At 46.0% G+C, this 57,254-nt stretch carries 63 protein-coding genes (1 of these 63 running past the window's edge); 51 read left to right on the forward strand and 12 right to left on the reverse strand.

The features are described from left to right. Positions 1-233, forward strand: a 233-nt coding sequence (locus CUN85_RS08820; RefSeq protein ID WP_167848840.1) for a zinc ribbon domain-containing protein, incomplete at its 5' end; no start/stop codon positions are given. 29 nt (positions 234-262) lie between these two features. Here CUN85_RS08820 and leuS read toward each other — a convergent pair. Both leuS and CUN85_RS13000 read right to left on the reverse strand, forming a co-directional pair. Beyond that, complete coding sequence (gene leuS / locus CUN85_RS08825) at positions 263-3,166, reverse strand: leucine--tRNA ligase (RefSeq protein WP_135389964.1); 2,904 nt, start codon at positions 3,164-3,166, stop codon at positions 263-265. Positions 3,167-3,396: 230 nt separating this feature from the next. Continuing rightward, on the reverse strand, positions 3,397-3,546 hold the full coding sequence (locus CUN85_RS13000; RefSeq protein WP_167848841.1) for a hypothetical protein: 150 nt from the start codon (positions 3,544-3,546) through the stop codon (positions 3,397-3,399). Positions 3,547-3,663: 117 nt separating this feature from the next. Here CUN85_RS13000 and cgi121 point away from each other — a divergent pair, with 117 nt between their 5' ends. The 7 genes from cgi121 to CUN85_RS08860 all read left to right on the forward strand — a co-directional run bounded on the left by cgi121 (position 3,664) and on the right by CUN85_RS08860 (position 14,053). Then, the gene (cgi121, locus tag CUN85_RS08830) at positions 3,664-4,173 is read left to right on the forward strand and encodes a KEOPS complex subunit Cgi121 (RefSeq protein ID WP_135389965.1); all 510 of its coding nucleotides are present in this window, start codon (positions 3,664-3,666) and stop codon (positions 4,171-4,173) included. A 102-nt stretch (positions 4,174-4,275) separates the two neighbouring features. Then, positions 4,276-5,367 carry a class II fructose-bisphosphatase gene (gene glpX / locus CUN85_RS08835; RefSeq protein ID WP_135389966.1) on the forward strand — a complete coding sequence of 364 codons (1,092 nt, stop codon included), beginning with the start codon at positions 4,276-4,278 and terminating at the stop codon, positions 5,365-5,367. A 9-nt stretch (positions 5,368-5,376) separates the two neighbouring features. Then, the gene (locus CUN85_RS08840) at positions 5,377-6,666 is read left to right on the forward strand and encodes a tRNA (N(6)-L-threonylcarbamoyladenosine(37)-C(2))-methylthiotransferase (RefSeq protein WP_135389967.1); all 1,290 of its coding nucleotides are present in this window, start codon (positions 5,377-5,379) and stop codon (positions 6,664-6,666) included. Positions 6,667-7,255: 589 nt separating this feature from the next. Continuing rightward, complete coding sequence (locus CUN85_RS08845) at positions 7,256-8,788, forward strand: PGF-pre-PGF domain-containing protein (protein WP_167848842.1); 1,533 nt, start codon at positions 7,256-7,258, stop codon at positions 8,786-8,788. A 322-nt stretch (positions 8,789-9,110) separates the two neighbouring features. Next, positions 9,111-10,694: a PGF-pre-PGF domain-containing protein gene (locus CUN85_RS08850; protein ID WP_167848843.1), complete on the forward strand. Its 1,584-nt coding sequence runs from the start codon at positions 9,111-9,113 to the stop codon at positions 10,692-10,694. A gap of 125 nt (positions 10,695-10,819) precedes the next feature. Next, a complete protein-coding gene (acs, locus tag CUN85_RS08855; protein WP_135389970.1) occupies positions 10,820-12,916 on the forward strand; it encodes an acetate--CoA ligase alpha subunit in 2,097 nt (698 codons plus the stop codon). 63 nt (positions 12,917-12,979) lie between these two features. Continuing rightward, on the forward strand, positions 12,980-14,053 hold the full coding sequence (locus CUN85_RS08860; RefSeq protein ID WP_135389971.1) for a phosphotransacetylase family protein: 1,074 nt from the start codon (positions 12,980-12,982) through the stop codon (positions 14,051-14,053). A 120-nt stretch (positions 14,054-14,173) separates the two neighbouring features. Here the strand turns inward: CUN85_RS08860 and CUN85_RS08865 are convergent, their stop codons facing one another. After that, positions 14,174-14,734, reverse strand: a complete 561-nt coding sequence (locus tag CUN85_RS08865; protein ID WP_135389972.1) for a flavodoxin family protein — start codon at positions 14,732-14,734, stop codon at positions 14,174-14,176. Positions 14,735-14,902: 168 nt separating this feature from the next. On the opposite strand from CUN85_RS08865, the gene CUN85_RS08870 reads away from it, so the two are divergent. Both CUN85_RS08870 and CUN85_RS08875 read left to right on the forward strand, forming a co-directional pair. Next, entirely contained in the window at positions 14,903-16,135 is a 1,233-nt protein-coding gene (locus CUN85_RS08870) for a phosphoglycerate kinase (protein ID WP_135389973.1), read from the forward strand. Between the two features lie 116 nt (positions 16,136-16,251). Continuing rightward, positions 16,252-16,869: a TIGR00296 family protein gene (locus CUN85_RS08875; RefSeq protein ID WP_167848847.1), complete on the forward strand. Its 618-nt coding sequence runs from the start codon at positions 16,252-16,254 to the stop codon at positions 16,867-16,869. 45 nt (positions 16,870-16,914) lie between these two features. On the opposite strand, the gene CUN85_RS08880 is transcribed toward CUN85_RS08875, so the two are convergent. The 5 genes from CUN85_RS08880 to CUN85_RS08900 all read right to left on the reverse strand — a co-directional run bounded on the left by CUN85_RS08880 (position 16,915) and on the right by CUN85_RS08900 (position 19,904). Further along, entirely contained in the window at positions 16,915-17,835 is a 921-nt protein-coding gene (locus CUN85_RS08880; RefSeq protein WP_135389975.1) for a bile acid:sodium symporter family protein, read from the reverse strand. Positions 17,836-17,973: 138 nt separating this feature from the next. After that, positions 17,974-18,402, reverse strand: a complete 429-nt coding sequence (locus tag CUN85_RS08885; RefSeq protein ID WP_135389976.1) for a nucleoside 2-deoxyribosyltransferase — start codon at positions 18,400-18,402, stop codon at positions 17,974-17,976. Between the two features lie 87 nt (positions 18,403-18,489). Continuing rightward, the gene (locus CUN85_RS08890) at positions 18,490-19,110 is read right to left on the reverse strand and encodes a GbsR/MarR family transcriptional regulator (RefSeq protein ID WP_135389977.1); all 621 of its coding nucleotides are present in this window, start codon (positions 19,108-19,110) and stop codon (positions 18,490-18,492) included. Between the two features lie 171 nt (positions 19,111-19,281). After that, entirely contained in the window at positions 19,282-19,566 is a 285-nt protein-coding gene (locus tag CUN85_RS08895) for a carboxymuconolactone decarboxylase family protein (protein ID WP_135389978.1), read from the reverse strand. Then, positions 19,566-19,904, reverse strand: coding sequence for a winged helix-turn-helix domain-containing protein (locus tag CUN85_RS08900; protein ID WP_135389979.1), 339 nt, complete (start codon positions 19,902-19,904; stop codon positions 19,566-19,568). Before CUN85_RS08900 ends, CUN85_RS08895 begins: the two co-directional genes overlap by 1 nt. A gap of 208 nt (positions 19,905-20,112) precedes the next feature. On the opposite strand from CUN85_RS08900, the gene CUN85_RS08905 reads away from it, so the two are divergent. The 10 genes from CUN85_RS08905 (at position 20,113) to CUN85_RS08950 (ending at position 33,177) form a co-directional block, all read left to right on the forward strand. Then, positions 20,113-21,297: a PQQ-dependent sugar dehydrogenase gene (locus CUN85_RS08905; protein ID WP_167848844.1), complete on the forward strand. Its 1,185-nt coding sequence runs from the start codon at positions 20,113-20,115 to the stop codon at positions 21,295-21,297. A gap of 144 nt (positions 21,298-21,441) precedes the next feature. Then, positions 21,442-24,453: a PAS domain S-box protein gene (locus CUN85_RS08910; RefSeq protein ID WP_135389981.1), complete on the forward strand. Its 3,012-nt coding sequence runs from the start codon at positions 21,442-21,444 to the stop codon at positions 24,451-24,453. A 58-nt stretch (positions 24,454-24,511) separates the two neighbouring features. After that, positions 24,512-25,561, forward strand: a complete 1,050-nt coding sequence (locus CUN85_RS08915) for a CobW family GTP-binding protein (RefSeq protein WP_135389982.1) — start codon at positions 24,512-24,514, stop codon at positions 25,559-25,561. Between the two features lie 106 nt (positions 25,562-25,667). Continuing rightward, complete coding sequence (locus CUN85_RS08920) at positions 25,668-26,216, forward strand: ferredoxin domain-containing protein (protein WP_135389983.1); 549 nt, start codon at positions 25,668-25,670, stop codon at positions 26,214-26,216. 225 nt (positions 26,217-26,441) lie between these two features. Continuing rightward, positions 26,442-27,455: an N-acetyl-gamma-glutamyl-phosphate reductase gene (gene argC / locus CUN85_RS08925; RefSeq protein WP_135389984.1), complete on the forward strand. Its 1,014-nt coding sequence runs from the start codon at positions 26,442-26,444 to the stop codon at positions 27,453-27,455. Between the two features lie 46 nt (positions 27,456-27,501). Further along, positions 27,502-27,966, forward strand: a complete 465-nt coding sequence (locus tag CUN85_RS08930; RefSeq protein WP_135389985.1) for a CBS domain-containing protein — start codon at positions 27,502-27,504, stop codon at positions 27,964-27,966. 11 nt (positions 27,967-27,977) lie between these two features. Then, on the forward strand, positions 27,978-29,162 hold the full coding sequence (gene argJ / locus CUN85_RS08935) for a bifunctional ornithine acetyltransferase/N-acetylglutamate synthase (protein ID WP_135389986.1): 1,185 nt from the start codon (positions 27,978-27,980) through the stop codon (positions 29,160-29,162). Between the two features lie 313 nt (positions 29,163-29,475). Continuing rightward, positions 29,476-30,963 (forward strand): ADP-specific phosphofructokinase, encoded by a 1,488-nt coding sequence (gene pfkC / locus CUN85_RS08940; protein ID WP_135389987.1) that lies wholly within the window; start codon positions 29,476-29,478, stop codon positions 30,961-30,963. Between the two features lie 4 nt (positions 30,964-30,967). Beyond that, on the forward strand, positions 30,968-32,335 hold the full coding sequence (locus tag CUN85_RS08945) for an ADP-dependent glucokinase/phosphofructokinase (protein WP_135389988.1): 1,368 nt from the start codon (positions 30,968-30,970) through the stop codon (positions 32,333-32,335). A gap of 2 nt (positions 32,336-32,337) precedes the next feature. After that, positions 32,338-33,177 (forward strand): DNA-3-methyladenine glycosylase family protein, encoded by an 840-nt coding sequence (locus CUN85_RS08950; RefSeq protein ID WP_135389989.1) that lies wholly within the window; start codon positions 32,338-32,340, stop codon positions 33,175-33,177. On the opposite strand, the gene cca is transcribed toward CUN85_RS08950, so the two are convergent. The 3 genes from cca to CUN85_RS08965 all read right to left on the reverse strand — a co-directional run bounded on the left by cca (position 33,170) and on the right by CUN85_RS08965 (position 37,290). Next, positions 33,170-34,567 (reverse strand): CCA tRNA nucleotidyltransferase, encoded by a 1,398-nt coding sequence (cca, locus tag CUN85_RS08955; RefSeq protein ID WP_135389990.1) that lies wholly within the window; start codon positions 34,565-34,567, stop codon positions 33,170-33,172. The genes CUN85_RS08950 and cca overlap by 8 nt on opposite strands. A gap of 186 nt (positions 34,568-34,753) precedes the next feature. Further along, on the reverse strand, positions 34,754-35,887 hold the full coding sequence (gene proB / locus CUN85_RS08960; protein ID WP_135389991.1) for a glutamate 5-kinase: 1,134 nt from the start codon (positions 35,885-35,887) through the stop codon (positions 34,754-34,756). Between the two features lie 41 nt (positions 35,888-35,928). Next, complete coding sequence (locus CUN85_RS08965; protein ID WP_135389992.1) at positions 35,929-37,290, reverse strand: glutamate-5-semialdehyde dehydrogenase; 1,362 nt, start codon at positions 37,288-37,290, stop codon at positions 35,929-35,931. A 267-nt stretch (positions 37,291-37,557) separates the two neighbouring features. On the opposite strand from CUN85_RS08965, the gene iorA reads away from it, so the two are divergent. Then, positions 37,558-39,387 carry an indolepyruvate ferredoxin oxidoreductase subunit alpha gene (gene iorA, locus CUN85_RS08970; protein ID WP_135389993.1) on the forward strand — a complete coding sequence of 610 codons (1,830 nt, stop codon included), beginning with the start codon at positions 37,558-37,560 and terminating at the stop codon, positions 39,385-39,387. Next, positions 39,384-39,980, forward strand: a complete 597-nt coding sequence (locus CUN85_RS08975; RefSeq protein WP_135389994.1) for an indolepyruvate oxidoreductase subunit beta — start codon at positions 39,384-39,386, stop codon at positions 39,978-39,980. Before iorA ends, CUN85_RS08975 begins: the two co-directional genes overlap by 4 nt. 34 nt (positions 39,981-40,014) lie before the next feature. On the opposite strand, the gene galU is transcribed toward CUN85_RS08975, so the two are convergent. Continuing rightward, the gene (galU, locus tag CUN85_RS08980) at positions 40,015-40,941 is read right to left on the reverse strand and encodes a UTP--glucose-1-phosphate uridylyltransferase GalU (protein ID WP_135389995.1); all 927 of its coding nucleotides are present in this window, start codon (positions 40,939-40,941) and stop codon (positions 40,015-40,017) included. A 296-nt stretch (positions 40,942-41,237) separates the two neighbouring features. Between galU and CUN85_RS13005 the strand changes: the two genes are divergently transcribed. From CUN85_RS13005 to CUN85_RS09120, 29 genes are all read left to right on the forward strand, one after another. After that, positions 41,238-41,402 (forward strand): hypothetical protein, encoded by a 165-nt coding sequence (locus tag CUN85_RS13005; RefSeq protein ID WP_167848845.1) that lies wholly within the window; start codon positions 41,238-41,240, stop codon positions 41,400-41,402. Positions 41,403-41,493: 91 nt separating this feature from the next. After that, positions 41,494-42,507, forward strand: coding sequence for a 50S ribosomal protein L3 (rpl3p, locus tag CUN85_RS08985; protein WP_135389996.1), 1,014 nt, complete (start codon positions 41,494-41,496; stop codon positions 42,505-42,507). A 5-nt stretch (positions 42,508-42,512) separates the two neighbouring features. Then, positions 42,513-43,274, forward strand: a complete 762-nt coding sequence (gene rpl4p, locus CUN85_RS08990; protein WP_135389997.1) for a 50S ribosomal protein L4 — start codon at positions 42,513-42,515, stop codon at positions 43,272-43,274. Continuing rightward, a complete protein-coding gene (locus CUN85_RS08995) occupies positions 43,271-43,519 on the forward strand; it encodes a 50S ribosomal protein L23 (protein ID WP_135389998.1) in 249 nt (82 codons plus the stop codon). Before rpl4p ends, CUN85_RS08995 begins: the two co-directional genes overlap by 4 nt. An 11-nt stretch (positions 43,520-43,530) precedes the next feature. Continuing rightward, a complete protein-coding gene (locus CUN85_RS09000) occupies positions 43,531-44,244 on the forward strand; it encodes a 50S ribosomal protein L2 (RefSeq protein ID WP_135389999.1) in 714 nt (237 codons plus the stop codon). 16 nt (positions 44,245-44,260) lie between these two features. Beyond that, on the forward strand, positions 44,261-44,674 hold the full coding sequence (locus CUN85_RS09005; RefSeq protein WP_135390000.1) for a 30S ribosomal protein S19: 414 nt from the start codon (positions 44,261-44,263) through the stop codon (positions 44,672-44,674). Between the two features lie 11 nt (positions 44,675-44,685). After that, complete coding sequence (locus tag CUN85_RS09010; RefSeq protein WP_135390001.1) at positions 44,686-45,141, forward strand: 50S ribosomal protein L22; 456 nt, start codon at positions 44,686-44,688, stop codon at positions 45,139-45,141. After that, on the forward strand, positions 45,141-46,088 hold the full coding sequence (locus tag CUN85_RS09015; protein ID WP_135390002.1) for a 30S ribosomal protein S3: 948 nt from the start codon (positions 45,141-45,143) through the stop codon (positions 46,086-46,088). The genes CUN85_RS09010 and CUN85_RS09015 overlap by 1 nt, the downstream gene beginning before the upstream one ends. Then, positions 46,088-46,291, forward strand: a complete 204-nt coding sequence (gene rpmC, locus CUN85_RS09020; RefSeq protein WP_135390003.1) for a 50S ribosomal protein L29 — start codon at positions 46,088-46,090, stop codon at positions 46,289-46,291. The genes CUN85_RS09015 and rpmC overlap by 1 nt, the downstream gene beginning before the upstream one ends. Before the next feature lies 1 nt (position 46,292). Beyond that, positions 46,293-46,604, forward strand: coding sequence for a ribonuclease P protein component 1 (gene rnp1 / locus CUN85_RS09025; RefSeq protein ID WP_135390004.1), 312 nt, complete (start codon positions 46,293-46,295; stop codon positions 46,602-46,604). A 5-nt stretch (positions 46,605-46,609) separates the two neighbouring features. Beyond that, positions 46,610-46,939, forward strand: a complete 330-nt coding sequence (locus CUN85_RS09030; RefSeq protein ID WP_135390005.1) for a 30S ribosomal protein S17 — start codon at positions 46,610-46,612, stop codon at positions 46,937-46,939. Next, positions 46,936-47,334: a 50S ribosomal protein L14 gene (locus tag CUN85_RS09035; RefSeq protein WP_135390006.1), complete on the forward strand. Its 399-nt coding sequence runs from the start codon at positions 46,936-46,938 to the stop codon at positions 47,332-47,334. Before CUN85_RS09030 ends, CUN85_RS09035 begins: the two co-directional genes overlap by 4 nt. 10 nt (positions 47,335-47,344) lie before the next feature. Continuing rightward, entirely contained in the window at positions 47,345-47,698 is a 354-nt protein-coding gene (gene rplX, locus CUN85_RS09040) for a 50S ribosomal protein L24 (protein WP_135390007.1), read from the forward strand. 8 nt (positions 47,699-47,706) lie between these two features. Then, complete coding sequence (locus CUN85_RS09045) at positions 47,707-48,417, forward strand: 30S ribosomal protein S4e (RefSeq protein WP_135390008.1); 711 nt, start codon at positions 47,707-47,709, stop codon at positions 48,415-48,417. A gap of 4 nt (positions 48,418-48,421) precedes the next feature. Continuing rightward, entirely contained in the window at positions 48,422-48,919 is a 498-nt protein-coding gene (locus tag CUN85_RS09050; protein WP_135390058.1) for a 50S ribosomal protein L5, read from the forward strand. Continuing rightward, entirely contained in the window at positions 48,919-49,071 is a 153-nt protein-coding gene (locus CUN85_RS09055; RefSeq protein ID WP_135390009.1) for a 30S ribosomal protein S14, read from the forward strand. The genes CUN85_RS09050 and CUN85_RS09055 overlap by 1 nt, the downstream gene beginning before the upstream one ends. A 10-nt stretch (positions 49,072-49,081) precedes the next feature. Further along, positions 49,082-49,474: a 30S ribosomal protein S8 gene (locus CUN85_RS09060; protein WP_135390010.1), complete on the forward strand. Its 393-nt coding sequence runs from the start codon at positions 49,082-49,084 to the stop codon at positions 49,472-49,474. Between the two features lie 15 nt (positions 49,475-49,489). Next, positions 49,490-50,023, forward strand: a complete 534-nt coding sequence (rpl6p, locus tag CUN85_RS09065) for a 50S ribosomal protein L6 (protein ID WP_135390011.1) — start codon at positions 49,490-49,492, stop codon at positions 50,021-50,023. Between the two features lie 9 nt (positions 50,024-50,032). Further along, positions 50,033-50,422, forward strand: coding sequence for a 50S ribosomal protein L32e (locus CUN85_RS09070; protein WP_135390012.1), 390 nt, complete (start codon positions 50,033-50,035; stop codon positions 50,420-50,422). 1 nt (position 50,423) lies between these two features. Beyond that, complete coding sequence (locus tag CUN85_RS09075; protein ID WP_135390013.1) at positions 50,424-50,885, forward strand: 50S ribosomal protein L19e; 462 nt, start codon at positions 50,424-50,426, stop codon at positions 50,883-50,885. Between the two features lie 44 nt (positions 50,886-50,929). After that, the gene (locus CUN85_RS09080; protein ID WP_135390014.1) at positions 50,930-51,451 is read left to right on the forward strand and encodes a 50S ribosomal protein L18; all 522 of its coding nucleotides are present in this window, start codon (positions 50,930-50,932) and stop codon (positions 51,449-51,451) included. A gap of 8 nt (positions 51,452-51,459) precedes the next feature. After that, the gene (locus tag CUN85_RS09085) at positions 51,460-52,092 is read left to right on the forward strand and encodes a 30S ribosomal protein S5 (RefSeq protein WP_135390015.1); all 633 of its coding nucleotides are present in this window, start codon (positions 51,460-51,462) and stop codon (positions 52,090-52,092) included. Positions 52,093-52,094: 2 nt separating this feature from the next. Continuing rightward, positions 52,095-52,556 (forward strand): 50S ribosomal protein L30, encoded by a 462-nt coding sequence (locus CUN85_RS09090; RefSeq protein ID WP_135390016.1) that lies wholly within the window; start codon positions 52,095-52,097, stop codon positions 52,554-52,556. A gap of 5 nt (positions 52,557-52,561) precedes the next feature. Continuing rightward, positions 52,562-52,999: an uL15m family ribosomal protein gene (locus tag CUN85_RS09095; RefSeq protein ID WP_135390017.1), complete on the forward strand. Its 438-nt coding sequence runs from the start codon at positions 52,562-52,564 to the stop codon at positions 52,997-52,999. A gap of 138 nt (positions 53,000-53,137) precedes the next feature. Beyond that, positions 53,138-54,616, forward strand: a complete 1,479-nt coding sequence (secY, locus tag CUN85_RS09100) for a preprotein translocase subunit SecY (protein ID WP_135390018.1) — start codon at positions 53,138-53,140, stop codon at positions 54,614-54,616. 18 nt (positions 54,617-54,634) lie between these two features. Further along, complete coding sequence (locus tag CUN85_RS09105) at positions 54,635-55,282, forward strand: adenylate kinase (RefSeq protein WP_135390019.1); 648 nt, start codon at positions 54,635-54,637, stop codon at positions 55,280-55,282. Positions 55,283-55,308: 26 nt separating this feature from the next. Then, on the forward strand, positions 55,309-55,929 hold the full coding sequence (locus CUN85_RS09110; RefSeq protein WP_205804404.1) for a DUF106 domain-containing protein: 621 nt from the start codon (positions 55,309-55,311) through the stop codon (positions 55,927-55,929). Then, positions 55,930-56,472 carry a (d)CMP kinase gene (cmk, locus tag CUN85_RS09115; protein WP_135390020.1) on the forward strand — a complete coding sequence of 181 codons (543 nt, stop codon included), beginning with the start codon at positions 55,930-55,932 and terminating at the stop codon, positions 56,470-56,472. A gap of 17 nt (positions 56,473-56,489) precedes the next feature. Next, positions 56,490-57,254, forward strand: the 5' portion of a protein-coding gene (locus tag CUN85_RS09120; RefSeq protein ID WP_135390021.1) for an RNA-guided pseudouridylation complex pseudouridine synthase subunit Cbf5. The gene runs 240 nt beyond the window's last position; only the first 765 of its 1,005 coding nucleotides appear in the window; the start codon lies at positions 56,490-56,492; its stop codon lies off the right edge, out of view.

The raw sequence follows: 57,254 nt of genomic DNA on the forward strand, positions 1-57,254 counted from the left end.
ATTTCCTCAAATACAAAGCTACTCTCGCAGGTATTCCAGTATTTGAAGTAGACCCAAAAAACACATCAATAGAATGCTCGATGTGTAGACACATTGACAAAAAGAACAGAAAAACTCAATCAGAGTTCCTCTGTGTCAATTGCGGACATGCTGAAAATGCCGATATTAACGCTTCCAATAATATATCATCCAGGGGTATCTGTCAACTACCCCATTGTCCTCTGTCCTGTTAAATGGAACATAGAAGGACAAGCCACCCTATTCAGAGGGTGGTAGTTGACTCAAGGTATATTGCAGGCCGAAGTGGTGCTGCAAACCTTGACTTGTTCTCGGGGTCATACTCCGGAGCATCTGCAGTATATACCTCGATCGGACATCCGATCTCATTTGCAAGACATTCACCGTTCTCCCTGAGTACGCTTTGCTCATCAAGGTCAAAACCAAGCAACATCTCAAATCTTTCGGTATTCATGTTGGTGATATCCGGGACAAGCTTCTGCACATATTTTGGCACTTCTTTACCATACTGGCGATTTTCAGAATCAGCCATAAGGGTCTTGATAAGTTTGCCGGGGTTAAGGTCTTCATCCTGCAACATCTTCAGAGCAAGTTTGAATGCTTTTGTCTTCCATGAAGGGGATGTGTAAAGCACAGCCTTCTTAGGGGTGAGCTTTGTGACCTTGATTATCTCTTCAATGTCCGACAGTGTATTACAGATAAGTTCCTCAGCAAGCTCTGCATCGTTGTCCACATATTCCGGGCAGAATATAGGATATGGTGCCAGGGATACAAGATCTCCTCCGAGATGTCCCATTGCATGCCAGATCTCCTCGCAGATATGGGGTGTGAATGGTGCCATCAGGCGTACCCATGTATCAAGCACATCATAGAGGACTGCTTTTCCGCCACGCCTCTGGTACCATTTTACATCATTATAGAGCAGGAAATAGGCGTTCTGCAACGCACCTCTGGTCCTGATGGATGTCATATCATTGTTAGTGTCCCTCACGAACTGCTGCAGCCTGCTGAGCATCCAGCGGTCGATGAGGTGCAGCTCACCTTCAATACCAGATTGTGCTCCGGAGTCTATGATCTCCTTTGCCAGTTTGTAGAATCTCTCCATCTGCTTTTTTGCGCTTTCAATCCCTGCATTTCTCCAGTCAGCATCCTGTGTCTGTTCTGCGCTGGAGAGGATGTACATACGCGAAACATCGGCACCATATGTACTTACGGCTTCTTTCATGGTCAGGATGGGTCCTTTTGATTTGCTCATCTTCTGGCCTTCGAGTGACACGAACCCATTTACAGCCAGGGCACGTGGCCATTTCTCCTCCCCGAATATTGCCACATGGTGGAAAAGGAAGAACAACAGGTGGTTTGGAACGAGATCCTTTCCGGATGACCTGAGATCTACCGGGTACCAGTAATCGAAATCTGCCTTTATATTTGCGATGAGTGGTTCATCGAGCCCGGTATCCCCTGCGGTTTTCTGAACTGTGCCCTTCCCGAGCAGAACATAGTCAAAAAGAGATGGTTTCAGTTGTTCAGGCAGGATACCCTGTGAAAAGAACTTATTGGTGATATAGTAGGACATGTAGATGGTAGAATCTCCGAGGGATTCGATAAGCCAGTCCTGGTCAAAGGGCAATCTTGTACCAAGTCCCTTTTTTCTGGCGCATGCCTTGTCCTTGAGCCAGTCGACCTTATTGTTAAACTCTACCCGTATCTCCTCCGGGATTATTTCCATATTCTGTATACATCTGCAAACCTTGTCCTTCCACTCAGGATTGGAATAGTTAAGGAACCACTGTCCTTTAACCATATTCACAACACAGGGCGTTCCACAGCGGCAAACCACAGGTTCGCTGAACTCATAGAAAACCTCTCCAATACTCTTTTCAAGAAGATCCCGGGTAAGCACGTCTTTTATCTTGGCGACAGCAATGCCTGCATACTCTCCTGTATTTTCCTTGAGCACACCGCCATGGAACTCACGTCGGTACACAAGTTTTGTCGCCTCTTCTGCTTTCGGATCTTTCTGATCCTTGACCCCCAGCTGTTCGACAGCATCCACTGCAGGGTATTCTCCGAAATCCTTCACTTCTATCAGGGATATGAATTCTATATCCCTGATATTCTCAGTGATTCCGTATTCTGAAAGGTCTTTATCATATAGGTCCTTGACTGCGAGGTAATCGTAGGGAGCATGTGCCGGTACACTCATGACTATTCCGCTTCCATTGCCACCTTTTACAAAGGATGCGGGCAGTGTGATGACATCTTTTCCTGTCAGCGGGTTCTTAACCCTGATCCCGATGATCGATTCCGGAGGTACGTTCTCTACAAATTCGACTTCCCTGTCGGTGTATGTGAGTTTATTGCAGGCTTCTTTGCTGACTATCCAGAACTCTTCTTTCCCGTCCTTTCTGACCTTTATCTTGACATGTTCTATATCCGGGTTGACCCAGAGATTGGTTACCCCGAAAATTGTTTCTGGTCGCAGGGTGGCACAGGGCAGGATGACTCCGTCGTACTCGAATTTCACAAATGTGTAATCGACTATAGTTGCCTCTTCCCCATACAGGATATCATGGTCCTCAACAGGATTATTATCATTTGGGCACCATTTGACAGGATGTGATCCTTTCACAATAAGGCCTTTTTCATGCAGCAGATTGAACTGCCATTCAATGAACTTCTTATATGTAGGGTCGGTGGTGGTGAACTTTCTGCGCCAGTCAATGGAATATCCGATTGAACGCATTGCAATTTCAGCCTCTACACTGAAGTAGTCCACTATCTTTTCCGGCGTATCCAGTGAGGGCAGGATCTCCTCCGGGATCTTGTGCAGCCTGGAATACACGTCCATTGTCTGCGGGTCCTTGCTGGCGATAAGTTCCGCAAGTCCCACTATGGGGGTCCCGGTAACATGAAAGCCCATGGGGTAAAGCACATTGTAACCCAGCATCCTTCTATGTCTTGCGACCACATCGCCTATCGTGAAGGTCCGGGTGTGTCCGGCGTGTAAATTGCCGTTTAAGTAAGGATAAGGGATGGTTATGAAGAACTTCTCCCTCTCGTCGGGTTCAGGTTCAAAGACCCGGCTTTCATTCCAACGGCTCTGCCATTTTTTTTCCATTACATGCGGATTATAATCCTGTTCCATTGTTCACACCTTCTCACGCCGGTTTTTAATCCCTGCTGAAATTATGATTTGCTTAGTAAAACATGCACTTAGTTTATGCCTTTAACTTTGAAAAGACAATCTTTCTAATATTAGGTTCTTGTGCTGCTAATAATTATCAACCTAAATAAAACAAACGGAAATAAATGCTGTTTTCGTTAGTTAACTGATCTGAATCAAAACAATCCTGAAAAAATATTTTGATGAGCTTTTTACTCTCTCGGATGCAAAGGTTCGCCGCAGCATGGGCACATTATCCTTCCTTCATCACATATGTCACAGGGAACAATTACTTCCATCTCAAAACTGCAGTTTCCACATGAGTAACGGTCTCCCACTTGCATATCACATGATTTGTCCATATGATCTTACCTCCCATATTTAATCTGCTTTCCCGGAAAATATAATTTGCGCAGGTCCACATTGGTCCTTTTCTATAATACCGATATGCTTATCCGGGATAACTCCAATTCCAGCACATGGATTTTAGAGTATTCTGCGGCCATACTGTCATAAAGGATATTCCCGGTTTCCTTAAACAAATATCATCGGTCTCTTCGGAGAACGGGACCATTATCCAGGCTATGAATGCAGGGATGATTGTAGGGGAGAAGCATGTTGCCTTTGCTGTTGAAAAGGCATTGCGTGCAATAGCTAACAAATGTAACGCCGCCAATGATCCGGGCATAGAGATAATGCGGTATGCATCGGGAAAGAGGCAGATCGGGGATGCTTTTTTAATGGGGGTACACGAAGGGGAGATGGACATTGTATTTGTCGTACTGGGTGACCCTGAAAATATATCCTGTTCATTGGCAGAACTGGGAGGGCTCGTATGTAAGAAGGATGTTATCGAATACTCTGCCCGCAAGAGGGAAGCTATTCTCTCTCAGTTCGATATAACAGAGAAAGAGATCGGGGCTGTAGGGGAAGAGATGGTACCCGAACTGGTTCTTGAAAGAGTGGCTCTTGTGGATGTATTGAAATAGGCACCCAGGAGAGCAAAGCCAACATTCTAATATGGAAATTGTTAATACAGGTAGCACCAATCTATTTATGTTGTTATTTATTGAAATCAGGGGAAACGAATTATGACTCATCCGAAAACCGCAGAACATATGATAAACGGCGCAGGACTGATCGAAAACATGCTTCTGCCCAGGTTGTTACATGTTACCGAGGCGGCAGCTATTGCTGCAGCCTATCAGATCGGCCGTGGAGAGAAGAATTTCTGTGACCATGTGTCAGTGGAAGCCATGAGAAGAATGCTGAACTGTCTTGGTATGAAAGGTATCATCAAGATAGGGGAGGGTGAACGTGACGAAGCTCCTATGCTTTATATCGGGGAGCAGGTCGGTACATGGAAAGAGGATATAGAGGTAGATATCGCCGTGGACCCTCTCGAAGGTACTAACCTTGCAGCTAATGGTTTCCCGGGTGCGATCTCCGTGATGGCAATGGCTGAGCGGGGCGGACTTTTCCATGGTCCTGACATATATATGGACAAAATAGTTGTGGGGCCCCAGGTTGTCAGTTATGAGAAAGAGCACCCTGAAGAGATGATTGACCTTGATGCCCCTGTCCGGTACAATCTCGAGATCGTTGCAAAAGCACTGGACAGAAGTGTTGATGAGCTCGTTGTGGTGATCCTGGATAGAAAAAGGCATGACCAGAAGATAAAAGAAATAAGGGAAGCCGGTGCGCGTGTTAATCTGGTAAGTGACGGAGATCTCATGCCTGGTGTTGCCACCGCCGTAAGAGGTTCGGGTGTCCATATGGTACTCGGTTCAGGCGGTTCCGGGGAGGCTGTGCTTACGGCTGCCGCTCTCAAGTGCCTTGGGGGTAAGATACTTGCCCGTCTCGTACTTCCCAGCGTTGCCAACGATAAGTCTGAAGATGAGATCGCAAAGGAAAAGGCAGAGAAGATGTCAAGACTGGAAGGCATGGGGATCACAGAGGATAACATCAATGATGTACTGGACACAGGGCGCCTTGTACCCGGCAATGACGTGATCTTTGCAGCCACGGGTGTGACCTCCGGTTCCGTCCTACGCGGAGTGAACCTTTTCGGGGATGGCGATTCAAGGGTTCACAGCCTTGCAATGGGTACTTCAGGTGTTGTCAAGTTCACAGACACGATCTACATCAATGACAAGGAACGCAATGTATTGCGGTTCCAGTAAATTAAAATAATGAAAGTTCACGTATCCACATACGGATGTTCCGCCAGCCAGGCATCCGCAGAGATCATGAAGGCTGCTATCCGGGACAGGGGTCACTCTATAGTTCCTGAAAAGGATGCCGATGTACTGGTAATTAACACCTGTACTGTTAAGTATACCACAGAGCAGAAGATCCTGCATAAGATCAGGAAAGCAGGTGAACTCGGAAAAGAAGTAGTGGTGTCAGGCTGCATGCCTGAGGTCCAGCTGGATGAAATTCTGGCACAGAATCCGGATGCGCACATACTGGGTGTCAATTCTATCTCAAGGATCGGCATGCTGCTCGATTCGCTCTACAGCGGTCAGAAAAATGCACAGTTTTTCCAGAAAGAACCCGAGGGATTCCAGGATGTGCCACGTATGCGCTTCAATCCCAATATCCACATATGTCAGCTGTCACAGGGGTGTAACTACTCATGCGCTTACTGTATCGTAAGTATTGCCCGGGGACGGCTACGGTCATTTGAACCCCGGGAGATCGTTGCGGATATCAGGAGTGCTGTTTTCGAAGGTTGTCGGGAGATATGGCTGACCTCACAGGATAATGGGCAATACGGAACAGATGGGGATGTACTGCTTCCGGAACTGCTGGATATGATCTGCAGCATACCGGGGGATTTTAAGGTGCGTGTCGGGATGATGAATCCTTTTTCGGTGCTTCCTGTACTTGATGACCTGCTCGATGCCTTTGAGAATGAGAAGGTGTACAAACTGCTGCATCTTCCCGTACAGTCGGCTTCAGACAGTGTCCTTGAGAGAATGAACCGTTATCACAGCATTGAAGAGGCTAACAATGTCATCCGAAGATTCAGGGAAAGATTTGATGACCTGACTCTTTTCACTGATATCATAGTGGGGTACCCGGGAGAGGAGGAAGAGGATTTCAAAAGGACCCTGCGCTGGGTAAAAGAGTTCCGGCCTGATAAGGTGAATATCTCCCGGTATACTCCCCGGCCACTCACAAAGGCTCTGGAATACAGGCAGATAGATTCCCGCATCACTGTCAAAAGGTCAAATGTACTCCATGATGTATGTGAAAAGATGAAACTTGATTCCAAGAATGCTCTTATTGGCCGTGAATTTACTGTTTTTATATCCAAAGAGGCAAAACTAAGGGGTATGATGGCACGTACGGATTCATATCTCCCTGTGGTGATACCTGAATGCGATCAGGATTGCGGGCTTGGACCGGGAATGTCCTGCAGTGTAAGTATATATGATGCAACACCAGGCTACTTCCTGGGAAAAATAGTCACATGATCTGAAGTAGGATTCTCAATTCTCCAATCCGTTTTCCTGCTAGGTCTTATCACTAATCTTTTTATTATAAAGTTTGATAATACCACTTCTGATGATAATACCCAGAAAAGTGAACGGCCGTAAATAGCGATGGCAAGTCCCGTAAGGGTGCCTACTATAATTGCAAGTGAATTGGATATTACAGATTCTTTCTGCAACCAGCTATAAAGGTATGTTTTATTTTCAAGGTAGGCCCTCAAGTGTAATTGATCCCTGTTTATTTAACGTCCATAGATTAATATATACAATTTTATAAATTATGCTAAAATAAATAAATATATAATATATTATTGTGTATTGCTATTTAGTGGAGATATGTGGGGACGTCAGTAAATACATTGAATGTCCGCACAGAATATAGAGTATTTATTAGGGTATCCTGAGAGAATTAGAGTATTCTAAATAAAAAGTGGAGTATAACTTTAGATGTTGTCGATCTGGAGTTAACTATAAATTGTCATCAAGAGTGGTACTAATGCATCCTTCCATTAAAAACGCTTCTAAAAAGAGATCATTGAATAATATTAGGATCTTAATAAGCATTTCGATTATGCTTTCGATCTTGAATCCTGTATCGATCGTGAGCGCAGCATCGGATCCAACCGCATCTGTATCTCCGGAATCACCATTATCTATGTATGTAGGGGATACATCTGATATTTCTATTTCTATAGGAAACTGTAGTAACTGCAGTAACGTAACATCTTTGAACCTGACCCTAAGTTTTAATCATAGTATTCTTGAGTTCATCGGAGCTAATACCAGTAATAATGTTACAGGTAATATTAGCAACATCATCTATAATGATTCTGTTTATATTGAGTTGAATGATATGGATGAACTCAATGCAACTAACCTGACGCCTGTTATTGATATCTCTTTCAAGGCAAACAAAAGCGGGAATACTAGTATTTATTTTAATAACACGCAACTGACTGCCAATTCTGTTTCATATCCTATTTCTAGCTTAGATTATAAAATTGAGATAATAGACAATATGAACAGAGCTCCTGAGTTTGTTGATGTCCCTCCTCAGACAATAAAGCAAAACAAGAACCTCCAGTTTTTGATAAATGCAACTGATCCGGATGAGGATGATCTTAATTATTCAGTGATAAGTGAATTGCCAGAGGGGTCAACATTTGACAACTCTGCCCGTCTGTTTAACTGGACTCCTTCTACTGATCAGGAAGGGCCATATTATGTTAATTTTTCTGTAAGTGATGGGAAATGTTATGTTTATATGGAAGTTCCAATAACAGTAGAAGAAGCATCGACAGATGATGAAAAAACAGCAAGTTCAGGCGGTGGAGGTGGTGGTTCACAGACTACAGGTGAGGCATACGAGAACATCGAGTTCAAGGATTATGCGCTTAAACCTGTGGTAAAGGACATAGAAACAGTATTCAGTTTCGGCATAGAGGACAACAGTATAATATCTGTCAGTTTCACTACGGCTCTCAATGGTGGGCAGACAAAGACCGTTGTTGAAATTCTAAAGGGAACTTCCACTCTTGTTTCCGGGGCTGCGCCGGGGAATGTCTACAAGAACATGAACATATGGGTCGGAGACGGGAAGTTCCTTCCTGAGCTTATGTCCGATGCAAAGGTAGTGTTCAAGGTGGAAAAGAGCTGGATTGATGCCAACGATGTTGATCCTGATTCGATAAAACTGTTAAGGTATTCCGGAAATGCATGGGAGCAGTTACCAACTTCCCTTACCGGCGGGAATGATGTGTACTACTATTATGTTACCAGAACTCCCGGCTTTTCACCGTTTGCTATTGCAAGTGTGGAAGAAGGGATCACAAATGTGGAAGCAAGCGAGGGGGAGACAGAGTCCGTTCAAGGTGACGATGATGTTAAAAACTCCGTGGATGATATGGTAACACCAGAGAACAACATCGCAACTCAGAATGAAAGATCAACAGGAACAACCGTATTGATCCTGGTTCTGCTGGGAGTTGTTTTCATTGGATTGTTGGGATATAATAAGAGAGAATATTGTGAACAGTGTTATGGAAACCTTCGGGCGCAATTTGGTAATCCTGATGGGAAACGCTACAGACGTAGTAAAAAATAGCTATGGATCTTTTTTGAAAGAATGTGCAGGGTGGGGTTTCAGCCCCTGTCCTTTATACATTGATTAAGACTTATTGAACATTGCGAACATTTATATCAATAATATCAATAGTAATCTCCCAGTAATAGCTGGCGCCATATCCAAAAGGGAAGCTTTACAGGTGTTTTAAGCATTATTTATCCATTCTCCTTTTAAAACATAATTCCCGGTCAACACAAGGTCCCGGGAAATTCTGATTCTGAATATAGTTTCTACAGTATTTATCACTGTCAAAACCAAAGCAAATATGTTGGTGGTGTTTATTCAGAATCTTTTTTCATTATTGGATGAACTGAAAGTAAAGCGACAGAAACATCGCATGTTCCAGATACTTTTTGTCTGTTTTATTTGTACCGGTTTACTACTGGTGACATCCGTACCCGTGTTTGCGGATCCTTCTGATAGCGGAAGTGACGGTAACGACGAGAGAGATGATGACGAGGGAGATGATGACGAGAGAGATGATGACGAGAGAGATGATGACGAGAGAGATGATGACGAGAGAGATGATGACGAGAGAGATGATGACGAGAGAGATGATGACGAGAGAGATGATGACGAGAGAGATGATGACGAGAGAGATGATGACGAGAGAGATGATGACGAGAGAGATGATGACGAGAGAGATAATGACGAGAAGGATGATGACAAGAAGGATGATGACAAGAAGGATGATGACAAGAAGGATGATGGCAAGAGAGATGATGACAAGAAGGATGATGGCAAGAGAGATGATGACGAGAGAGATGATGACGAAGGAGATAATGACGAGAGAGATGATGAAGAGGGAGATAATGACGAGAGAGATGATGAAGAGGGAGATAATGACGAGAGAGATGATGAAGAGGGAGATAATGACGAGAGAGATGATAATTCATCTGGTAATGCAGGGTATGAAGGCAGGGAGGATGACCCTAGTGAAGATAATGACTCTTCGGGGGATGACAGTGAACATACTTCGGATGATTCCGGGACTACTGAAGAGAGCAGCAGTAACACTGTAAATACTACTGATCCCGGCAGTAATGATGGCAGTGATACGACGGATACTGCCGGCTCTGAAGATACTACCGGAAATTCCAGCTTCAGTTCCGAAGACTCAGAAAGTACACGTCTCGACCCATACATCGGAACACAGGAGAATTATGAAAACATCGAGGTCACGGATTTCGCCTTCCTGTCTGTTGTTAACGGAGTAGAAGCGATTTTCGAGTTTGACAGAGATCATGCTATTACGTCCGTCAGTTTTGTTCCGCAGGTAAGCGGAGGACAGGTCAAGACAATAGTTGAATCGTTAAAGGGTACATCTGTTTTTGCAAATGAGGCTCCTCCCGGACTGGTTTACAGAAACCTGAATGTGTGGGTGGGGAATGGTCAGTATTCTTCTTACAAATTCACGGAAGCAAAAGTGAACTTCAAAGTCGAAAAACAATGGCTTGAATCCAACAATGTCGGATATGATTCCATCCTGCTGTACAACTATCATAATGAGTGGGGGGCCCTGGCCACAGAAAGGACCGGTGAAGATGATGCATATGTGTATTATACAGCTCAAACCCCGGGATTCTCGCCATTTGCCATAGTGAGTGCAGACGAAAACACAGTTCTTAATTCTCTGGCAGAAGGAGAAGATGATCGATCGGAAGATAATGGAAGCCTTTTCCATGGTGGCTCTTCCGGCGCTGACAATGTGGCCGATACTTCAAACAGTTCCATGTTATCATATGGTCTATTAATACTGGGAATCGGACTTTTCGTACTATGGACAATCGGCTTTGTGGCTATAAAACACAGAATCAATTTTGATGAAATTGGGCCTCAGCTGAGGAATCAGGGTGAAGAAGTATTCAAACGTCTCAAAAAATAGTTTTTAGTGATATCACACTTAAACCAAAATTCGTTATTTCTATGAAGATAGTTCATCTAACATCTTTCCCAATATTTTATCTATAATTGAGACTTAGATGTAGCAAGGGAAATTCAGGGAATATTATGCTTGAGAGAATGTTTGATCCGAATGGTGTGGCAGTGATAGGCGCTTCCAGGAAAGAGGGCAAGGTCGGAAGGGCGGTACTTGAGAACCTGATGGCAAACGGTATTGAGAATATCGTGCCGGTAAACCCCAATGACGGTGAGATACTCGGGCTTCGTGCCTATAAGGGCATCCTTGATGTCCCAAAGGAGAAAAAAGTTGACCTTGCTGTTATTGTGATACCTGCAAAATTTGTACCTGAAGCCATAGACCAGTGTGGAAGGGCAGGTATAGCAAACGTTGTTGTCATATCTGCAGGTTTCAAGGAAGCAGGTGTAGAGGGCGCCCGTCTGGAGAGGGAGTGCCTTGAGATATGCCAGAAATACGGTGTCAGGATGGTAGGTCCAAACTGCCTTGGCATTATTGATACGGGCTCCGGTCTTAATGCAACCTTTGCGGCAAACATGGCACACAAAGGTAATATCGCCTTGATGTCACAATCGGGTGCTATCTGTACGGTGGCTCTTGACTGGGCGGACAGGACCAATGTCGGTTTTTCCAAGTTTGTCAGTCTTGGGAACAAGGCAGACCTGGATGAGAACGATTTCCTGGAGTTCTTTGAGAATGATAACTCAACTGCTGTAATTTCTGCTTATCTGGAAGGGGTTAAGAACGGGCCCGATTTTATAAAGATCGCACAAAGTGTGACCAGGTCCAAACCTGTGATAATTGTAAAATCCGGAAGGACATCTGTAGGTTCCAGGGCGGTGTCTTCCCACACAGGAACCCTTGCAGGCTCTGACGCTGCCTATGATGCAGCTTTCAGGCAAAGCGGGGTCATAAGGGCAGATTCCCTGATAGAGATGCTTGACCTGTCCAGGGCTTTTTCAGCGTATCCTCTGCCGAAGGGAAGGAATATTGCCATCGTCACCAATGCGGGAGGTCTTGGCATACTGACGGCAGATGCATGTTCCAGTGCAGGACTTAACATTGCCTCATTCGAGGAATCAACTATCAATGAGCTGCGAGGTACCTTGCCTCCTGCTGCAAACCTGTATGACCCCGTTGATGTGCTCGGGGATGCCAGTGCGGATGTATATGCGCACGCTCTGGAAACCGTACTTGCGGATAATAACGTGGATGGCATAATTCTTCTTGTTTCACCCCAGGCCATGACAGAAGTGACGGAGATAGCGGAGAAGATAGTTGATATTATCAGGGATTCGGAAAAACCCATTTTATGCAATCTTGCAGGTGGAACACGTGTTTCGGAAGGAGAAGCGACTTTACAAAAGAACGGCATCCCCAATTATCCTTCTCTGGAGCGGGCTGTTACCAGTATGGACGCACTCTGCACATACTATTCGATAAAGGACCGAAAACATTCCTCTCCTCAGCAGATAAGTGTAGACAAAAGCGCTACGGATGCAATAATAAAAGATGCCGTTTCAAATAAGAACCGCATCCTCGGTCTTGAATCCATGGACATACTGTCCTCCTATGGTATAAAGGTAGTCGATTCCCGGATAGTGAAGACACTTCCGGAAGCAGTAGGTGTGTCTGAGGAGATCGGTTACCCGGTTGTAATGAAGATAGTCTCTTCTGATATATCTCACAAGACCGATGTGGGAGGTATACGTCTTAACCTCCGGCATGCGGATGATGTAGAACGTGCTTATAATTCCATGATGTCGGATGTGCATCGTTATATGCCGGAGGCAAGAATAGCGGGTGTACAGGTGCAGAAAATGGTCTCCGGTGGAAAAGAGGTTATCATTGGTATGAACCGGGATCCACAATTTGGTCCTTTGCTCATGTTCGGGCTTGGTGGAACCTATGTGGAGTTCCTGAAGGATGTTTCCTTTTCTGTGGCACCGGTAAGCACCGATGAAGCAAAACACATGGTGTCATCGATAAAAACCTATCCTTTGATTGCAGGTGTCAGAGGAGAGGCGCCTTCAGATATCAATTCGATCATTGATGCGCTTATAAGGATATCACAGCTTGTAACGGACTTCCCTGAGATTCTGGAGTTCGAGATCAATCCTTTGATGGTGATGCAGGATGGTCAGGGTTGTGTCGCAATGGACGTAAGGTTCACTATAGATGTGAAATAAGATGTATCAATATTACAATTCAGGGTTAGTTATTATGAAAATCAGGTTCAAGGGAGCGAGATAATGGCATCGATATTGGTTAGTTCTTCAGAGAAGTTTTCAGGTAAGAGTTCCGTCTGTATGGGACTGGGTAAGATACTCCGTGACAGGGGCCATGTGGTCGGATACATGAAGCCGATAGGAAATCTTCTGATAGACGTTCACGGCTCTCTTACAGATGAGGATGCTGAAGGCATCAAATCAATGCTGGGACTTGATGACCCTACAAAAACGATTACTCCAATCCATCTGACTGACAGTCTGATAGATGATGCACTGATCGGTGTAAAAAAGGATCTTGATGAGAGGCTCATGGAAGCCTATTCGACGATTTCGGAAGGTAAGGATGTTGTCATCATCGAAGGTACGGGGGGTATCGGAGGAGGGGCTATGTACAACCTTTCGGATCCCGAGATCGCATCCAAGATCGGGACCAGAATGCTGCTTGTGACCCGTTTCGATTCCATTTATGCTGTCGACCGCATATTATGCGATCTACGTATAATACAGGACCCGAACATACTTGCAGGTGTTATCCTTAACGAGGTACCAGCAGACATGATGGAGAGGGTTACCGAGCTTGTTGTTCCTTTCCTGGAAAAGAAAGGCATTAAGGTGTTCGGGGTGATTCCCCAGGATAAGACCCTTCGATCGGTACCTATTTCTGAGATCGTTGAAGGTCTGCGCGCAGAGATCCTTGTAGGTACGGAAAGTCTTGAAGAATTTGTCGATAACTATCTTGTAGGGGCCATGGAAGCAGGTTCTGCCATCAAGTACTTCCGAAGATTACCCAACACGGCTGTGATCACAGGTGGTGACAGGGCTGATATACAGATGGCTGCCATTGAAACAAGAGTCAAGTGCCTGATACTGACAGGAAATATGTTGCCCAGCGGCGCTGTCCTTGCAAGCGCAGAAGAAGCAGGTATCCCTGTGATCCTTGTGCGTAGCGATACAATGACCACAATAGAAAGGATGGAGCAACTTATCGGTCATGCTCACATAAAACAACAGGTGAAACTTGACAGGATAGTGGAACTCCTGGAAAGTAATGTTGACCTGAGGTCGATCGCCGCAAGTATGGATCTGGAATTCTGATATATGAGCAGAGAGCTTAATCAGCTCTCATGGGGTCATTTTTAAAGGGTTTCTATATTGTTTCTATATTAGAATTCCCTCATCTTTTTTTTGTCCATTTCCTCTAATAGGTCCTTCGGTTCATTCTATCATCTGAAGAACATCGCACAACTTATTGATGGTGTCTTCTGCTGTTCTCATGCCTTCTTCATCTTCTTCAGCAGGCTTTCTGAGTATGCCTCCGAAATGTCCTCCGTCACCCACCACTATCATGCCATGGATGTGCATCCATTCGTGGATCGACTGGATGGTCTTTTCCTGACCTCCGTTCCTTGACCCTCCGATGGCCATTGCTGCGCCCACCTTGTTGCTTAGCTTAAAACCCTGTCTTCTAAGCAGGACACTCCTGTCACAAAGTGCCTTGAGCTGCGCAGTCATCGTTCCAAAATATACAGGTGATGAGACTATTATACCGTCTGCCTGTAAAAGTTTGTCATATGCCGGCTGCATATCGTCCCCCACAGGACATTTTTCTCCTTTGCCGCAGACTCCACAGGCTGTGCAGGGGGCAATTTGCGATTCTGAGATAAGTACTGTATCTGTTTCAAAACCTCTTTCTTTTGCTATACCAAGCATCTTCTCAATGAGCTTATCATTATTCCCGCCTGCTTTAGGACTTCCTGAAATACCTATGATCTTCATATTATCACCATTGATGATTACAGGTCAACAAATATTAGTTTTTGGATTATCGGTTCATTCACCAAAACGAATGATGGTTGTCTGTATTTATATCACATAAACATATTATGTATATAGAGTCTATATTGCCAAAGATTTACAGGTGACAAATATAGTGGTGATGGAAATTTGACTTCTAGAGATTATCTTACTATCGATGATTTTGACGTGGATGGAAAAACAATCCTTGTGAGAGTGGACCTGAATGTGCCTATGGATCCCGAGGAGAATATCCTTGATGATATGCGAATAAAAAGCCATATACCCACATTAAAGGACCTTGAAGATGCCAGAGTGGTCTTACTTGCGCATCAGAGCAGGGCCGGAAAAAGTGATTTCACAACCATGAAGCCACATGCTAAACGCATGTCGCGATACATGGGAAAAGAGGTGGAGTATGTGGATGACATTTTTGGCAGTCATGCCAGGTCCCGGATATCTTCAATGCAAAAAGGGGATGTCATACTGCTTGAAAATGTCAGGTTCTATGCAGAGGAGAGCCTTAAACGCCCTGCAAAAGAGCATTCCCATACACATATGGTAAAAAAGCTCTCACCTTTGATGGATATATTCCTGAATGACGCCTTTGCGGTGTCTCACAGATCTCAGCTCTCGATCACAGGCTTTACCGAGATCCTGCCAAGCGGAGCCGGAAGGGTCATGGAAAATGAGATCACTTCCCTTGACAGGGGTTTAAAGGGTAGTGAATGTCCCTGCATCTTTGTGCTGGGGGGTGCAAAGGTGGACGATTCGCTGAAGGTTGCCGAGAATGTACTGTCTAACGGAAGTGCAGACAGGGTGCTTCTTACAGGAATTGTGGGAAACGTCATGCTCTCTGCAAACGGAGTCGATATAGGTAAGGTCAACATGGATTTCATAGGATCCCTGGGTTATCTCGATCAGATCGAGCGTGGAAAACAGATACTGGATGAGTTCGACGGAAAGATCGGCCTTCCTATAGATGTTGCTCTTAATGACGATGGGAAAAGGGTTGAGGTCCAGGTTGATGAACTTCCTGCCGACGGCTTCCCGATAAATGACATTGGACTTGAGAGCATTGTAGCTTATTCCAAAGAGATTCGGAATGCGAAGACAGTTGTGCTTAACGGGCCTGCAGGTCTTGCAGAAAAGGATTCCTTTGCACTGGGGACCCATGAGATTATAAAAGCAGCCGTGCACTCAGAGTATTCGATCGCTGGGGGAGGGCATATCTCAGCCGAGATCCGGAACCTGGGTTATGATGACAGGTTCTCTCACCTGAGCACGGGTGGTGGTGCATGTATCGACTATCTTGCAGGTATGACTCTTCCCGGTATTAAATCACTTAAGGATGCTGCCTCGCGATACAGACATAACCAATGAGCTACAAACTCTAATCATGGTCCATAAGGGCCTTGCAAGTTGAAAGGTTTGAAAAACAACCCAAGCTTGCAACAAATGACAGTGATCGGAGTGTGTGTATGGAAGATAAAGCAGTATTGCTTACGGAAGAAGAGGGTAAGACAGCTGTTCATCTTGCAAGGGATGCTATAGAGACATATCTGCGGACAGGTGAAATGATGGATGGTTCGGAGATACAGCTTCCCTCTATATTTGATGAGCCCCGGGGAGTTTTTGTGACCCTTTCCAAGAATGGAGAGCTGAGGGGGTGTATCGGCCATCCGTATGGCGATTCCCCTCTGAAGCATGCGATTACCGATTCCGCTATCTCTGCAGGTTTCAGGGACCCCCGGTTTCCGCCTGTGCGAATCGATGAGATGACCTTCGTTACCATAGAGGTGACCGTCCTGACCCGGCCCGAGCAAATTAATGTGGAACCCAGGGATCTCCCGTCCTCCATTAAGATCGGAAGGCATGGTTTGATAGTCAAGAGTGGTTACAGGCAGGGCCTGCTTCTTCCGCAGGTGGCACCTGAGAACCAGATGGATGAGGTGGAGTTTTTGGGTCATACATGTCTGAAGGCCGGGCTTCCTCCGGATGCCTGGGCCACAGGTGCCGAAGTCTACTGTTTTGAAGGCCAGATATTTTCGGAAAAAGAACCTAATGGAGAAGTCTTTGAAAAAGATATCCGGGAAAAAGCCTGCTTAAAAGAATGATTTCCCGATTTTTCCTTTTTTGCTTTTCACGTTCGATCAAAATAACTACTGTTGTTCTGGTTCCTTCCTTTCTGACCAGTAGGAGGCAAGGAATGAACCGGAGATATTATGCCAGATGCTGAAGAGAGCACCTGGCAATGCTGCAATCGCTGAAAAGTGCTCAATGGCAAGGGCAACACTGAGGCCGGAGTTCTGCATACCTACCTCAAAGGTGATAGTTCTGGACTCTGTCTCACTGAGCCCGATCAGCCGGGAAAGCCCGTAACCGCTTGCCAGTCCCAGCAGGTTATGCAGAATGGTCACGCTCATCACAAGCAGGCCGGCAGATATGACGTTATCCCTGTTCAGTGCCATGATTATAGCTATTATGATCACGATTGTTATTACTGAGATTGCAGGAAAAACATGTCGGAAGCTGTCCGTACGGGTATCCAGAAAAGTGTTCAGCCCGATGCCAAGAGTAACCGGAACTATCACTATCTGCAGGATACTGATCACCATCCCGTATATATCAACGGGAACTGTCTGACCGATATAGAGCCATGTGAGCAGAGGTGTGGCTATAAAAGATAAAAGGGTGGATACCGAGGTCAGTACAATGGAAAGTGCCACATCTCCTCTGGCAAGATAACATATCACATTGGAAGCCGTGCCGCCGGGGCAGGAGCCCAGAAGTACGACACCTGCAGTAAGTTCAGGAGGGAGGGATAATGCTATTGAAATAACAAAACCTATCAAAGGCATCAAGGTATACTGTATAGCAGTTCCGAAAAGTACTACTCCCGGCTTTTTGAGCACGAGCAGGAAATCCCTGGCAGAAAGGGTCATTCCCATGCCGAACATCACTATCCCAAGTAGCAGGGGAATAGCATCTCTGTAAGGGAGGAATATATCCGGATAGAACAATGCAACTACCGAGAGGATTACAGCCCACAGGGGGAACAGAGAAGTGAATCTTTGCAGCATGTTACTCTTCCGTGAAGGATTGGAGTAACGATGCTGCCAATTGTAAAAAATCTATCCTTTGTGCAGATATATTGTTTTCCTGCTAAAGCAAAACCCTGAAGAATTAGGTTATCTGAGAATTCAGCAAAGACTATCTGTTTACCTGAACTCTTCGAGCACTTTCAGGATATTCTCAACATCCCTTTCAAGTTTCTCGACAGACATTTCCATCATGAGATTAACAATACCTTCATCCCCGAAGGTTCGAAAATCGGTCTTAAGTCCGAATACTGGTATACCTTTTGCGTAGGCGTACCCCATCTCCCACGCGGTTCCCGAATCAACGTCGCTGCCACCGTCCAGCACGGCCAGCACTATGTCCGATTGGTCGATACCTTTCACATCATTTATGAATACATTTCTGACCCTGTCCTCAAGTCTACTTGAAAGGTTATCCTCCCCGTCTTCCTGTGGCAGGAATACCTTGTATCCGATCTCTACAAGTCTGTCCCTCAGGTATAGGTTAAAGTCCCTTTCAGCCTTTGAAAAAAGAGGGCCTGCAAGGTATATTTGTTTTTTCCCGTCCATTATTTCTCATCCTTGGAATTTTAGGATACCTAGATAGTCGGTATGGTTAATAATGCTGTTGTGAGCAAGGTGAAAATGATCGTTCTTTTATTCTTCTTGATGAACTATGTTCTCCATCTCATCAAGGAAATCCCCTACAATCGATTCGAGTTTAAGTATCTGCCTGTAGTAGTGGGTAATTATCTCAAGCTCTCTCCGGGATCTCTCCAATCTCTCCTGCTCATATTTCTCGATGATATCGGGCAGCATCTTCTTGGACGGGAGTATCACACTGTCATATTTCATTCTAAGTGCCTGCGCACTGATGGATACCAGGTTTTTATCAAGGAAAAAGAAAGCCTTTTTTGAACCTGGTTTTTGAAACCTTCTCACAATATGGAATTGTGAAAGGCTCTTCATGGCAGTGCTGACTGCAGATAAACTGTATCCTGTCTCTATGGATATCTCTTCGAGTGACATTTCCTCGGTTTCTATGAAAAGAACTCCGACGATCCTTGAGGATATCTCGTCGAACCCTTCTGATCTTAAGTTCTGGGTTATGAGTTCGGTAAATTCTTCTTTCGGGCTTGCCGGATCATGAGGTATCCATGCTACATTTTTAGTCTCTTTCCTGGGGGAGAGCAACGGGCATCGCCGGGTGTTGTTTTCACCTCTTTTATCACCCGGATTTAAAGGTGCTCTTGCTACCTTTTTTCTTTTCTTGTCCACGGATCGCCCTCAATTTAAGATTTGAAGTTTGTCGGAATACGTGAAATACGCGACTTTAACCATAATATCTGTCCCTATGTCGTTCTCTCTAAAAAGTGCCTGGGGTCTGTCAGTTTTCAGCATTTCACAAAAGGTCGTTCCAGATTGCAATTATTCAAGGAAACCCTTCTGTCATTCGTCATTTATCGTTTTCCAGTTATAGTTCAGCCCGGAACCCAGTCTGATGAGCGAGGCAACAAGTATTGCTTCCTCAATTTCCTCATCTGAAATACCGGCATCCTTTGCAAGCTTCTTATTAGTTGAAAAACATTTATCGCAACCAACAGCAACAGCACTTGAGATCGCAAGGAGTTTCTTTGTTCTCCTGTCGATTGCTCCATCTTTCATAATGGCATCCTTCATAGAGGTAAAACCGATCTTCTTGTCGATCTCATCGATCTTTTTCTGATCATGCATTATTTCACCTCCTCCACGTTCTGGAGAAAACCTTCTCCTCTTGGGGAAAGCTGGTACATCGTAGGTTCGCTGTTATCTATTCTGTCAATATAAAGTGCATTCTCCAGCATGTCCACGTGGAACTTTGCCTGTGAGTCGCTGAGGTTCAGCTTTTTCCCTATTTCTTCTATGCATAATGAACAGCCATTGAGCATTTTGAGGATCTTTCTGCGTGTCGGGTTTTGAAGGGTCCTGAGTCCGATGGCATGGTCCTCTGTAGGATTTGCCTTCAGTCTTCCCTCTTTCTCTAATTTGCTCATCCACTCATGTTTTCTTTTTGTAGGATCTTCTCCGGCCATTTTCTTATCTTCCACCTGTATAATATCACTTAAGTTTCAGTATTTACTGAAAATAAAAAAACTTGTAATTATTTATAATTATGGTTGCAGGTATTGCGAAAATACTGCTGGATGAAAGGTCTTTTCAAAGAAAATGCTGAACCATGACCACCAAATCCTTTTATTCCCTCGTGATCAAATTAAAGTAAAGACAGATCAGGGTTATAGCATGTTAAAAGATTCTTCAGGCAGGAGCTTTTGGTGGAGCTTGCTCCTCGTTATAGTGCTGATGTCCATATTTGCTTTCATTGCATACAATTATTTCGGAGTGCGGCCTTCTGTGGGAGTTGACGGAACCGGTGAGATATCCCTCCCGCCAGGATTTGTTATCGAAACATATGCAGATGACCTTGGAAACAGTCTTGTATCCTATCCGGGTCCTGACCCGGGACCTCGCATGCTGTTGCAGCAGAATGGAGTTGTATATGTATCCATACCTAACAGAAATCTGGTAGCTGTGCTGCCGGACAGGGATGGGGATAAAAGGGCTGATGAGGTGGGAGTGTTCATTTCCGGGCTCAACTACCCACATGGACTGGATTACTCCGACGGCTGGTTCTATATCGCAGAAGAGGATCAGGTGATCCGGGTTAGGGATGATGACGGTGACCTGGTCGCAGATGCGAACAGTACCGAGATCCTTATCGATGATATTCCCGGCGGGGGCCATTCAACAAGAACAGTGAAAGTGAATGGCAGTTCACTTTACCTGAGCATAGGTTCCTCATGCAATGTGTGTTACGAGGAGGATGAACGCAGGGCTGCTATCACAAAGTGTGACATTGACGGCAGCAATTGCAGTGTGTTTGCCACCGGGCTGCGAAACTCCGTGGGTATGGTATTCCATCCTGAGACTGGGGAACTCTATGCTACGGACAACGGACGCGACTGGCTTGGCGATGACCTCCCGCCGGATGAGATTAATCTGGTAGAGGAAGGTAACGATTACGGCTGGCCTGTCTGTTACAGTGATAATGTCCGCGATACGGAATTCGATACAAGCATTTCGGATGAGAATGTCTGTGAGAACAAGACACCCAGTCTAGTGGACCTGCAGGCACACTCCGCACCTCTCGGACTTGTTTTCTATGAAGGGGATACATTCCCTGAGGAATATCTGGGCGACCTTTTCGTATGCTATCATGGTTCCTGGAACCGCGAGGAGCCTACAGGGTACAAAATAGTGAACATTGACATGGATACTCTGGTTGTCAATGATTTTGCAACTGACTGGCTGGATGATAACGGAACTGTTATCGGAAGGCCTGTGGATGTTATAGTTGCAGAAGACGGCTCGTTACTGGTAAGTGATGACAATGCCGGGAAGGTATACAGGATATATTATGCCGGATAAGTCTTTATCCGGATGGGCAGTTCCTTACGCACTTAAATACATATACGAGAGGGATAATTAAGTAATATTGACAGTTATCAGGAACTGCGGGGTCATAGCATCAGAGCTGATACAATAGATTCTAACATTGATTTTGCACTTGATATGCCTCAGGGGAACTCTTTTTCGCTTTTGTACGAAACCACTGAAGAATTTATGAGTGTAGTGGCTGCATTTCTGGGTGCCGGTCTGAAAGGGAACGAACGTTGTGTCTGGGCAGTTTCGGGCCAGATAAGCTCAGAAAGTGCGGAAAAGTTCCTGGAGGATGTGGGTATCGATGTAGAATCCTATCTCAGGAGCGGCCAGTTAATGATAATGCCCTGCACGGAATGCTATATTGCAAGTGAAGAACCCTTATCCGAAAGAACTCTCTTGAAATGGGAAGATATATATGATTCAGCTACATCCGAAGGGTACACCGGGCTCCGGATAGTCGATAAATTCACAATAGTGGGAGAGGATTCCTGGAAAAGATTTGCCGATTTCGAGAAAAAAGGTATGGATATCATACGCAGGAAAGACATTGTTGCTTTGTTCGCTTTTCTTCTTGAGGCCCGCACGAGGTCGGAAATACTTGACATCATCAGGACTCATGATGGCACGATAATAAAACAGAATGGCCGGTGGGACCTGCTTCAAAGTTCTTCGGCATGCAAACCACTGATCAAGGAAAAGGTCTTTCCTGAAAATATACTCGAAAACATATGGACAGGCGTCTGGACTGTCGACACACATGACAGAATAGTATACTTTAACAAAGGCATGGAATCAATATCCGGTTTCTCAAAAGAGGAAGTCATCGGACAGAAACTGGCAAGGTTCGTGCCAAGGCAAATAGATAAAGATGAACCGAGTTTCATCGAACTTTTCAGGATGGCAAAAGAGAAGCTTCGTCCTAAAACGTATGATGTTTTCCCTTTCATAAAACCGGACGGGCAGTACATCTACCATAGCGGGGTTTTGCTCCCTCTGACGGATGCAGATGGTTCATACGCTGGAATGATGGGCACTATTGGTAAGATATTCGATCAAAAGATCAGTCATAAAACATTAAGGGATAAATTCAGATCCTTCGAGAAACTGGAGGATATTTACAGGAAGAGTCCTGTTGTTGCTGTTCTCTGGCGTGCTGAAAAGGACTGGCCGATAGAGTTCATTTCTGAGAATATTACCCAGTTTGGTTATACGCCGGAAGATTTCATATCAGGCAAGCTTGTATACGGGGATATAGTCCACCCGGAAGATATCGATCTCTTGCGAACCTCCGTTGAACAGCTTGAGATCGAGAAGAAGTTTTATTTTTCAAAAGAATACCGCCTGCTGACAAGTTCCGGAGAGACAAGATGGGTCACGGAGAGGTCCTATCTCATAAAAGATGAGAAAGGAGGACCTGCATACTATCAGGGTATCATAATAGATATCACAGAGCGAAAAAAAGCTGAAGAGGCTGTACTTGAAGCCGAGAAGAAGTACCGTATGATCTTTGAGAACTCTCCTCTTGGTATATTCCATTTCAATGAAAAAGGTACGATCACTCACTGTAATGATAAATACCTTGAAATAATAGGCCTTGAGAAAAAAGAGGACATCCTGGGTTTCAACATGGTCACATGTATAAAGGATGAAAGGATGAAAAAGGCTGTTCAAGATGCTCTTTCAAGGAAGACAGGGCATTTCGAAGGGGAATACCATACCGTTATCAGTGGTATTTCCGTATTGATAAAAGGTGATTTCAGTCCGAGCATCTCCGAAGATGGAAAACTGCTGGGCGGGATTGGTATCTTTGAGGATATCTCGGGGCGCAAAAAAGCTGAAGAGGCATTGCATCTGGATGAGTCAAGGCTCGAAACCCTTCTTAAGCTTACTCAGATGACAAACCGGTCATTAAAGGAAATAGCTGATTTCGTGCAGGAAGAGGCTGTGAGGCTTACCCAGAGCAAGATGGGATATCTCGCGTTCCTGAAAGAAGAGGGAACGGTCCTCAGTATATATTCCTGGTCAAGGAACGTAATGCTGGACTGCGATGTGGAGGAAAGGAAGTTCGATTATCTGCTTGAATCAACTGGACTCTGGGGAGAACCGGTCCGCCAGAAACGTCCTGTTATTGTCAACGATTACGAGAACTATAAAGAGTTCAAACAGGGGTACCCCAAAGGTCACATCAGGATGAAGCGTTACATGAGCGTTCCCATAGTTGACGGTGAAAGAGTAGTCGGTGTGGCAGGTGTTGGAAACAAGAGGAATCCGTACGATCAGGCCGATGTAAGACAATTGACCCTGCTCATGGAAGGAATGTGGCAGATCATGGAGCAAAAAAAGACAGAGGACACCCTCCGGGAGTTTACTTCTGAACTTGCCCATGTGAACAGGGAACTTTCCAGGGCCAATGCCGAGCTCTCGAAAGCAAACGAGGATCTGAAGTCCCTGGACCGGATGAAGGATGAGTTCCTGTCAAACGTAAGTCACGAATTCAAGACTCCCCTGACATCCATACAGGGGTACAGCCAGCTTATATCTGACGGTACTCTCGGTCCTGTGAATGAGCAGCAGAAAAAGGCGGTTGATACAGTGGTCCGTAATTCCGAACGTCTCCGCAAACTTGTGGATTCTCTGCTATATCTCAGCAGGGCACAGGCGGGGAAGCTCTCTTATTCCTTCGATGAGATCATGATATCTGAGATCATCAATGATTCTATACAGGACCTGGCTTTACAGGCTGAGAAAAAAGATATCACTATCAAAATGGATATTTCGGAAGACCTGCCTTCAATAAGAGGTGACAGGGATAAACTGACGGATGTGCTTATAAATCTGATAGACAATGCGATCAAGTTCACTCCAAAGGGCGGAAAGATAGGTGTCGGTGCGTATGTGGATGATAGTTCTATCCATGTATCTGTAAGTGATTCTGGCATTGGTATTCCCGAAGACAAGATATCAAGTCTGTTCAAACGGTTCTATCAGGTAGATTCATCGGTAAGACGCAGGTACGGTGGAACAGGCCTTGGTCTTTATATATGCAAAAAAATAGTTGAGGACCATGGTGGGAATATCTGGGCTGAGAGCATCGAAGGAGAGGGAAGCACGTTCCATTTCCGTCTGCCTCTGAAACAGTGATCTTCAGATATGTAGTGGCTTTTGAAAAATCATATTATTGTAATCGAGAGTGAAAGAAATGAAAGTTATAATTATAGGTGGTTTTCTGGGAAGCGGAAAGACGACAACTCTGAGAAACCTCGGAAAGCATCTCATAGACAAAGGCCACAAAATAGCCATAATTGTTAATGAGATCGGCGAGATAGGTATTGATGGCGAGACGATATCTGAGTCAGGTCTTGTCACAAAAGAGCTTACTAGCGGTTGTATATGTTGCTCTCTGCGCATCAGTATGGAATACACTCTGCAGACCCTGGAGGAGGAATATAACCCGGATGTCGTTATCATAGAGCCTACAGGAATTGCTTTTCCCATGCAGATAAAGGAGCATATAGAGCTTATGGGTCTTGAAGACCTTACCTTTGCTCCGGTAGTGTCCCTTGTGGATGCCAGCAGGATAAATATGGAGCTCGATCAGATCCCTGTCTTTATAGCTAACCAGATAAAAGAAGCCGAGATAGTCTGCATCAACAAGATAGACCTGGTGGATCCAGAGACCATCGCTGCAGCGACCCGAACCGTATTACAACTGAATCCCGATGCAATCATTGTTGAATTCTCTGCCAAGAAAGCTGATGCCAGATTCCAGCGCTTCCTGGACCTGCTTGCAGGTGAGAGTGTGACCGGGCACACGGGCCCGGACCTAAACTCCATCGAAATGTCAGGTGTAGGCAGCTATTCGGGAGAATATTCCCTGCATACTCCTGGTCTGCACCCTGACAGGGTGACCAGCATGCTTGTGCATCTGCTATCGGATATAAAGGATAAGTTACAGGAGGTAAATCCTGAGTTCATAGGTCACGTCAAGATGACACTCAAGTTCAAAGAGGGACTTATAAAAGCCAATCTTACATCCGCTCATGGAACCCCTTTTGTGGAGATCCTGGATGAGGCAGGTGATTGTGAGCAACACCTGAGGTTCCTTTCCGCCGTAACTTTGGTTCCCCGGGACATACTTACAGACATAATCGATGGTTCGGTACAAAGTGTCCTGAAGGCCGAAGGGATTGAATATGATAAGACCCCCTCTTCTTCCGGGACAGGTCCGATAGATCTGAATTTGAAATGATGTGGATGAACATATCCTTCATCCTAAAAGGCCGGGAGCCGGACCGGGGGTTCTCCGGAACTTTCCTATCTTAAGACATAAATAGAAGCTTCTCCTTCTTTTCTCCATGAAACTGAACCCTGAGACCGGCATAACTGAAATGCTTGCAAAGGCAATACTTGTGGCTGCGAGGACCGCACCCAAAGGTAAGGGTATTGACGATATCATAACCTGCCTGCTGGACGAGGCTGAAAAGGCCGAGCTTGCAAATAAAATGGAAGATTTGAGCGAGGTCAAAGGATTAAAGTTCCTGATAAGGGATGCAAATAATGTAAGGGATGCTGATGCAATAGTTCTCATCGGGTTGAAGCCATCCGGTGCAAGTGGCCTTGACTGTGGAGCCTGTGGTTTTGAGACCTGTAAAGAAATGCTTGATACAAAAAAAGTGAAAAAGGAGTTCACAGGTCCCCACTGCATGATCAAGTACATGGACCTCGGAATTGCCGTGGGATCTGCGGCATCAAAGGCAAAGGACCTGTGCGTTGATAACAGGGTACTGTATAGTGCAGGAGCGGCAGCATGCTATTTTGATATGATTGATGCGGATGTTGCAATGGCTTTGCCGCTTAGTGTGAAGGGTAAGAATATATTCTTTGACAGACCGTCTACAAAGTAGTCGGTCGTTTGACAGTTTATGGAGCAGCCGGTCGTTAGGCCGTCTACAAGCTCTCCATCTCTGTTAATATTAATAAGAACCTGCTATGATCTTCTATTTGTACTGGTATGGTCGGCAAACGATCATGGTCAATTTTAAGATTCCTGTCTCTGATCAAAGCGCAACCATTATACCACTACAACCACTTTTTCACTATATAATCGATAATAACTTTTTAGTGATATCATGATAAACGCAGGAATTATCGGTGCTTCGGGATACACGGGCGGGGAATTGATGCGCCTGTTCCTGAACCATCCAGAGGTCAATATTGTTGCAGCTACTTCAAGGAAACTTGCAGGAAAACCTGTTTCCGGTACTCATCGGCATCTAAAGGGTTTTCTGGACCTTAAGTTCCAGGACCTTGGGCCTGGAGAGGCCAGGGAGAGCTGTGATGTTGCTTTCCTTGCAGTACCTCATGGGGCTGCGATGGATATCGTGCCGGAACTTCTTGGCGGTGACCTGAAGGTCATAGACCTGAGCGCGGATTACAGGCTGAAACCCGATGCATTCAAAGAAGCTTACGGGTTCGAACACCGTGACCCAAGGGATGCGGTATACGGGCTTGTGGAGCTTCACCCGGAAGTCGCGGAACAGAGTTTCATTGCGAATCCGGGGTGCTATCCTACGGGAGCATCGCTGGCGGCAGCTCCGCTGGCGAAGGCGGGAATGATCAGCTCGGTGATATTCGATTCCAAATCAGGGGTCACCGGTGCTGGAATCGCACCTACCGAAACGTCACACTATCCCAATATGGCGGAGAACGTGCAGGCGTACAAGCTGACCACCCACAGGCATGTGGCAGAATTCACTCAGGAGCTCAACAGACTTGACAATTCCCTGACCAACATCAGTTTCACTCCGCATGTTGTGCCTGCCATCAGGGGCATACTGACCACGGCACATGTATTCACAAAGGATAAGATGAGCACGGATGATGTTCGGACATTGTATGAGGATATGTACCGTAACAAGCCGTTCGTGCGTGTGCTTGACGGTCTTCCTTCTCTTGGTTCGGTAAGGGGTTCGAATTTCTGTGACATCGGTTTTGAGGCGGATAAGAGGAACAACCGTGTAGTAGTAGTGTCTGCCATTGACAATCTCGTAAAGGGTGCATCCGGGCAGGCGATACAGAACATGAACCTCATGTTCGGGCTTGATGAAAAGCTAGGTCTCTGGAATGCGGCAGCAGCTCCTTAAGCAGATGTCGGCAATGCTGAAATAGAATTAAGAAATAGGTATATCCATGAAAGTTAAAGATGTGATGAATCCGGATGTCGTCGTATGCAGCCCGAATGATACTATAGGGGATGTTGCACGGCTGCTCAAGCAGAACGATATAAGCGGTCTTCCTGTTGTAGATGATGGCAAAGTCGTGGGTGTTGTATCCGAAGGTGACCTGCTCCGGCTGCTCGAGGTTCCGGAGCATGGAGGACTCTGGCTTCCCAGTCCCTTTGAGGTCATTGAGGTGCCTATCCGGGAGCTGATCAACTGGGAAGACACTAAACGCATGCTTGACGACGTGGGATCACAACCTGTGGAAGATATCATGAGAACGAATGTGTACACGATCTCTCCGGAAGATTCAATAGAGAAGGCGTCTGCGATCATCACAAAGCATAAGATTAACAGGTTGCCGGTCATCGAAGGCGGCCTGCTTGTCGGTATTGTTACCCGTGGTGACATTATCCGCGGACTTGGCAAACTGTAAGAAGGGATTGTATGAATTTCATTGAAGGCGGTATCTGTGCGGTGAAGGGTGTCCGTGCAGCAGGCATAAAAACCGGGAAGATGGGACTGGCAGTCATCCAGGCAGAAGGGAATGCTGCCGGGGTCTATACAAGGAACAAAGTGATAGCAGCACCTCTGGTAGTGACCCGTGAGCACATTGCAGGGACAGGGAAGCTTGCCGCAATTATCGTGAACAGCGGGAATGCTAATGCCTTCACAGGCGATCAGGGTATTGCCAGTGCAAGGAAGATGGCATCGCTGGTTTCCAGTAACCTGGATTTGGATGAGGAGCTGATAGGTGTCGCATCCACAGGTGTTGTCGGCCGCCAGCTTAACCTTGCATGGATAGAGGAAACTCTCCCTCAGGTCACGGATGTACTTTCGGATACATCCGAAGCCAGTATGCAGGCAGCCCGTGCCATCATGACTACCGACACGGTTCCCAAGGAAGTGGCGATCGAGATGGAATCAGGCTTCCGCATAGCAGGTATTGCCAAGGGTTCGGGAATGATCGAGCCCAATATGGGCACCATGTTGGCCTTTGTTTACACAGATGCAGTCGTACCTTCGGACACGCTAAGTTCATGTCTCAGAGAATCCGTTGACAGGAGCTTCAATATGCTTGTGGTGGACGGTGACACGAGCACCAACGATATGGTACTGGTAACAGCCACAGGTAGATCCGGCATCACTCCCGATACCTATGACTTCCGTAAAGGCCTTGAGTTCGTACTCACACAGCTTGCTAAGATGATAGCCATCGACGGTGAAGGCGCCACCAAGCTCATAGAATCCAAGGTAACAGGTGCAGTCACCGAAGAGGATGCCCGTCTTGTCGCAAAGGCGATCGTCCGCTCTCCTCTGGTAAAATCGGCCATCTTCGGTGAGGATCCCAACTGGGGACGTGTCATAGTGGCAGCTGGCTATTCAGGTGCCGATATGGACCAGGAGAAGATATCCCTTTCTTTCTCAGCCGGTACCGAGGTCGTAGAACTTGTAAAGGACGGTAAGGTTGTCAGGAACGACGAGGAAGCCCTGTCGCAGCTCAAATCCATCATGGCCTGCAATGAAATCTTCATTATAACCGACCTCGGCATGGGGCATGCTAATGCAACGGCGTGGGGTTGTGACCTGACATACGATTATGTCAGGATCAATGCCGAGTATACTACCTGAAAAGATTATCAAAAGATGATCTTATATAGTTACATAATAGCTACTTGCCGGATCAAGGCATTTCAATGAATGGCTTAAGGAATCTTCATTTTAATCTTTTTATATGTCATATTTTGGGTTATAGACTTTGCAACCTGCGTGTTTGGAACCCGATGGTTGTGTCTGACCGGGCAAAGAGGATGGCCGGAAGTAGAATAAAGGGTGCTGTAGCGAAGGTAATATATTCAAAAATGGCTTGTAGGAAAAATCAGCCTCTCACATCCAATCTTTATATATAAATTCCTGACATATCCTATATTCACCGGGTGAGACTATGGAAATAGAAGATTGGGAGAAGCAGTACGCAGAAGCATTTGAGAATATTAAAGGTTCATTAAGTAATATCAGGGGAGTGTTCGTAGCTTATAACAGCAATATCGATGCCATCAAGCACATAAACGAGGAAGAAATGAAGAAGCTTGTAGGCATCCTTGGATGTGGTGCCATTCAGGAAAAGATGGCAAGGTATCCCCGGGTGATAGACAGCCCTGTTGACTTTATGGCCCGCCTGATCATCTCCATGCGTGATGGAAAGGCTGCGGAAGTGCCCACCCATACAGTTGATCTGCATGATTGGCTCATGGATAACCTTGTTTTTGATTATGCCCGCATGGGCGGGCAGGCCGGAATCATGTCCAACCTGCTTGCAAATCTGGGTCTGAATAAAGTGATCACTTATGTGCCATGGTTGTCTGAAGAGCAGGCTGAGTACTTTGTGGATACTCCTAACCTGAAGTATCCTGCAGTCGAGGACAGTGAACTCGTGCTCAAACACCCCAAACAGATCAACTACCATGGCCAAAAACCCAAGGTAAACTGGATAATCGAATTTTCCAAGGGAATGAATGTCTGTTGTGCGGGAGAATGTTTCACAGTGCCCAGGGACAACCGCCTGATCGTCTCATCCAGGCCGGACTGGCTGCGCATAGACATGGACAGTGAACTTTACGAGCGTATTCCTCAATTAAGGCAGGATATAGATGGTGCTATACTTGCAGGTTACCAGATAATAAGGGAGGAGTACGGGGATGGCCTGACATATCACCATTATGTGGAAAAGGCTGTGAATGTCATCGAGTCCCTTAAAGCATGCAATGCCGACATGCCAATCCACGTGGAATTCACATCCATACAGAACAAGGTCATCCGCAAGGCAATACTAACCGACATCGTAAAAAAACACGTAACTTCCCTGGGCCTTGACACAGTGGAGGTTGCTAACGCTCTCAATGTCCTGGGATATGAGGAACTTGCCTTCGCTGTCATGAGCAAAGACGAAAAAAGTGTTATAGCCCTTTATGAGGGTGCTGTCATACTTCTGAAAGAGCTTGAATTGCAGATAGTCAATATACATTCCCTGGGGCATTTCATATCACTGGTATCGGAAGACCACCCTGTCACCATTGAAGACCACAGGGAGGCCCTCCTGTTTGCGTCCATACTGGCCGCGACCCAGGCTTCAATTGGCAAGATCAGCAGTATAGATGATGCGGAAGTGGGCCTTAGAGTGCCTGTTTATGAGAAAGGGTATGAAGATCTGCAAAGCCTGGCTGCCTATCTCATAAGGCAAGGTATCTGTTCCATGGATGAGTTCGAGGAAGGATGTGTTAATGCCCTCGGGCATAGCCTGGTGATAGTTCCTACGAAGGTCGTGCATGATCCGGCAGGTACTGTAGGTATAGGTGATGCCATATCCGCAGGTGCCTTTGCTGCACTGCTGACAAAGATCAGGGACAGGGACAAAGTAAAGTGTCCGGAGTAGATATATGAAGATCCTTTGCGGTTACAATGCCAACATTGATGCCATCTATAAGGTTGACGGCTCGCAGATGGCCGAAATGGCTGAAAGTTACAGAGAAGAAATAAGTGAAAAGATAAAGGATCCTCCGGGATTCATATCCTCCATTCCTGATTTTTTTGCAGGTCTTTTCACATCTATGGAAAAAGGGACCGGTGCCGAATGGATGGTGCGTGACAAGGAAGTTTCCCGCTGGCTTCGGAATAATTTCCTTGAAGGTTCGCTTCTGAGGATGGGTGGCAATATGGGTATCATGGCAAATGTCCTTTCTGAACTTGGTGCATCCAGGGTCATACCCAATGTGGCGAATCCCTCCGAATTACAGATGTCCTTCTTCTCCAGAAAGGCAATATTCATCCCGGATGGCGGGGAAATACAGATCGATGGGTCCGGGGGAGCCTTTTCAACCTTTGAAAGCGACGAGAACGAGCTGATCCACTTTGTCTTCGATTTCAAGAAGGGGGAGAAGTTCAGGTTTATTGAAAACATTATATCCGTTCCAAGGGAGAACAGGTTCATTGCGACCTACGATCCCCTGAACTTCGAACTTCATATCGATGAGCAGTTCAGCAGGTATGCCCTTGAACACATTGGCGAAATGGATGGGGCGTTAATCTCTGGTTACCATTTGCTGAGGGAACGATATCCTGACGGGAGCAGCTATGTAGAAAAACTGAACAGATCGCTTGACCAGTTGAAAGAATGGAAAGTTCTCAACAACAAACTGTACATACATGTGGAATTCGGTCATTTTTCTTCGGATAAAATGGCATATGATGTTTTTAACAGTCTGTTTCCCCTTGTAGACAGTATAGGCATTAACGAAGATGAACTTGCCATGCTTGCTCATATGAGTGAACTGGATACCTCCGGTATACTGGAAATGGACGCTGAAGCCATACTTGAGACCGCAGTATCCCTTTGTGAAGTTTCAGGTCCGGGCAGGGTCCAGATCCATACGAGGGAGTTTGTGCTGTCTGTGGCATCAGACATGCACTTAGGAGCGGAACACATACTTGAAACCCTGCACTTCGGGGTCAACTGTGCTGCAGCTTTTGCATGTTCGGGAAAGCTTGATGAGAGGGAAAACCTGCTTAAAATAGCTTCTTCTATAGGAAGGAGCAAATATGGGAAGGAACAGGTGCAGAATATTGCTGATCAAATCCCTTCAGGGGATGATGGTATTACCAGGGAGGATTCTATTTTCAGAAAGTACCGTGAACATTTCATCTGCGCTGTTCCGACGCGCCTATGTGGTGATCCGGTAGCTACTGTTGGACTTGGTGATACTATTTCTTCCGCCATATTCTTACGAGAACTTGAACTTAGGGCCTGATAATGTACACACTTTTCCGCGATAACTTCAACCTGAACTACACACTGGACTGCGGCCAGGTATTCAGGTGGGATTATATTGACAGCTGGTGGGTCGGGGTTGTGAATGGTGAAGTTGCACGTTTGCAGCAGGACCCAAAAAGCGGTGAGGTCCTGGTAAAATCCAGGCTGTCGAGATCATTTTTTGAGAATTATTTCCGTTTTGATGATGACCTTGACAGTATCCTGCAGAATGTCAATAAGGATGAGTTCATGGGTGATGCCATAAGAAAGTACAGGGGGCTTCGTCTTATCAGGCAGGATCCATGGGAATGTCTCATATCCTATATGCTTGCAACCGCCTGGAGCATTCCTAACATAAAAAGAGGTATTTCCGTGATGTGCAGGAATTACGGAAAGGAGATAGAAGATGGCCACTATAGTTTTCCTGAACCTCATTCACTGGTCCATGCATGTGATGATGACCTCCGTGGGTGCAAGCTTGGTTTCAGGGGAGGACGTGTGATAAAGGCTGCAAGACATGTGGAACAAGGGGATCTGTTACTTGACGATATTTTCGAACTGGATTACAATGCTGCAAAACAGAGGCTCATGTTCCTTGAGGGCATCGGAGAGAAGGTCGCAGACTGCATACTTCTCTTCGCATTCGAAAAAATGGAGGCTTTTCCCGTAGACACTCACGTAGAAAAGGTTGTTAGGACAGTCTATGGGCATCATGATTTCTTTAACGGCGTTGTCACAAAGAGCAAGATCGGCAACTGGGGCCGCATGTATTTCGGAGAGTATTGCGGCTATGCCCAGCAGTATTTCTTTTATCAGAAAAGACTTGAAGGTCTTATCTGAAAGACCCGGTATCTACACAATTTATCCATTTTCGCATGAACACCCTGAAACTGTCATCCTTGATATCGCAGAGCTGTTCGTTCTCAAGTATCATGTACCCCTTTTCAACTGCATCTGTAAGATGCTTACCCATGGAACAGGTCGTTAATCTCTCCTCAATAAGTTTTTTTGCAGTTGGGAACTTGCGTCTGATATCTGCGACATAATTTCCATTCTCGATGTAAAGTGAGAAGGTCTCATTCGATCCTTCATATTTGGATCTGAAACTTTGTGCATGACTACGTACCCATACAGGTGGTCCCTGATGTTTTTTAACCCGTGGGAGGGTGGATGAGATAAGTTCCACAAGAACGATCGATCTCCCGTTTGCCCATGTACCACTGTTGAGCACTGTGAACTCATACTGCTCCAGTAATGCCCTGATATTTGTTTGCATTTTATCAAGCTGTGGATATAGCACATCCTCCACAACATCCGGGGTATCGAAAACAATTGCCAGGAATGAGCTTTCACGCTCTTGAATAAGTATATGGATCTCCCTGTCATCGAGGGGCTCCTGCGGTTCGGGGAAAAAGAATCTCAACGAAGGACCATCAAGATAGGAACGGCACGCTTCTATGAACTGAGCAAATCTGTCGATAGAGAGTGCAGCAGCAACATTTCTCCTGGGGTCGGTGGGATCCACAACCACAAGGGACTCTTTGTGGTCCACACTTCCATGTCCTGCCAGATCGATCACCATCCCTGGCTTCCACTCGCACGCATTGAAAACGACTTTTTTGAAAGAACCATAATGGATAACCAGCAGTTCCGTTAGGTATCCTGAGAATCCCTGGGTGCGCAGTTCGGAGCCATAGACACCGGTCCCTTTCATGAACTGCTTCAATATCATGACGTCATCCTGAAGGTTATTGATGTGCTCTTTAACGAATCTGTTATGGAAAGGTGTCCTGTCGACTGCTGATTTTATGTTAGATGCCGAGCTAACAGCAAAACATGGAACCACATCCACATCGAATCCTCTGTATCTCATATTGAGATAAGGATGTTCCGCATACCTCTCCTCATAGGTTTCCGCCTCCTTTGCAAGTTCTCTGGCAATGAGAAGGCCCGATGATTCAAGTTCCTCCCGGCTGGTCTCCTCTGGAAATGAGATGAAGATGTCAAGGTCATGGGTGCCTGATATCCATGTACCTCTGGCAGCAGAACCTACAAGCATCGCCCTGGTTGCTACCCCCAGTTTCCCGGCTGCAATATCTGCTTTCTCAAGCAACTCATCAACAGTCAGGCAGAGTCTCTTCTTCTCTTGTGCGGAAGGCTTGATTTTTTTTAGAACACGTTGTTCTATTGCAGATCCAGGGTTCTTTTCATTGATCATTGTTCTGTCCATTGTTAGTACTTTTTTCAGATATCAAGTTTTGTATGGTTCAGATATGGTCCTGCCTTCGGATCCTGAATCGTACAAAAGCTCCAGAAAGCAAAAAGTGGGCTATGGGATGCTGACAGATACGATCGGATATTATGTGTCCTTAAAATTAGTGAAGGTATAAGGGAAGGTGCCACTTTTCCCTATATATCATTCCTTACTGAAATGTCCAATATTTTCTTTTTTCACGACATGGTTATAGTTCTTATAACCAAGGATGTCGGCTATCGTATCCGTATGCATACCTTTAATCTTTTCCAGTTCCCCTGAACTGTAATCGGTGATTCCCTTGGCAAAGGTAACACCATTACATTTTATCTCTATAATATCTCCCCTGCCGAAACTGCCTTCCACACTGATTACGCCCGAAGGCAGCAGGCTCATGCTGTTAAGAATGGCATCCCTTGCACCCGCATCAACCTCCACTGAGCCGCATGTTTTGGAGAGTAGTATCCACCTGATCCTGTTCTTGTGGACTTCCTGGTTCGCGACGAAAAGGGTACCTATATCCTCAGCATCCAGAACCCTTTTGATAATGCTCTCGGCTTTGCTGTTCGCAATTATCATGTTGCAACCAGCCATGTGGCATATCTTGGCGGCTTCTATCTTTGTCCTCATTCCGCCGACACCTTTCATGCTGGTCGGGCTGCCACCGTAACTTTCCACCTCTGGAGTGATCTCATAGATAACACTTATGAAATTAGCATCCTGATTACGTTTAGGGTTCTTATCATAGAGGCCGTCGATATCGGAAAGTATTATCAGGAGGTCCGCTTCTATCTTACTTGCTACCATTGCAGAGAGCTTATCGTTGTCACCGAAGGTGGCTTCGATCTCGTTAACACAGGTAGGGTCGTTCTCATTGATTATGGGGATGACCCCATAGCTGAGCAATGTGGATATGCTGTTCCTCAGGTTCAGGTATGTGAGCCTGTTTGAGAAAGATTCGTATGTAAGCAGGATCTGTGCGACTTTAAGGTTGTACCTGGAAAAGGAGTTGCTCCACTCCTGCATGAGCACACTCTGGCCTACGGCTGCACAGGCCTGCCTGACTGGTATTTCCCTGGGCCGGCTGTCAAAGCTGAGCATATCAATACCTATGCCTATCGCACCTGAGCTTACAAGGATTACCTTTTTGCCTGTTTCATGCAGAGCTGCCACCTGGGAAGCGAGCCTGTCCATAAATGGACGATCGAGATTTCCATCTTCCGTATTAATAGAAGATGTGCCGATCTTTATTACTATCTTGTTGATATCGTTGAAGATCTCTTTGCGGTCGAGCAAAAGTATGCCTCTGTTGTAAATTGTATCTGATCGTTTACAGTTTATTCCGATGTAGTGTCAAGTACGTCCGAGATCTTCCTGTTAATCTTCCTGTGCGTGAATTTTCGGGCTTCAGGTCCGGCGTAGTCTGCTACTTTGTCACCGTCTCCAACAAGTATGTACTTGTAGATAAGCAGTCCTTCCATACCAACAGGTCCTCTGGCATGGATCTTGTTGGTGCTGATGCCAACCTCAGCACCTTTTCCGTACCTGAAGCCATCTGCAAATCTCGTGGAAGCGTTGATCATGACGCTGGATGAGTCTACAAGGTCTGTAAATACTTTTCTCTTGAACTTGTTTTCGGTTATGATGGCATCTGTGTGATGTGAGCCATAGGTATTGATGTGTTCTATTGCTTCATCCATCGATCCGACTATTTTGATAGAAATTATAAGGTCGTTGTATTCGGTACTCCAGTCATCTTCGGTGGCTCTGAGGATGCTTTTAAGAAAATCTATCATTTCCAGGATAGCATAGGACTGTTCATCGCAGCGCATTTCCACCCCGGATTCATCAAACATCTTTGCCATTGTAGGCAGGAACTTCTCAGCGGCCTTCTCATGGACAAGCAGTGTTTCCATTGCATTGCAGACAGCAGGATACTGGGCCTTGGAGTCAAAACAGATGTCGTATGCCTTTGTGAGGTCTGCATCGCTATCGACATATACGTGGCAGATACCGTCTGCGTGGCCGAGGACCGGTATCTTTGTGTGGTCCTGCATGTATTTTACAAACGCATTGGACCCCCTTGGGATAAGCAGGTCTATGTATGTGTCCATGCTCAGGATATCGTTGACCTCCTCCCTTGTTTCCATCAACTGGAATGCACCTTCCGGCATGCTCTTTACGGATTCTGCGGCTTCATTTAAGAGATCGAATATAACACGGTTGGAATTGAGTGCTTCGCTTCCCCCTTTGAATATGGTGGCATTCCCGCTTTTCAGACAGAGGGACATTACCTGTGGCACTACATCGGGACGTGCCTCAAATATCACACCAATGAGCCCGATCGGACAGCTTACCTGGTAGAGCTCAAGCCCCTGGTCAAGTTCAAGGGCGCCGATGGTCTTACCAACAGGTTCCTCAAGTTCTACAACATCACGGATACCTTCGATCATTCCACTTATCTTGCTGTCACTTACCTTGAGTCTGTCTACAAGTGCCTGTGAAAGCTCACCTTTCCTTTTCAATTTCTCTGCAGTCTCAACGTCCTTCTGGTTTGCTGCAAGAATCTTATCACGATTATCGTCAAGTGCCTTTGCCATTGCTTGAAGAGCAGAGTTCTTTGCCTGCGTGCTGACACTTGCAAGGATTATGGATGCTTTTTTTGCCTCAACGACCTTTTCTTCAATTTCCAGAACCATGAAATGGACCACCTTGGGTTTATTAAAAGAGGGATGTAAGATTACTAAGAGTCTCTATTATATACTATAGTGATAGTGCACATTGTTCTTTGCTCTTATACTTATCGATAATGAAGTTGAGTATTCAAAATTCAATCGCAGGGTTCATTAGTTGGAGTTTTCTTTTATGGCTTTCAAAGAACAAACAATGTCACTCACTGTCACGGTTTCGCCTTCTTTAGATATCTTTATTAATAATCGTTAAGTATACGCTGGCAGGAGATTCTCATGAGAAAACGCGAGTATATGCTTGGAAACGTTGCAATCGCGCGCGGTATCGTTGAAGGGGGAGGACAGGTCATATCCGGGTATCCGGGGACCCCGTCTTCCGAGATTATTGGTACACTGGCAATAATGAAGGAAAGGGATTTTTACGTAGAATGGTCGGTCAATGAGAAGGTTGCCCTTGAGGTGGCAGCCGGTGCTTCTATGGCAGGCGTACGTTCCGTGGTTACTATGAAACATGTCGGGCTCAACGTTGCAGCAGACCCTCTGATGACTCTCGCATACACCGGTATCAAGGGCAGTATGGTCATCATAGTTGCAGATGACCCCTCATGCCACTCATCACAGAACGAGCAGGATACCCGCAGGTATTCACAATTCTCTCTCATTCCGTGCCTGGATCCTTGCACTCCTCAGGAAGCAAAGGACATGATGCCATATGCGTTTGAAATATCCAACCGGCTGCAGATACCTGTGATCTTCAGGCCCACGACACGCATATCTCATGGCAAGTCCGATGTGGAACTCGGGCCTGTATGCGAAGACAGGCCTGCTGCGGATTTCCGGAAAGATCTTCAAAGGTGGGTCATGGTGCCCAGCAATGCCAGAGTACAGCACGGTCGCCTTCTGGAGCTTCAGAAGGACATCCTCGATGAACTTGGGGACTCTCCCTGGAACAAGCTGGACATCCGCGAGGATACCAGACTTGGTGTCATTGCATCTGGTATTGCCTCCGTCTATGCAAGAGAAGCTATCATAAAGCAGGATGTGGATGCATCTTTCCTCAAGATCGGGACCTGTCCTGTTCCTGTGAATAAGATACGTACCTTGCTTGAGAACACTGACACAGTGATCGTTTTCGAGGAAATGGAGCCTGTAGTTGAGGAACAGGTAAGGATCATAGCACAGGAAACGGGCTCAAACGTAGAGATAATCGGCAAAATACAGGGTCCTGTCCCAAGAATATTCGAGCTCAATGCCGATATATGTGCGGATGTCCTTGCAGAGGTTCTCGGACTTGAAAGAACCGATGTTCCAATTGATACGGGTGAGGATTTCGATTACGATGCATGCAGGATAGAGCTGCCGATGCGTCCTCCTGTCATGTGTCCGGGATGTTCTCACAGGGCAACCTTCCATGTAATGAAAAAAGTGTATGGCAAGGATGCCATTTTCCCCAGTGACATAGGTTGCTACACTCTTGGGATCCAGAGCGGCACTGTTGACACCACGCTCTGTATGGGTGGAAGCATAACCGTTGCAAGTGGGATGTATCAGGCAGGTGAGAAAAAACCAATATGCTGTTCCATTGGCGATTCCACATTTTTCCACACCGGGATGAATGGTCTTCTCAATGCTATTTATAATAAGGCTGATATCACTGTTACCATTGTTGATAACCGTATCACTGCAATGACCGGTCACCAGCCAAATCCTGGTATGGGAAAGACTGCCACTGGTGAAGATACCGTGGCAGTTTCTCTGGAAGCTCTTTGCAGGAGCATGGGTGCCGGATTCGTGCAAAGCATTAACCCGTATGACCTCAAACAGACTGAAGAGGTCTTCAAGAGGGCAAAGGACTACAAGGGGACATCTGTTGTGATCACCAATCAGCTCTGTGTCATCGATGCAAAACGTTCTGGGATCCGCAGGAAGCCATTTACCATCGATGCTGATGAATGTGTTGGATGTAAGTTGTGCGTAAATCTCGGTTGTCCTGCAATTGAGTTTGACATTAAGTCCAAAAAGGCATCCATCAATATTATGTGCACCGGCTGTGGTGTGTGTGCAAGTATGTGTAAGTTCGATGCCATCTATGAGGTGAAAAAATGAGTGCTCCGGGAATATCCAATTTCGATCTTGTAATTGCCGGCGTGGGAGGACAAGGTACTATCCTTGCATCCGACATAATAGGCAAAGCTGCTGTAAAGGAGAATATGTCCGTGCGTGCGGCAGAGACCCATGGGATGGCCCAGCGTGGGGGGTCCGTGGTCAATCACATCAGGCTTGGATGTGAACTTGGTTCCATGATCCCTCTGAAAGGTGCGGATGTGTTGCTTGCCCTGGAACCAAGTGAGGCACTGAGGTATATGGATTACCTTTCCGAAGATGGGATCATAATAGTGAACACCGAACCGATCTTTCCTGTGACTGTGACTTCGGGACTCTGTACTTATCCGGATGTGGATGCGATTGTCTCGGCCATGGAAGATAAAAGAAAAGTTAAAGCATTCAATGCCAGTGAGCTTGCAAAAGAGGCAGGACATCCACAATCCATGAATGTTGTAATGGTAGGTGCAATCTCAAATCACCTGCCTGTGTCTGTCGATTTCCTGCTGGAATGTGTAAGAGAGCTTGTTCCTTCAAAGACCGTTGATATAAATGTCAGGGCCTTTGAGATGGGAAGGTCTGTAACACAGGGATGACCTTCAGGTCATCCCATTTACATCTTTTGTTGTCTTATTTAACTATACTTTCAGGCCTGCAGTTCTTTTGGTTACCTGATCTTGAATTATCATTGACGTGCATCTGTTTACTTTTGATATGTTCTTCTATTTGCTCTTGCATATCTTTGTTCTTGAGAGCAAAATCTATGATGGCCTTAACATATTCAACTTTATCTCCGGTATCGTACCTTTTACCACTGAACCTGTATGCGTATATCATCTGTTCTTCATTTAAAAGGCGTATGGCATCGGTAAGTTGTACTTCATTGCCGACCCCCATTGCAGTTTCCTTTATGCAGTCCAGTATCTCGGGTGTGAAAACATATCTTCCGATGGCACCTATATTAGATGGGGCATCTTCCGGCTTTGGTTTCTCTACTATGTCTTCCAGTGTGTATAGGGAATCGTCCATGGCTTTGCCTTTAATAATTCCATAGCTGCTGATCTTTTCTCTGGGCACCTCTTCCACTGCTATTGTGGAACGTCCGTACTTGAGGAAGTTATCTATCAACTGTTTGGTGCATGGTTTTTCATTTACGATAATGTCGTCACCAAGCAGTACTGCAAAGGGTTCGTCGTTGATGTGCTTCCTTGCTGTGAAGATTGCATCACCGAGTCCCCGGGGCTCTTTCTGCCTGATGTAGTGGATATCGACCATGGAGGAGATATCCTGTACTATCTTTAAGAGATTCTCACTGTTTTTTTTCCGAAGGTGATTCTCAAGTTCCGGTGAGTCGTCGAAATAATCCTCAATGGATCTTTTGCTTCTGCCTGTAATGAACACGATGTCGTCTATTCCTGATGCTATGGCTTCCTCTACTACATAATGGATCACTGGCTTGTCTATTATCGGGAGCATTTCTTTTGGCATGGATTTTGTCGCGGGAAGGAACCTTGTTCCAAGCCCTGCAACGGGTATTACGGCTTTTTTGACTTCCACATTCTAACTCCTGTTATACGTTTCAGGTTTTTAATATAACTGCATTAATACTTATATGGTTTGATATGGTTTTTTGATTTACTTCACGAAATTTTGCATTGATTGTTTGTTGTCTTTCAGGATTACCTCCTTTTCATGCAAAGATTATAAATACTTAATTTACGTTTAATGGCGCAACGTTAGATTAAGTGAAGGATATCTAGCTGAATTAAACTTACAGTGCGAAAAAGTCGGATTTAACATAAAGTATAGGGCCTCTTCAAGAATGCCCGTCGTGTACAATTCAGTACATAACAATGCAGAGATGTTTAAATCTTTTCGAGATGACACCGGAGTTTGCCCCCTTTATGGGTATGCCAAGGTCCGTCAATGATATGGAAACGGCAGGTCGCTACGCTGAATGCGTGTACGATAGTATACGTGGAGTTCACATAGCGTTATTACCGTCTGAATCAGGTTGATTCTGGTAGACTTGATGACTTTTTTGCATCTTGACCATGCATTTTCGTGTGGTCCCACTTAAGAATAAAATGTGTAATCAGGAGAATAAGAATGGCAAAAGGACATAGACCAAGACGAGGTTCACTCGCTTTCAGTCCGCGCAAAAGAGCAATAAGCCACATCCCAAGATTCAACTCATGGCCGGAGTCCGCAGGAGAACCAAAACTTCAGGACTTTGCAGGGTACAAGGTGGGCATGACTCACGTGATATTGGTTGATGATGTGAAGAACAGTCTGACAGAAGGCATGGAGATCTCAGTACCTGTCACAGTTGTGGAAACACCTGCTATTCGTGTTGCTGCTATCCGTGCCTACAATAAAACCTCAGACGGTGAGAAGGCTGTTGCTGATGCGTGGAACTCCGAACTTGACGAAAGTCTTGGAAAGACCATCAAATTACCAAAGGAATCCAACACTGATGCAGCTTTGGAGAAGATTGGTAGTCTGATCGAAGAAGGCAATGTTTCTGACATTAAGGTCATTACCTATACTTTACCAAAGAATCTTACAGGTGTTCCCAAGAAGAATGCAGATATAATGGAAACAGCTGTCAATGGTTCAAGTGTACAGGATAAGTTCGACTATGCGAAGTCAGTACTTGGAACCGAGATGAAGATCAGTGATGTATTCGGCAATGGTGCGTTCGTGGATGTGGCAGCCATTACCACCGGAAAAGGCACTCAGGGGCCTGTCAAGAGATGGGGCATCAATCTGGCTAAAAACAAGCACTCCCGTCAGGGGAGTCTCAGGCAGGTCGGAACCCTCGGTCCTTTCCATCCGGCCCGCGTAAGCTGGAGAGTACCACAGATGGGTCAGATGGGTTACCACCAGAGGACAGAATACAACAAGCGCATTATGAAAGTCTCCACTGATGGTGAAGAGATCAACCCTGACGGTGGTTTCCTTAATTACGGACTTGTCAGAGGAGATTATGTCCTGCTCAAAGGTAGCATTCCCGGACCTTCCAAGAGGCTTGTAAGGCTAAGAGATCCTATGAGGTCAAAGGCGCCTGCAATGGCTGAACCGCAGCTTCTTCACGTGAGCACACAGTCCAAACAGGGGTGAAGTGAATGGTCACAGTAAAGATAATAGATTTATCCGGTAACAGCAAGGGCGATCTGCAGTTGCCTGCAGTGTTCGATGAGGCATACAGGCCTGATCTTATCAAAAGAGCTGTTCTTGCAGCACAGGCAAACAGGCTTCAGCCCTATGGTCCCAGAATGTATGCAGGTATGGAAACCTCCGCACATTCATGGGGCTCAGGCAGAGGTGCAGCACAGATCCCGAGGATTTCAAACGGTAGCCGTGCAGCAAGAGTGCCTCAGGCTGTCGGTGGTAGAAGGGCACACCCTCCGAAGACCGAAACAGACAGAACCGAGAAAGTGAACAAAAAAGAAAGACGCATGGCAATCCGTTCAGCCATTGCAACCACAGCAAATGCAGATGTGGTCAGGGCACGCGGTCACAAGTTCGATGCTCAGCTTCCTTTGATAGCTGAGAAGACGCTTGAAGACCTTGATAAGACAAAGGATATTATCAGTTTCCTGCAGGCTGCAGGTGTCTATGAAGATGTCCTTCGTGCAAAGGACGGCAAGCACATCAGGGCCGGAAAAGGTAAGCTACGTGGAAGGAGATACAAGAATAAGAAGAGTATCCTGATCGTAGCGTCAAACGATACGGCACTTTTCAGATCAGCAAGGAATCTTGCAGGTGTGGATGTAGTATCGGTCGATTCCCTGAACACTGAGGTCCTTGCACCAGGAACCCACGCCGGCAGATTGACAGTGTGGACAGAATCTGCAATAGCTGATCTGGAGGGAATGTTCGAATGAACGTAATCAACTATCCATTCATTACTGAAAAAGCAATGATGCTTCTGGAAGACAACAAACTCCAGTTTATTGTCGATTCCCGCGCAAACAAGAATCAGATCAAAGCCGAGGTCATGAAAATGTATGGCTTCCCGGTTGCCTCTGTATGTACTATGAGCACAATGAAAGGCCTGAAAAAGGCCATAGTGACTTTCGAAGGCGTAGAAGCTGCCAACGAAATCGCTACACGGATTGGTCTGATGTGAGGTGAATCGATATGGCAAAAAGAATCACATCACAGAACAGAGGTCGTGGATCTCCTACTTACAGAGCACCATCACACAAGTTTAAGGCCTCGATGAAACATCCTCGTGTAGACGAGAATGATACTATCTATGGTACAGTGCTCGAGGTCACACACGACCCGGCCCGTTCCGCGCCTGTAGTAAAAGTTTCATTTGATAATGGTGAGGAACGTCTGATCCTTGCACCAGAAGGTATTGCAGTGGGTGCCAAGATTGCTTGCGGAATCTCCGCAGAAGTAAAACCAGGAAACATCCTGTCACTGGCAGAGATCCCTGAAGGTATCCCTATCTGTAATATAGAAAGCAAGCCAAACGATGGCGGACAGTTCGCACGTGCTTCCGGGGTATATGCAACAGTAGTATCCCATGAGCGTGGTAAGACTGTCATAGAGATGCCTTCAGGTGAGATGAAATGGCTGAATCCAAGATGCCGTGCAACGATTGGTATAATCGCAGGTGGCGGAAGGGTTGACAGGCCATTCCTCAAGGCAGGTAAGAAGTATCACAAGATGAAGACAAGAGCTGCAAAATATCCACGTGTAAGAGGAGTCGCCATGAACATAGTTGACCACCCCTTCGGTGGAGGTAACAGGCAGCATCCCGGAAAACCAACCACGGTCAGCAGAAATGCACCTCCGGGACGGAAGGTCGGCCAGATCGCATCACGCAGGACAGGAAAGCGTTAAACCGGAGGCTTAGAGCATGGCAAGAAAAGCATCATCCAAATTACCAAAACGAAAAGGTGAATATACATTCCGTGGCAAAACGGTTGAAGAGCTCAAATCCTTGAGCATAGAGGAATTCTCTGAACTTCTGCCTGCCCGTGAACGCCGTACTATTAAAAAAGGATTCACGGAAGGCAGAAAGCAGGTAATCCAGAACCTCAAGGACGGTAAGGATAACGTACGAACCCACTACAGGGACCTTATAATCTACCCTGACATGGTAGGCAAGAACATCGAAGTGTACAATGGTAAAACATTTGTGGCAGTAGAAATACAGCCGGAAATGATCGGACACAGGTTTGGAGAATTCGCACCAACCCGACCGAAGGTCAACCACGGAAGTGCAGGTGTCGGAGCAACCCGTTCAAGCAAGTTCGTTCCGTTGAAGTAAGGTGATAGTGTATGGCGAGAATTGGATATACAGTAGAATTTGACCAGAAGACGTCTGCCAAAGCGATGGGTGCGGAGCTTCACATATCACCTAAGAAATCCCGCGAAGTCGGAAACGCTATAAAAGGAATGCGTATCGAGGTCGCCCAAAGGTACCTTGAAGATGTTATCGAAATGAAACAGGCAGTTCCTTTCAAGAGACACCATGAAGGTGCAGGACACAGGAAGGGTGCTATGGCAACAGGCAGATATCCTGTCAAGGTCGCAGAAGCTTATCTGAAGATCCTGGAAAACGCAAGGAGCAATGCTGAATACAAGGGACTCGAATCCAACCAGATGTATATAGTACATGTTGCTTCAAAGCGCGGTCGTGTCATCCATGGAATGAGACCAAGGGCTCGCGGTCGTGGAAGTCCCAAGAACACGGAGACTATAAACATCGAGATAATTTTGAACGAGGTGCGCTAATGGCAATAGAGAGAAAATTTGTCCAGGAAGGTTATGTAAAAGCCTCAATGGATGAATATTTCGCAAAACAGCTTAGTAGGGCGGGTTACGGTGGCATGGATATCAATCGTACTCCGATGGGTACGCAGATCACCATCTACTCCGAGAAACCAGGAATGGTTATCGGTAAGGCTGGTAAAGTTATTCGTAAACTTACCAGGGACATCGACAGGATGTATGACATCGATAACCCTCAGATAGATGCACAGGAGGTCCGAAAACCTGAACTCAATGCCCAGATGATGGCCTCACGCCTTGCTTCCTCTATCGAGAGGGGCTGGTACTTCAGAAAAGCAGGTCACAATACCATGAGGGCCATCATGAACTCAGGTGCACTGGGTTGTGAGATAGTCATGTCCGGGAAACTGACCGGTTCGAGATCAAGGGTCGAGAAACTCGTTAACGGCTATATCAAGCACGCAGGAAAACCTGTGGATGAAATCGTCGACGAGGGTTTTGCGACAGCTGTAAGAAAACTCGGAACTGTTGGCTGCAAAGTAAGGATCATTCCTCCCGGTGCAGTGCTGCCTGACTCTTTCCACCTGAAGGAGATCGTTGAAGAGGATATTGCAGAAGCAGCTCCTGCAGAAGCAGCAGCTCCTGTCAGTGAAGAACCGGCTGCTGACCTCAAGAAGCTTGTTGAGACCGAACCTGAAGGCGAGGTTGCAGACGAAGAGGAAGCCGAAGAAGTTGTTGAGGAAACACTTTCAGAAGCTCCCGGGCCTGCAGTAGAGGCAGAATCCGAGTACGTAAGCGAGAAGATCGTCGAGGAAACATCTGAAGAAGAGCCTGAAGAGCCAGAACCAATGGAAGATGAACGCAGACTTCTGGACGGTGTATGGCAGCACAAGCACGAAGGTTACGATTACTGGCATCCTATCGCACGTGTTCATAAGGAGGAGAAGTAATGGCAATTCTTCGGTTGAACGAGATGAGGGACATGTCCCCTGCGGAAAGGATGGATGAACTTGACAAGATGAGGGATGAACTCATTCGCGAACGTGCGCTTTCATCTGCAGGAGGAGCTCCTGACAACCCCGGAAGGATCGGGGAGTTGAAGCGAACAATTGCCAGGATCAAGACAATCCAGAAAGAAATGAAGGAGATCTGAAGTGGAAATCACTCCTTCAAAATTAATATTCCACGAATTAATTGGATTAGCAGTTGAAGTTGTAGATGCTACTAACCCAACACTTAGCAGTATAAGCGGAAAAGTGGTTGACGAAACAAAGAACATGATAATTGTTCGAACAGAAACAGGTCAGGATAAAATGGTTCCAAAGATAGGCACGACCTTTATGTTTCGGATACCCGCCCGCCTGTCGGGCAATCATGCTGAGAAGCATGTGAAGATAGAAGGGAACCTTCTGCTCTCACAACCTGAGAACAGAACCAAGAATATTAGAAAAATACGCATGAGGTAATAATCATGGCAAGAGATATTGGATTGGATGTCCCGGCTCCGGATAAGGAGTGCAATGACGTTAATTGTCCATTCCATGGAGAACTGCCTGTTCGCGGACAGGTCCTTGTAGGGACCGTAGTTAGCGACGATATGGGCAAGACCGTGGTCATCCAGCGCAAGCATGAAATGCTTATCAAGAAATATCAGAGATATGAGAAGAGGCAGTCTAAGATCCATGCACACAATCCTTCCTGCATAGGTGCAAAGGTAGGGGACGTTGTGACGATCGCAGAATGCAGACCGTTGAGCAAGACCAAATCATATGTGGTAATCAAGACGGAGGCTCAGGCATGAGGGGTATCAGATCAAACATCCCACGTGCTCTGAACAGTGGAGCACGCATAGATTGTGTGGACAATACTGGTGCCCGTGTAGTTGAGATTATATCTGTCAAAGGATACCGTGGTGTCAAGAACAGACATCCAAAGGGTGGTATTGGTGACATGTGCGTTGTGTCTGTAAAGAAAGGTACGCCTGAGATGCGTAAGCAGATCATTCTGGCTGTTATAGTACGCCAGAAGCAGGAGTTCCGTCGCCCGGACGGCCTGAGGGTTTCCTTTGAGGACAATGCAGTTGTCATCGTTGACAAAGACGGTGTCCCAAAGGGAACTGACTTCAAAGGTCCGGTTGCAAGGGAAGCGGCCGAAAGGTATCCAAAGATCGGTACCACGGCATCCATAGTTGCATGAGGTGTGAATAATGGTATCAAATCAGCCAAGAAAGCAGAGGAAAGCAAGATATAATGCTCCTCTACATATAAGGCAGAAATATATGGGTGCTCCCCTTTCAAAGGAACTGCGTGCTAAATACGGTTGCAGATCAGCAAGCGTCATCGTAGGCGATGTTGTAAAAGTAATGCGTGGAGACCACTCCGGGAGCACAGGCAAAGTCGAGGCAATTTCCCTGAAGCACGGAACTATCGTTGTTGAAGGTGTCAGTGTGTCAAAGGCAGACGGAACTGAAGTTGCAAGACCTGTATATCCTTCAAATGTGATGATCACATCCCTTGAGATGAAGGATGAACGCAGGGAAGCAGTTATCAGCAGGAAGTAGGTGATTCTGTGGGCAAACATCAAAAAAGAATATCTGTACCGAATAGCTGGCAGGTATCAAAGAAATCTAATAAGTGGGTCACTTCTACCAGACCTGGTCCACATCATAAAGAGCAGAGTATCCCTCTTGCTGTAGTATTGAGGGACATGCTGGGTATAGTTGACAATCGTGCAGAAGCAAAGCGCGTACTCTCCGAGGGCAAAGTACTTGTCGACGGTGTAGTTAGAAAAGATCTCAGATTCCCTATAGGGTTACTGGACGTCGTATCAATTCCTGATGAGGATGTTTCTTATCGTGTCCTACTTGACCGTAAGGGAAGGCTTGAGCTTCATAAACTGGAAGATTCCGATGTGAACAAGCTTTGCAGGATCAACGGCAAGACTGTTATTAAAAACGGGGTCATACAGCTTAACCTCAGTGACGGTTCAAACGTTGTGGGATCCAACGATTATAATACAAAGGACTCAATTATCCTTTCACTGCCTGACAAAAATGTGCTGAAACACATTAAATACGAAGTTGGCAACCTTGCAATGATCGTCGGTGGCAGACACACCGGTGAGATTGGTACGATCAAAGAGATCAACACTGTCCGCAGTTCCAGGAACAACACTGTTTCGATATCCGGTGATTATGACTTTGAGACTATCGAGGACTATGTGGTAGTGATCGGTGAGAACGAGCCAGAGATCAAACTCGGTGGTGAGGCAGTTGAGTAATGTAATGAGAACACCTGTTGTAGATAAGGTAGTAGTTCATATGGGTGTAGGAGAAAGCGGTCAGCATCTCGTGGATGCCGAAGGCATACTCGGCGCTATCACCGGGCAGAAGATCATCAGGACATACTCCAAGAGAACTTTGCCTGCTTTTAGTATAAAAAAAGGTGAACCAATCGGATGTAAGGTTACTCTCAGAGGCGAGCGTGCTGAAAAGTTCCTGACCACTGCACTTGGTATCATTGAGAGCAATCTTCGTACTTCACAGTTTGACAAGAACGGGAATGTGACCTTTGGTATAGAAGAACACACTGATTTCCCTGGTATGAGATACGACCCGAATATCGGTATATTTGGCATGGATATTAACGTAGTCGTCAATCGTCCGGGTTACAGAATAAGTAAAAGAAGGATATCAAAAACCAGTATCCCTGCATCACACAGGATAATAAAGGATGATACGATCAACTTCTTTAAAGACAAATATTCAGTGGAGGTTGTCTAATGGTTCAGACCACAAAGAACTTCGGCCGGGGCGCACACGAATGCAAAAGATGTGGCAGAAAACAGGGACTCGTCAGGAAATATGATATTTACCTGTGCAGACACTGTTTCCGTGAGATTGCCCACGATATGGGATTCGAGAAATATACGTGAGGTGAGATAAATGGTATTATTAGATCCGCTTGCTGATGCTCTATCCACTATAAAGAACGCTGAGGTTATAGGTAAGAACTCCTGTACGATTCAGCCTGCTTCAAAGCTCATCGGAACTGTCCTGAAGGTCATGCAGTCCCGTGGATATGTCGGCGAGTTTGAGTTTATAGAAGATGGTAAGGCAGGTATTTACAAAGTAGAACTAATTGGTAGGATCAACAAGTGTGGTGCTATCAAGCCGCGTTATTCAGTAGGTGCTGCAGATTTCGAAAGATGGGAGAAGCAGTATCTGCCTGCAAGGAATTTCGGTACAATTATATTGACCACATCTATGGGTGTAATATCACAGTACGAGGCTCGTGAGAATAACGTAGGCGGACAGTTACTCGCTTATGTTTACTGAAGGAGAAGGGATATCATGGCAAAAGAAATCAAAAAAGAAATCCCAATTCCCGATGGCGTCACTGTTACGTTCACGGGGAGGATCCTTTCAGTGTCCGGGCCCAAAGGCAAGAATGAAAGAAAATTCTGGTATCCCGGTATTAATATCGAGATTACGGACTCTGAGATCATCATCGATACTACAATTAACAAGAAGACTCAGAAAGCAATGGTAGGTACCTTTGCTTCACATGTCACAAATATGTTAAATGGTGTAACAGAAGGCTTCGAATACCGTATGAAAGTTGTCTATGCTCACTTCCCGATGCAGGTAAAAGTTGAGGGTAAGAAGCTCATAATTGGCAATTTCCTCGGTGAGAAGAAAGCCCGTTCTGCAAAGATCCTTGGTGAGGCATCTGTAAAGACAAGTTCAGATGAAGTGATTATCTCAGGCATCAACAAGGAAGATGTTGGTCAGACAGCAGCTAATATCGAACAGGCAACAAAGATCAAAAGGTTTGACCCGCGTATATTCCAGGATGGAATTTACATAGTGGAGAAGACAGCGTAGGTGATTTGAATGGAAGGAAAAATCAAACGCCTCTTTAAGGCAAGAAAGGTCCAGAAGGGTAAAAAACCCGAATTCAAAAGGACAGACTCCCACAAGTACAAGCGCCTGGATTCAAACTGGAGACGCCCAAGGGGTCTTCGAGGCAAACAGCGCAGGCACTACAAGGCAAAAGGTGCTCTTGCACAGGTTGGCTACGGTAGTCCTAAGGTCGTTAAGGGTTTCCACCCATCCGGGTATTCCGAGGTATTTGTAAACACGATCAGCGACCTTGATAATGTCGACGCTTCCTCTGAAGCAATAAGGATTGCTGGAACGGTCGGTGCAAGGAAGAAAACGATTATTCAGGCAAAGGCTTCAGAACTTGGTATAAAGATCCTGAATCCGATGAGGAGTGAGTGAGATGACTCATCTGACCAACCAGAAAAGGATTGCTTCGGAAGTTCTTGGCTGCGGTGTTCACAGGGTTTGGCTTAACCCGGAAGCTGCAGGTGATATTGCAGTTGCTATCACAAGGGCCGACATACGTGAGCAGATCGAGCTTGGTAATATCAAGTCGGAATCTGTAAAGGGTGTCAGTCGTGGACGTGCAAGAATAAGAGATACCAAGCGCAAGTACGGACACCGTAAAGGACACGGTAAGAGGAAAGGTAAGCAGGGTGCACGTAACCCAAGTAAAGAGCAATGGATGAAAAAGATCCGTGCTCTTAGAAACAGACTTAAAGAACTGCGCGCAGACGGTTCACTGGATAAATCTACCTATTGCAAGGTGTATCGTAAAGCAAAAGGTGGAGAATACCGCAGTGTCGCTCACTTGGAAGCACACCTGGAGTCCGAGAAACTCATGAAACAGGGTGAGGAATAACACATGAATCATTTATATTATAATTTAATCAGGGGGAGCTGATAATGGCAACAGGACCCCGATATAAAGTTGCTTTCAGGAGACGAAGAGAAGGTCGCACTGATTACCACCTGAGACTCAGGTTACTTCTTTCAAAAGAAGATCGTGTGGTCGTGCGCAAGAGCTCGAGGCATATGCAGGTCCAGCTCATTGCCCCAAAGTCGGAAGGGGATATAACCCTTTTATCCGCTGTTTCGATGGAACTCAAGAAATACGGGTATGACGCATCTACTGGCAACACCCCGGCTGCGTACCTTACCGGCCTTCTTTTCGGTTACAGGGCACAGGATAAGGGATTCGAATATGGCGTTCTTGACCTGGGACTCCATGCAGCATCTCCCGGATCACGTGTGTATGCAACCCTGAAAGGTATTGTTGACTCTGGATTTGAGATTCCTCACAATCCTTCAATACTGCCTTCAGAAGAACGGATAAGAGGAGAACACGTAGCAGAGTATATGGAAGGATCGAATCTGCCGGAACTGTTCGATGCAGTTAAGGAAAAAATCTCTGCTGACTTCAATTAGGTGATTATATGGCATATGAATATGAACAAGAATGGGTTCCATTGACAAGGCTTGGAAAACTCGTTCATGAAGGGCAGATCACTTCCATGAATGAAGCTATCGATTCCGGACTTCCGGTCAGAGAACCCAAAATAATCGATATTCTGTTACCTGATCTCGAAGATGAAGTGCTCGATATCAACATGGTCCAGAGGATGACTGACTCCGGACGCCGTGTTAAATTCAGAGCAACTGTCATTGTAGGGAATGGTAATGGTTTTGTAGGCCTCGGGCAGGCAAAGGATGTCCAGGTTGGTCCTGCTATAAGGAAGGCAATTGATAATGCCAAGATCAATATAGTAAGGGTCAGGCGTGGATGCGGCTCATGGGAATGTGCATGTGGCCGTGAACACACCGTACCATCCGAAGTAAGAGGAAAAGCGGGTAGTGTCATTGTAGAACTCAAACCTGCTCCCCTCGGACTTGGACTTGCTGCAGGTGATACTGCAAGGAAGGTGCTTGAGAAGGCGGGAATCAAGGATGTATGGACCAGGACCGAAGGTACCACAAGGACCACGCTGAACTTCGCAAAGGCAACTTTCAACGCACTGCACAATACCGGTACCATTAAGCTACCCATGACTATGGAAGAGGAGGCTTGAAAATGTACGCTCTTGTAAGAGTACGTGGTAATGTGAATGTCAGGGGATCCATTGAAGATACTCTGAAGATGCTTCGTTTGCACAGGATGAACCACTGTGTCCTTCTCAGCGACAATCCTCACAATAAAGGGATGATCCAGAAAGTCAAGGATTATGTAGCGTACGGCTCAATAGATGTGGAAACACTTACAGAGATGCTTAAGAACCGTGGTACATTGCAGGGTGGAGCAAAGCTCACCAATGAATATATCGCGGAGAACACGGATTTCCCTTCTATCGAAGCATTCGCACAGGCGGTTATAGATGGTAACACTACATTTAAGGATGTTCCAGCTCTAAAGCCGGTATTCAGACTCCATCCTCCAAGAAAAGGACATGCAGGCATTAAGAGGACTGCACAACAGGGTGGTATCCTTGGTAACAATGGTGAGGATATCAATCTCCTTTTGAAAAAGATGAGGTGATCTGCATGGTAAAAGGTAACACTAAAAAGTTCAGAGGATCACGCACCTGCGGAGGAGGCACCAGTAAGAACAGGCGTGGTGCCGGAAATCGTGGTGGCAGAGGTAGATGTGGTGAGAACGCTCACCATGCAACCCGTGCACTGCAGCTCGGGTACCGCCGTGGTCACCAAAGAGGTTTCAGCCGTCCGTTAAAGACCATCCGGGACACTTCCATTGTAAATGTGGGAGAACTGGATGAGCTTGCAGACCAACTTGTTGAAGATGGTTTTGCGGAACTTCGGGAAGAGGTCTATTATATAGATCTTAATGGTCTTGGAATTGAGAAAGTTCTTGGTGCAGGCAGGGTCTCAAAGAAACTAATAGTAACAGCTGGTAATTTCTCGGCTACCGCAAAAAGTAAAATAGAGGGCGCAGGTGGGTCCTGCACAGAACCTGAAGAGTAATGCCTTTTGGCATTACCTATTCATTTATACATTTTATTATTTTATCTAAAATAGATAGAGTATATTTATTAATGGTTAAGGCTATTTAGGGTTGTTTTACCCCAAAAAGTATGGATTTCCCAATCAAGGGTGGAATTAATGAGTCTTAAGGAAAGTTTAAAACCAATTTTTAATAAATTGCCTGCGGTTGCAAGTCCGGAAGGGCACGTGCATTTTAAAAACAAGCTAACGTGGACGCTTGGTATTCTTGTGCTCTATTTTGTGCTTGCGAATGTGCCGCTATTTGGATTGTCCCCTGATTCGATCGACCTGTTCGAATCTTATCGAGCATTCTTTGCAGGAGCATCGGGATCATTGATGCTCCTTGGTATAGGTCCTATAGTCACTGCTTCAATCGTACTGCAATTGCTGGTCGGTGCTGATGTTATTAAGCTCGATATGTCCAACCCGGACGACCAGGCATTTTTCCAGGGTGCACAGAAGGCACTGGTTTTTGTTATGATCGTCCTTGAGGCTCTGCCGCAGATCGCAGGTGGCTATATAATGCCGGATGCAGCACTTGCAGCGACACTGGGTATTGACGCAACTGCCCTTACAGCCCTTCTATTCATCCAGATATGTATAGGTGGTATACTGATCCTCTTCATGGACGAAGTGGTTTCCAAATGGGGAATCGGTTCGGGCGTAGGTCTGTTCATCGTGGCTGGTGTATCTCAACAGATAGTAACGGGTCTGTTCAACTGGACTGCGGACACGACCGGTTTACCGGCAGGTTTCTTCCCTAAATGGATATATATTATACAGAATGTAGGTGCTGATTACCTGTTCACAGGCGACGGTCTTATGTTCATGCTCATCAATGGAGGCATACTTGCGCTTGTCAGTACGGTGGTCATTTTCCTTCTTGTAGTATATGTGGAAAGTACCCGTATTGAGATACCCCTGGCACACAGTGCCGTAAGAGGTGCAAGAGGTAAGTTTCCTGTAAAGCTCATCTATGCTTCAGTCCTTCCGATGATCCTTGTAAGGGCATTGCAGGCCAATATACAGCTGATCGGTATCGTGCTTAGTGGCAGGGGAATTACCATCTTCGGAGAATATGTAGGTTCCACTCCCGTTAATGGTATAATGTATTACCTTGCTCCGATACACAGTCCGTATGACTGGATACCCTCACTTGTGAGGGAGTCATTCTCCGGTTATGGTGTCCCTGCTCCGGCAACATGGCAGATAGGTCTTCATGTACTGACCGATGCTACATTCCTTATAGTCGGTGGTATCATATTCGCTCTCTTCTGGATCGAAACAACCGGAATGGGTGCAAAGCCCACAGCCAGAAAGATATTCAATTCCGGCATGCAGATACCCGGTTTCAGGAGAAACATAGGAAGTATCGAGAAGGTGATGATGCGCTACATTCCAAAAGTCACGATAATCGGTGGTGCTTTCATTGGTTTACTGACATTGGTCGCCAGTCTGCTTGGTACGCTGGGAGGTGCAGGAGGTACTGGTCTTCTGCTTGCTGTCAGTATTGTATACCGTCTCTATGAGGACATAGCATCTGAGCAGATGATGGAGATGCACCCGATGATGAGGTCTTTCTTCGGGCGGGAATAAAAGAGGTGTTGATCGATAATGAACATAGTATTATTTGGTCCTCCGGGTGCAGGAAAAGGCACCCAGGCCAAGGAATTGTCACAGAAGTATGAAATTCCGCATATATCTACAGGTGATATCCTCCGGGCAAATGTCCGTGAGGGCACCGAACTTGGTCTGAAAGCAAAAGAATACATGGATAAAGGCGAACTTGTCCCTGACCAGGTGCTTATAGGTCTTATCAAGGATCGCCTGGAAAAACCCGATTGTGTAAAAGGTTATATTCTGGACGGTTATCCGAGGACGATACCTCAGGCAGATGCACTGGACGATATCCTCCGGGAAATATCGAAGCCACTGGATGCGGTGATTAATATCGAGGTATCTGATGATGAGGTCGTGAGAAGGATAAGTGGCCGCCGAACGTGTTCCTGTGGTGAGAGTTATCATCAGATGTTCAACCCGCCCGTACAGGAAGGGGTTTGTGATGCATGCAGTGAACAGCTCTATCAACGCGAAGATGACAGGGAAGATGTTGTCAAGCAGAGACTTGCAGTTTACAATGAGAAGACCAAACCTTTGATCAACTATTATGAGAAGAGAGATCTTCTTGTGAACATTGACGGGAACGGTACTGTCAATGAAGTGTTTGGAGCGGTATCCAGAGTAATGGATCGCTACAAGTAAAAATAATCTGATATAGGTGATATGTTTTGGCAACTGCCGAATTTAAGAAGAAGTTTGAACAGCTACTGCTTGCTCTGGGTATTTCACTGATGCTGGGTATTGTTATCCTGGGTGAGGATTTCAGGGATTCCCTGGGCAAGTCCGTGGGTTTTGTAATGGACCCGCTCGTGACACTTCTGGGTGCCAGTAACTTTCACATTGTACTGTTCATAATGGCAGCCATAACTGCCCTTTACGCAACGCTCATTCAGAAATACACAATGGACTGGGACTTGATGCGTTCTACCCAGGAAAAGATGCGTGTGTTCCAGAAGGAATTCAGGGAAGCCCAGCTTTCCAACAACACTTCACTGATGAAGAAGATGGAGACCCAGCGTAGTGAAATGATGGGGGATCAACTGGAAATGTCAAAACAGCAGTTCAAACCCATGGCATATATCAGTATAATATCGCTCCCTCTGTTCATGTGGGCATATCTATACATTAAGAGCCATGGAACTGCAACAATGTTTTTTCCCTTCTGGGGTGAACAGATACTGACTGATGCCATTATTGGTCCTTTCCAGTACTGGATATTCTGGTACTTCATTGCTTCTCTGGCAGTAAGTCAGCTTATCCGAAAAGCGCTGGATGTCGGTGGAGTTTAATTGCTGCTGACTATCAGTGGTCTTCCGGGCAGTGGCACAACCACTGTTTCCCGTATCCTTGCGGAGAGGTACAGACTTGAGATGGTCTCTGCAGGGGAGGTATTCCGCTCCCTTGCCAGGGAATATGGGATGTCGCTTGCGGAGTTCGGTGAGCTGGCGGAGTCTGATGATTCCATCGATCTCAAGATAGATGAACGCCAGAGGCAAATCGCCAACACAAGGGACAACTTAATCCTTGAGGGAAGACTTGCAGGTCATATGGCGGGCAGAGCGCTCAAGGTCTGGATAAAGGCTCCTGTGGAAGTGAGGGTCAATCGAATTGCCGGACGTGAATCCGGTCTGTTCGAGGAAAAACTGGATGAAACAAAAGAACGTGAGGCTTCTGAAGCGACCCGTTATAGCAGTATCTACAGTATCGATATAAGAGACTTATCTATATATGATCTGATTGTCGATTCCTCTAAATGGGATCAATACATGGTCGCTGATATTATCTCATGTGCAATAGACACTTTTTCTGAAGAATTTTGCGATAAAATTTAATTGTAACAGGTTCCGCTATGAAATCCTCTGATATGCTACCTTCCGAATATCCGCGCAAACTTGTACAAAAGACAGATGCGACAACCAATCCTGCTTATGGGTGCTCTCCTATTGAAAGGCCTGTAAAGGAATATCTTGAGATGGGTGTAGTTAATCTTGACAAACCTCGCGGTCCCACCAGTCACGAGGTGACTGCCTGGGTAAAGGATATCCTCGGGTTGAACCGGGCGGGTCATTCGGGTTCCCTGGATCCCGGAGTGACCGGTGTCCAGCCTATAATGCTTGGTAAGGCCACAAAAGCAGTTTCCGCTCTGCGTCTGTCGGGAAAGGAGTATATCTGCCTGATGCGCCTTCATGAGCCTGTTTCTGAAAGGAGGGTGCGCAGTATCTGTAAGCAATTCACAGGACCCATCTTTCAGATGCCGCCTGTTATATCTGCTGTGAAGCGTGAGGTACGTGTAAGGATGATCTACTACCTTGAGGTGATCGAGGTAAAGGATAAGTCTGTGCTGATGAGGGTCGGATGTGAGGCAGGAACTTATCTACGTAAAATATGTCATGATATTGGCACCGCACTTGGAAGCGGGGCTCACATGCAGCAACTGCGCAGGACAAAAACCGGTCCTTTCAGGGAAGATTCCCTGGTAACGCTGCATCAGTTGAAAGATGCCTGCGTATTCTGGGAAGAGGAGGAGGATGAATCCTACCTGCGCAAATATATAAAGCCTATGGAAGAGGGCCTTAGCCACCTCCCGAAGATAGTCATCCGTGATAGCGCCGTT

The organism is Methanolobus halotolerans (genome assembly GCF_004745425.1).
Taxonomy (GTDB): domain Archaea; phylum Halobacteriota; class Methanosarcinia; order Methanosarcinales; family Methanosarcinaceae; genus Methanolobus; species Methanolobus halotolerans.

Bases quoted from the DNA above. Each gene is read 5' to 3' on its own strand.
- leuS (WP_135389964.1), bottom strand. From the start codon at position 3,166: ATGGAACAGGATTATAATCCGCATGTAATGGAAAAAAAATGGCAGAGC.
- CUN85_RS13000 (WP_167848841.1), bottom strand. From the start codon at position 3,546: ATGGACAAATCATGTGATATGCAAGTGGGAGACCGTTACTCATGTGGA.
- cgi121 (WP_135389965.1), top strand. From the start codon at position 3,664: ATGGATTTTAGAGTATTCTGCGGCCATACTGTCATAAAGGATATTCCC.
- glpX (WP_135389966.1), top strand. From the start codon at position 4,276: ATGACTCATCCGAAAACCGCAGAACATATGATAAACGGCGCAGGACTG.
- CUN85_RS08840 (WP_135389967.1), top strand. From the start codon at position 5,377: ATGAAAGTTCACGTATCCACATACGGATGTTCCGCCAGCCAGGCATCC.
- CUN85_RS08845 (WP_167848842.1), top strand. From the start codon at position 7,256: ATGCTTTCGATCTTGAATCCTGTATCGATCGTGAGCGCAGCATCGGAT.
- acs (WP_135389970.1), top strand. From the start codon at position 10,820: ATGCTTGAGAGAATGTTTGATCCGAATGGTGTGGCAGTGATAGGCGCT.
- CUN85_RS08860 (WP_135389971.1), top strand. From the start codon at position 12,980: ATGGCATCGATATTGGTTAGTTCTTCAGAGAAGTTTTCAGGTAAGAGT.
- CUN85_RS08865 (WP_135389972.1), bottom strand. From the start codon at position 14,734: ATGAAGATCATAGGTATTTCAGGAAGTCCTAAAGCAGGCGGGAATAAT.
- CUN85_RS08880 (WP_135389975.1), bottom strand. From the start codon at position 17,835: ATGCTGCAAAGATTCACTTCTCTGTTCCCCCTGTGGGCTGTAATCCTC.
- CUN85_RS08885 (WP_135389976.1), bottom strand. From the start codon at position 18,402: ATGGACGGGAAAAAACAAATATACCTTGCAGGCCCTCTTTTTTCAAAG.
- CUN85_RS08895 (WP_135389978.1), bottom strand. From the start codon at position 19,566: ATGCATGATCAGAAAAAGATCGATGAGATCGACAAGAAGATCGGTTTT.
- CUN85_RS08900 (WP_135389979.1), bottom strand. From the start codon at position 19,904: ATGGCCGGAGAAGATCCTACAAAAAGAAAACATGAGTGGATGAGCAAA.
- CUN85_RS08905 (WP_167848844.1), top strand. From the start codon at position 20,113: ATGTTAAAAGATTCTTCAGGCAGGAGCTTTTGGTGGAGCTTGCTCCTC.
- CUN85_RS08910 (WP_135389981.1), top strand. From the start codon at position 21,442: ATGCCTCAGGGGAACTCTTTTTCGCTTTTGTACGAAACCACTGAAGAA.
- CUN85_RS08915 (WP_135389982.1), top strand. From the start codon at position 24,512: ATGAAAGTTATAATTATAGGTGGTTTTCTGGGAAGCGGAAAGACGACA.
- CUN85_RS08920 (WP_135389983.1), top strand. From the start codon at position 25,668: ATGAAACTGAACCCTGAGACCGGCATAACTGAAATGCTTGCAAAGGCA.
- argC (WP_135389984.1), top strand. From the start codon at position 26,442: ATGATAAACGCAGGAATTATCGGTGCTTCGGGATACACGGGCGGGGAA.
- CUN85_RS08930 (WP_135389985.1), top strand. From the start codon at position 27,502: ATGAAAGTTAAAGATGTGATGAATCCGGATGTCGTCGTATGCAGCCCG.
- argJ (WP_135389986.1), top strand. From the start codon at position 27,978: ATGAATTTCATTGAAGGCGGTATCTGTGCGGTGAAGGGTGTCCGTGCA.
- pfkC (WP_135389987.1), top strand. From the start codon at position 29,476: ATGGAAATAGAAGATTGGGAGAAGCAGTACGCAGAAGCATTTGAGAAT.
- CUN85_RS08945 (WP_135389988.1), top strand. From the start codon at position 30,968: ATGAAGATCCTTTGCGGTTACAATGCCAACATTGATGCCATCTATAAG.
- CUN85_RS08950 (WP_135389989.1), top strand. From the start codon at position 32,338: ATGTACACACTTTTCCGCGATAACTTCAACCTGAACTACACACTGGAC.
- cca (WP_135389990.1), bottom strand. From the start codon at position 34,567: ATGGACAGAACAATGATCAATGAAAAGAACCCTGGATCTGCAATAGAA.
- CUN85_RS08965 (WP_135389992.1), bottom strand. From the start codon at position 37,290: ATGGTTCTGGAAATTGAAGAAAAGGTCGTTGAGGCAAAAAAAGCATCC.
- iorA (WP_135389993.1), top strand. From the start codon at position 37,558: ATGAGAAAACGCGAGTATATGCTTGGAAACGTTGCAATCGCGCGCGGT.
- CUN85_RS08975 (WP_135389994.1), top strand. From the start codon at position 39,384: ATGAGTGCTCCGGGAATATCCAATTTCGATCTTGTAATTGCCGGCGTG.
- CUN85_RS13005 (WP_167848845.1), top strand. From the start codon at position 41,238: ATGCAGAGATGTTTAAATCTTTTCGAGATGACACCGGAGTTTGCCCCC.
- rpl3p (WP_135389996.1), top strand. From the start codon at position 41,494: ATGGCAAAAGGACATAGACCAAGACGAGGTTCACTCGCTTTCAGTCCG.
- rpl4p (WP_135389997.1), top strand. From the start codon at position 42,513: ATGGTCACAGTAAAGATAATAGATTTATCCGGTAACAGCAAGGGCGAT.
- CUN85_RS08995 (WP_135389998.1), top strand. From the start codon at position 43,271: ATGAACGTAATCAACTATCCATTCATTACTGAAAAAGCAATGATGCTT.
- CUN85_RS09000 (WP_135389999.1), top strand. From the start codon at position 43,531: ATGGCAAAAAGAATCACATCACAGAACAGAGGTCGTGGATCTCCTACT.
- CUN85_RS09005 (WP_135390000.1), top strand. From the start codon at position 44,261: ATGGCAAGAAAAGCATCATCCAAATTACCAAAACGAAAAGGTGAATAT.
- CUN85_RS09010 (WP_135390001.1), top strand. From the start codon at position 44,686: ATGGCGAGAATTGGATATACAGTAGAATTTGACCAGAAGACGTCTGCC.
- CUN85_RS09015 (WP_135390002.1), top strand. From the start codon at position 45,141: ATGGCAATAGAGAGAAAATTTGTCCAGGAAGGTTATGTAAAAGCCTCA.
- rpmC (WP_135390003.1), top strand. From the start codon at position 46,088: ATGGCAATTCTTCGGTTGAACGAGATGAGGGACATGTCCCCTGCGGAA.
- CUN85_RS09030 (WP_135390005.1), top strand. From the start codon at position 46,610: ATGGCAAGAGATATTGGATTGGATGTCCCGGCTCCGGATAAGGAGTGC.
- CUN85_RS09035 (WP_135390006.1), top strand. From the start codon at position 46,936: ATGAGGGGTATCAGATCAAACATCCCACGTGCTCTGAACAGTGGAGCA.
- rplX (WP_135390007.1), top strand. From the start codon at position 47,345: ATGGTATCAAATCAGCCAAGAAAGCAGAGGAAAGCAAGATATAATGCT.
- CUN85_RS09050 (WP_135390058.1), top strand. From the start codon at position 48,422: ATGAGAACACCTGTTGTAGATAAGGTAGTAGTTCATATGGGTGTAGGA.
- CUN85_RS09055 (WP_135390009.1), top strand. From the start codon at position 48,919: ATGGTTCAGACCACAAAGAACTTCGGCCGGGGCGCACACGAATGCAAA.
- CUN85_RS09060 (WP_135390010.1), top strand. From the start codon at position 49,082: ATGGTATTATTAGATCCGCTTGCTGATGCTCTATCCACTATAAAGAAC.
- rpl6p (WP_135390011.1), top strand. From the start codon at position 49,490: ATGGCAAAAGAAATCAAAAAAGAAATCCCAATTCCCGATGGCGTCACT.
- CUN85_RS09070 (WP_135390012.1), top strand. From the start codon at position 50,033: ATGGAAGGAAAAATCAAACGCCTCTTTAAGGCAAGAAAGGTCCAGAAG.
- CUN85_RS09075 (WP_135390013.1), top strand. From the start codon at position 50,424: ATGACTCATCTGACCAACCAGAAAAGGATTGCTTCGGAAGTTCTTGGC.
- CUN85_RS09080 (WP_135390014.1), top strand. From the start codon at position 50,930: ATGGCAACAGGACCCCGATATAAAGTTGCTTTCAGGAGACGAAGAGAA.
- CUN85_RS09085 (WP_135390015.1), top strand. From the start codon at position 51,460: ATGGCATATGAATATGAACAAGAATGGGTTCCATTGACAAGGCTTGGA.
- CUN85_RS09090 (WP_135390016.1), top strand. From the start codon at position 52,095: ATGTACGCTCTTGTAAGAGTACGTGGTAATGTGAATGTCAGGGGATCC.
- CUN85_RS09095 (WP_135390017.1), top strand. From the start codon at position 52,562: ATGGTAAAAGGTAACACTAAAAAGTTCAGAGGATCACGCACCTGCGGA.
- secY (WP_135390018.1), top strand. From the start codon at position 53,138: ATGAGTCTTAAGGAAAGTTTAAAACCAATTTTTAATAAATTGCCTGCG.
- CUN85_RS09105 (WP_135390019.1), top strand. From the start codon at position 54,635: ATGAACATAGTATTATTTGGTCCTCCGGGTGCAGGAAAAGGCACCCAG.